The organism is Amycolatopsis sp. NPDC104863 (assembly GCF_055582965.1).
Genome location: NZ_JBVJOW010000005.1, coordinates 244,435 through 302,105 on the forward strand (window position 1 = coordinate 244,435; position 57,671 = coordinate 302,105).

A 57,671-nucleotide genomic window follows, 5' to 3' on the forward strand; every position below is an offset into this window, starting at 1 on the left:
GCTCCGGATCCTCGTGCAGCTCGACAAAGCCGTCCTCGATCACCCAAGCCGGCCCCAGCTCCGCCCGCAACCGCGCCAGCGCCGCCCGGACATCGTCGTTGAAACGCGCGCACCGGGCCTCCCGCCATGGCCCGGGGTCAGGCGGGTAGTCCCAGTTCAGCGACTCGTCGTACTGCGCGACCAAGCTGTCCAGCGAAGCCCGCAACCCAGCACTCAGCGGCGGCTCGTCACCCCACAGCACAACTCCGGAACCCGCGTCGAAGAAGAACCTCAGTTCACCTGACGACCCTGGTCCTTCCAAAACGGCTCCCGCAGCTTGAACTTCTGGATCTTCCCCGTCGCCGTCCTGGGCAGCTCCTCCAGGAACTCCACCCGCTTCGGGCACTTGTACCCGGCCAAGTACTCCCGGCAATGCTTGATCAGCTCGTCCGAAGTCACTTCCGCCGACGTCACCACGAGCGCCGTCACCAGCTCGCCCCACTTCTCGTCCGGGATGCCGATCACCGCGGCCTCGCGAACCGCCGGGTGCGAGCTCAGGGCGTCCTCCACCTCGATCGACGACACGTTCTCGCCGCCGGAGATGATCACGTCCTTCTTGCGGTCGGCGATCGTCAGGTAGCCGTCCTCGAACGATCCGCCGTCGCCCGTGTGGAACCAGTTGCCTTCCTGCACCCGCTCGGTCTCCGCCGGGTTCTCCCAGTAGCCGTCGAGGTTGGTGTTCGACTGCGCGAGCACCTCGCCGTCGGTGTCGATGCCGATCCGGACGCCCAGCGCCGGCGTCCCCGCGCGGCCGAGCAGCTTCGCCTGCTCGTGCGGGTCGAGATCTTCCCACTCGCTGCGCATGCGGTTGACCGTGAGCAGCGGCGAGGTCTCGGTGAGCCCGTAGATCTGGATGAACTCCCAGCCCAGCTCGGCCCGCACCCGCTCGATCGTGCGGGTCGGCGGCGGGGCGCCGGCCACGACGAGGCGGACGCGGTCGCGGCCGGGGATCTCGCCCTCCCAGGTCGCGGCGCCGTCGAGGGCCGCGGTGACCACCGCCGGGGCGGCGCACAAGATCGTCACGCCGTGCTCGTCGATGCGTCGGAGGATCTCGGTTCCGTCGACCTTCCGCAGCACGATGTGCCGCCCGCCGAGGCCGGTCACCGCGTACGGCATGCCCCAGCCGTTGCAGTGGAACATCGGCAGCGTGTGCAGCAGGACGTCGTTGTCGGTCAACGTCGTGTGCAGGCCGAACACCATCGCGTTGAGCCAGATGTTGCGCTGGGTGAGCTGCACGCCCTTCGGCCGCGCCGTGGTGCCCGAGGTGTAGTTGAGGGTCGCCGTCGCCGACTCGTCGCCCGCCCACGGCCGCGGTGACCCCTCGCCGCCCCAGATCGCGTCGTCATCGCGGCCGAGGACGAAGACGTGCTTCGCCGTGACCGTGTCCAGCAGGTGCTCCAGCTCGGGGTCGACGATCAGCACCTCGGCGCCGGAGTGCTCGACGATGTACTTGACCTCGGCCGGGGCGAGCCGGAAGTTCACCGGCACCAGGATCCGGCCCCAGCCGGACACGCCGAAGAACGAAACGAGCAGGCGCGCGGCGTTGTGCGACACCATGGCGACGCGGCCGCCGACCGGCACGCCCAGCGCGTCGAGGTTCGCCGCCTGCGCCCGCGCGCGCTTCGCGACCTCGCGATAGGTGAGCGAACCCCAGCTCGGCGCGGGCTGGTTCGGCTCGTCGACCACCGCGACGCGGTCCGGGTACACCGTTTCCGCGCGGTCGAGGAAGTCCCGGACACCCAGATCGAAGAACACGCCTCATCCCTTCGTCGTCCCCGTCCCGATGATGACGCGTCACAGGTGCTCGCACCAGTCCGATGTGGTTCGCTGGGACCCGATGGACTTCGACACGGTGGCCGGCGAGCTCTACGGGGGTGACCTCGCGGAGTTCGTCAGCGCGCGCAACGCGGCGGCGAAGGCGGCGAAAGCCGAGGGGGACGCCGAGCTCGCGGCGAAGATCAAGGAGCTGCGGAAGCCGACCACGGCCGCCGCGATCGTCAACGGCCTGGCCCGGGAAGACCCGGACGAGCTGCGTGAGCTGGCCGAGCTCGGGGACGAGCTGCGCGACGCCCACTCCCGCCTGGCCGGCGACGACCTGCGGGCGCTGACCCGGCGCCGCGGCGAGCTGGTGCGGGGGATCCTGCACGGGCTGCCGTCGATGAGCGACTCCGTCTCGCGTGAGGTGGAGGCGACCCTGGAGGCCGTCGCGGCGGATCCGGGCACCGCGGCGCTCGCCCTGGCCGGGCGCCTGACTTCGGTCGCGCACCAGGACGCCGACCAGTGGTTCACCCTCGAGGCCACCACCGCCCCGCCGACGAGCGGCAAGCGGCCCGCGAAGCTGGTCGACAAGGCCGAGCCGGCGAAGCCGAAGCGGACCGAGAAGGCCGAAAAGGACCGTCGCCGGGAGCGGGAGGAACGCGAGGAGCGCGAACGCGTCCGCGCCGAACGCGAGCGCCTGCGCAAGGAGGCCACCGAGCTCGCCAAGGAGCGCGCGGTGGCCGAACGCGACCTCGTCCGCACCGAGCGCGCGGCCGAGCAGGCCAAGGCCCGCGTCGAAGACCTGCGCACGCGTCTCGAAGAAGCCGAGGAACGCGCCGAGCGCGCGACGGCGGAGTTCGAGACGGCCAAGGAGAAGTTCGAACAGGCCGACGAAGCCGCCGAAGACGCGCGAAAAGCCGCGGAGGCCACGCGCTGATCCGTGCTACCGTGGGGATGCGCCCCGGATGGGCCTACGCACGGAGGTAGTGGCTACTCAGCCCCCTTTGAGATCGACACGTCGGTGTCTCTCGCGAACCACGTCGTTTCCCTTCCGGGCAGACGTGTGCCTCCGTCGTGCCGTTCTCCTGCCTCCGATGACACTCCACATCGGAAAGGACCACGTTTGATCACGCTCACCACCACCGGTGCCCGCACGGGCCGGCCGCACCGGGTTCCCTTGGGAGCCTTGGACATCGACGGCCAGCTCGTCGTCGTCGCGTCCGCGATGGGTTCGCCGAAGCATCCCGCCTGGTACCACAACATCCGCCACAACCCGCTGGTGACCGTCGATACCGGCGACGAGTCGTTCGAGGCGATGGCCGCGCTCGCGCCCGACCGCGATCGCCTGTTCGCCGAGGTCGTCGCCCGGGAACCGGGGTTCGCGGACTACCAGGCGCGGACCACCCGCGTGCTGCCGGTGCTCGTCCTGCACCGGCTCGAGCGGGTGCGGCGGATGGGGGACTGGATCGTCGAGGTGCACGACTGGCTGCGCGCCGAGCTGCGGGAACTGCGTGGCCGGCTGGGTTCCGGCGACCCGCTGCACTTCGAGCAGCGGTGCCTCGGCTTCTGCTCGGCGCTCACCCGGCACCACACCGGCGAGGACACCGCGATCTTCCCCATGCTGGCCCGGCAGTTCCCGGCGCTCGCGCCCGCGTTGACGAAGCTCGGTGAGGAGCACGTCGGCGTCGCCCGGCTGCAGGAGGAGATCCGGCGGCTCGTCGACGAAGAGACCGATCCGGTGCGGCTGCGCGCGGAGTTCGACCGGCTGGCGTCCGCTTTGGACACCCACTTCGCCTACGAGGAAGCCACGATCGTCACCGCGTTGAACGCGCTGGCCCCGGCGCCCGGCTGATCAGAGCAGGACCTCGGCGAGCATCCGGTGGTGCTCGGCCTCCGCGTCGGGCGAGGGGCCGAGCACCTGGACCGCGACGTGGTCGGCGCCGGCGTCCACATGGGACCGCAGTCCCTTCGCGAGCGTCTCGGGCGTGCCGTGCAGGACGAGGTCGTCGATCAGCCGGTCACTGCCGCCGCCGGCGACGTCGTCCGGTGTGTACCCGTGGCGCAGCAGGTTCTTCACGTAGTTGCTCAGGCTCAGGTACGGCGTTTCGACGAACGGGCGGCCGATGGCGCGCGCGGCCACCGGGTCGTCGTCGACGACCACCTTCTGCTCGGGCGCGAGCAGCTTTCCCGCGCCGAGGACCGACCGCGCGTGCCGGGTGTGGCTCACCGGAACGAGGTACGGGTGCGCGCCCGCCGTGCGCTCGGCGGCCAGCTTCAGGACGCGGTCGCCGAGCGCGGCGAGGACGCGGGCTTCGACCGGGACACCGGCCGCGTCGAGCCGGTCGAGGTAGTCGACGATCTTGTCGTACGGGCTGCGGTACCGGGTGACCGACTCGGGGTGCCCGACACCGACGCCGAGCAGCAAGCGCTTTCCGTAGCGGCCCGCCAGCCGGTGGTAGGACTCGGCGAGGGGCTCCGGGTCGTCGGACCACATGTTGACGATCGCGGTCGCCACGGTGATCCGCTCGGTCGAGGCGAGCACGTCCTCGACGAACGCGAGGTCGCCTATCGAGGTCGAGCCGGTGCCGAACCAGACCGTGCCGTACCCGAGCCGGTCGGCCGCGACCGCGTGCGCCTTGCGGGTCACGTCGTCGCGGTGCGGGGCCAGGAAGACGCCGAACGTGCCGAGCTGCATGTCTACCTCCACTACATTGGCTATAGGCGCCAATGTAGCAAATGTAGCGCACGAATGTCAGGCGGCCAGCCGGTGCAGCCACTCCCGCAGCATCCCGCGCTCGGTCGGGGTCAAGGCGTCGACGTCGTCCGCGAGCGCGGTCGACAAAGCGACCGCCAGGCTGCCGACGGAGGAGTCCCCGGCCGGCGGCTCGGCGAGCAGCCCGGCGAGCACGGCCTCCCTGACCTGCGTGGACATCGCCAGGTCGCGGTTTCCTTCGGGCTGGGCGATCAGGCTCAGCGTGACGCCGCTGTTGGCCGCCGCGAACTGCCGCGCGGCCTCGGCCGCCTCGACGCGCAGCCGCCCGTCGCGCGCCAGCGGCGTGAACAGCTCCAGCAGCATCGCCTCGGCGCTCGAGGTCAGGTTGCACGGCACGCCCGGCTCGATCTGGCCGTAGAGCAGCACGTAGAACGTGGGGTGCTCCAGGCCGTACTCGACATGCCGGTCCCAGCCCGCGCGGACCCGGTCGACCGGGTCGCCGCCGGCCGAAGGCGCCTGGACGTACTGGGTGAAGCCGTAGTTCACCACGGCGTCGAGCAGGCCCTGCTTGCTGCCGAAGTGGTGGTAGAGCGTGGGGGCCTGGACGCCGGCGCGTTCGCAGATCGCCCGGGTCGACACCGGGCCGCCGTCGGCTTCGTGCAGGAGCTGGCCGGCGGCCAGGAGCAGGCGATCACGCGTGCTCGTCGTGTCACTCGATCGTCCGGCCATGTAGCAATTGTAGCGCCGCGCTATAACGTCACCGGAGACGCTGCTGGACGCGGCGAAGCGCGACGAAGGCGGCCAGGACCTTCGGGTCGGTGGTGGCGCCGCCCGGCCGGACCGACCGGTAGCCGTCCAGCAGCGCTTCGCGCAGGCTGTCCCGCTGCGGCAGGTGAGCCAGCTCGCCGATCGTCACGGCGAGGTCGTAGGCGTAGTGCCCGAACCCGCAGCCGTCGAAGCCGATCACCCGCACCCGGCCCCGGTGGAAGAAGTAGTTCTCCTGGTGCAGGCCGCCGTGGACCAGCCCGAAGACGTCGTCGCCGAAGCCCAGCTCGGCGCGCACCCCGCGGATCCGCTCCAGTGCGGCGCGGACCGACGCGTCGCCACCGGCCTGCGCGATCGCCCGCTCGAGCACGACGTCGGAGAAGCCGTTCACCTGCGAGCGGCCGAACTCGGTGAGGTCGTCGACCCGGCCGCGGTCGAGGCCGTTCATCCGCCCGCCGTGCTGCTGCAGCCGCGCGGTCAGCTCGCCCAGCGAGTACAGCTGCGGCGGGCCGAGGCGCTCGTCGACGAACCGGCCGTCGACCCAGCGGCAGAGCACGCAGGTGCGCGGCTCGGGCACCGCCGGGTCGGCGACGACGGTGACCAGGTCACGCCCGCGCGTCGGCACCGGCCGCGGAACCGCGAGGTCGGTCTCCCGGCACAGCGCGGCCAGCCAGGCCATCTCGGACCGCACCTGGGCGACACCCGGCCCGTCCGGCCGCTGCACCCGCAGGACGTACCGGCCGCCGTCCGCGCCGTCGACGCGGAACGTCGTGTTGAGCCCGCGCCCGAGCGGGGTCAGCCGGGCCACGGGGACGTCGTAGGAGGTCAAGGCGGCTTCGGCGAGCCGGCGCAGCCTGCGGGTGCGGCCCGAGCGGTCGAGGTCAGCGAACGGCCGGGTGTTCGCCGAGAAGTCGGCCATGGCCCACGTGCTCAGCTGATCGACCGTTCTTGCTCGCGGGAGTGCGACACCAGCTCGATCGTCGGCGTCGCGTGCCGGCCGCCGCCGAGCCGCTCGACCCCGCGCAGGCCCTCGACCAGCCGCTCGACCTCGGTGTCCGGCCGCACCCCGAAGCGCATGAACTGGCTGGTCATGCCGATCTTGTTGCCGCACTGGCGCACCAGCAGGTGGTGCTCGGCGAGCAGGTAGTCGCACAGCTCGGCGCCGTCGACCGAGCCGGGCAGCTTGACGAGCAGGAAGTTCGCCTGCGATGGGTACACCGTCAGCTCCTGGAACTGCGAGAGCTGCGAGTTCATCATGAACCGGTCGAGCGCGAGCTTCTTGAGGCTTTCCTCGTACTCCGCGCGGCGTTCGGCGAGCATGAAGATCACGGTCTCGGCCAGCGAGTTCAGGTTCCACTTCGGCAGCGCGGCCGACAGCTTGCGGGTCAGCGCCGGGTTCGACACCTGGTAGCCGAACCGGATCCCGTGCAGCCCGAAGTTCTTGCCCAGGCTCTTCAGCACGATGACGTTCGGCCGCACAACGGCTTCGGCGGCCACCGACGGGTTCATCTCGACCTCGACGAAGTCGATGAACGACTCGTCGATCACCACCAGGTCGAGGTCCTCGAGGGCGTCCATGAACCGGACCACCTCGCGCCGCGGCAGGTACCCGCCGTCGGGGTTGTTCGGGTTGCACAGCACCGCGACCCGCGAGCCGCGCCGCTTGATGAACTCGATGTACTCGTCGACGCGCAGCTCGAAGTTGTTCGCCTCCTTCAGCAGGAACATGTCGACGCGCTTGCCGGTCTCGAGCGGCTGGTCGGTCCACCGGCCGAAGGTCGGGATCGGCACCGCCACGCTCGAGCCGACGAGCAGCCGGTCGATCCAGGTGATCAGCTCGGTGGAGCCGTTGGCCAGGGAGATCGTCGACGGGTTGAGCCGCAGCACGTGCGCCAGCTGCGCGGTGATCGCGCCGGCGTCGCTCGGGTAGAACTTGAGGATGGTGCGGAGGTTCCGCTCCAGCTCGCCGAACATCGCGTCGGTGGGGAAGTACGGGTTGCAGGGGATGCAGAAGTCCGCGAGGTCGTCCGCGTGCTGGCCCATCGCCCTCGCCACGGAGAAGAACGACGGGCTGTGGGCCTGGCTCTGCTGGAAAAGGCCGTGGGTGGTCATACCGTGCCGCACGCGTGATCTCCGTCCGCCGCTTTACCGGCCCCTTGCCTTCCCATCGGGGATACGTGCGAATCGGACGGGCGGTTCAATGCCGGTCAGCGCGTAGGCCCCCGTGCCGGCGAGCACGGCCAGCGCCAGCACGGACAACGCCAGCACCGGCAGCGGCGCGGCCAGCGGGTCGACCCCGGCGAAGGACTCGACGCCGATGACCGCGGTGAGCAGGGCGTCGGCGACGACGGCGATGACGACGACACGCATCCGGTGCGCCTCGGGCCACCGGGTGAACCGCAGCAGCCAGGCCAGCGCGGGCAGCACGAGGATCGCGTGCATCGCGACCGCGTGGAGCGGCTTCAGCGAGCCGGCGGTCGTGTACGCGCCTTCCGGGTCGCCGCCGCGGGCCAGCATCACGCCGCGGGCGATCATCACGGCGCCGGTGGCCAGCGCGACCAAGAGGACGACCAGGCCGGCGCGGATCGCCAGGCGGAGGCTGGGCGCGTCCGGACCCGGCTCGACCAGCGCGGCGGCCGTGAAGCCGATGACGGTCAGGATGATCACCCCGCCGCCCGCCGCGAGCGTCATCGAAACGACGTTGTCGAACGGCGTCTCGAAGTTGAAGTGCGAGGGCACACCGCGCCAGGCCTGCATGCTGACCAGCACGACCTCGGCGACGCTCGCCGCGGTGAACGCGCCGAGCAGGATCGAGCGCCACCGGGGGCGGACGGTGAGGAACGACGTCGCCCAGGCGACCGACACCAGCGTCAGCCCGAACGAGAGGCCGAACGTGACGGCCTTGCGCATCGACAGCGGGCCCAGCCACGAGCCGCCGGTCGCGAGGAGCACGACGGCGTGCACGACGCCGCCGAGGAACAGCGCCGCGCCGACGACGTAGGCGATCCGCTCGGCGCGCCTGCCGTCCTGCCAGATCCGGGTCAGTGCGTTCATGACCCGAAGTGTGACCCTCGTGTGGCGCCGGCCGCGTCGTCCCGGCGTCGACACCACGCCGTACGACGACGGGCGTACGGCGGTGGAGAAGAATTGAAAAAGCGCTGGTAAAGAAATTGATTGGTTCTTGACCGGACTATGGGTGAAGTGGTGTCCGGGGCCACTCGCCAGGCGGATGCGGTGTGGGCGGCGGAGTCCTACCATCGAATCATGTACATCGCACTGCTGACCTACACAGCACCCGAAACAGAAGTCGACTACGCGCTCCCGGACCATTCGGACTGGGTGCGCAAACAATTCACGAAAGGGGTCTTCCTCGTTTCCGGAAAGGGCACCGGCGCGGCCGACCACGTCATCCTGACCCGCTCGGTGCTGCGAGGCACGCTCGACGCGATCCTCGCCAGCGACCCGTTCGTGGTCCAGCGGCTCGCCCGGTACGACGTCATCGAGTTCACCGCCACGCGCACCGCACAGGAGCTGCTGGCGATCAACGAGGCCATCGCCTCCTGAGGAGTCCGCCACGGTCGGGTGGCCCGGCGACGATGCCCCGCCACCTGCCGGCGAAGAAGACCTGTCTTCGTCTCGCGCGGCTTCGGGCGTCCTGCTTTTGTCGTTGGCCTCCGCCGGTTCTTCTCCGCGTTGCCCGCCGTCCGGCTGCTGCCCGCCGCGCAGCTCGCGCAGATGCGGCGCACGGTCCCGGCGCCGAGCGAGCCGGGCGCCGACTACGGCCTTGGCCTGATCCGCCGGACCCTGCCGGACGTCGCTAGGCGGACCCCCGATCGACTTCACCGAGGGCGTTCCGGCGCGAATTTCCCTTGTGGGGCAACAAAAATCCGGCCGTCCGCCGCCGTCGATCATCACCCGATCCAGCGATTACCGTCGCACAGGTGTTCGGGTAGCGTCGTTGCCATGACCGAACCGCGAAGATTCCCGCAGCGCCATCGACGCACCGAAGTGGCGCTGCGAAACGGAAAACCCCTACCGATCGAGCCACCGCCGGAAATGCGGCGGCAGTTCCCGCTCCCGCGCCTCCGCCGTCGTCAGCCAGGCGAAGTCGTCGTGCTCTTCCGGATTGAGCACAACGTCGCTCGTGCCGTCTTCTTCGGCGGTGTAGACAAAAGCGTGCACCCGCATCGCCCGCCCGGCGACGTCCGGCCACGAATCACGCCACAGTTCTTCCATGACGCGCACTTTCAGCCCCGTCTCCTCCGCCGCTTCCCGTTCCGCCGTGGCCTCGAAGCGCTCGCCCGGCTCGGCCGTGCCACCCGGCAGCTCCCACCGCCCCGCGAGGAAAACCCCGGGGCTGCGGCGCAGGAACAGCACCCGGTCACCGCGAGCGATCCGGCAGTAGGCCAGGTCCTTCCGCGCGAGCTCCGTCATGCGCGTGATTCTCGCTCAGTTGGTCTTGGACGTCGGCAGGTGGGCGCCCAGGTAGCCGACGTACACCGTGCCGGTGCCGTCGGTGTCGTCGAGGAAGTGCAGCCGGGGCGCCGGCGACTTGAAGCGCTCCAGGGCGATGTGCGCGCCGAAGTAGTCGCGGCCGGCCGGGTTCGTTTCGGGGTCGACGCGGAACGTGCGCGCCTGGCGCAGCCGTTCGTTCGTGGTCACCGTGTCCGACTCGGCCAGGGCGATGATGTTGGCGCTGATCAGCGAACCCGGCTGGCCGGTCCGGGCGAACGCAAGCACGTCCGAGAGCTCGGGCCCCGGGTCGCGGCCCGAACCGAGCAACGAGGTCCGCGCGCAGGCGTAGGCGTCGAGGGTGCGGAGCGCGTCCCACGCCTTGCGGCGCCAGGCGGCGGCTTTCGGGTGGTGGTCGAGGATCGCGGCCGGGGCCGGCTCGGCCGTGATCGCGAGGTGCTTGAGCTTCACCGTCGCGGCGCCGATCAGCTCGGCGAAGCTGGGGAACTCTTCCGGCGGCCGCTCGGCCGCGGTCACCTCGTCCGCGGCGTGGTGCCGGGCCAGGCGGCCCGCCAGCAGGCCGTTGACGCGTCTCAGCTCGTCGCGCTCGGCCTCCGTCTCCTCGAACGCCCGGGCGTAGTCGTCCAGCTCTTCCTGAAGCTGCACGAGCTGCTCCCGCAGGCAGGCGACTTCGGCCGCGGAAAGCTCGTCCAGGCGGTGACGAAGCGTCTTCACCTCCCCGGCGTGGCGGTCCCGGTCCTCGGCGTCGGCCTTCGCCTTCTTGCGCAGGATCGTGATCACGCCCCGCGCCTCGGCCAGCTCGCGCTCGGCGCGGCCCAGCTTCTCCGTCAGCTCGGCGTCGGGCTCTCGCTCCGGCGAGGCGAACGGATCCGTTGCGTACCAGGAGCGGACGCTCGGCACCTCGGCCCACTCCTCGGGCAGCGGCGTCCGGCTCCGCGTCTGGATGAGCCGCGTGATCGCGCCTTGGAGGGCCTCGCCAGACACCGGGCTGGCGGTCTCGACGAAGTCGGGGAGCTGGTCGCACGGCGGCACGTACAGCCGTGCGCCCTGCGGCACCGCGCACCCGAGCGGCAGGTGCCGGTTCAGGGTGCGGCGGAAGCGGTCGTCGACGTCGAACACGTTGACCAGACCGGGCCAGCCGTCGACCGGCACCGTGGGCGGCTCGGTGAGCACCAGCACCGCCGACGTCCGCCACGAGGCCGTCAGCGCCTCGCCCAGCAGATCGGCGACCCGGTCGCACTCCTGGCTCGACCAGCCCCGCATCGCGAGCACCGGCGTTTCGATCGGGATCTCGTCACTGCCGCCGGCGCCCAGCTCCTCCAGGCCGATCCGGTGCGCCGGCGCTTCGTGCCCGGCGCTCCACGGCCGGGTGCACGCCGCGGCCAGCAACCACGCCACCCGGTCCTCTCCGGCGTGGTAGCACAGCGAAAGCAGTACCTGAACGGAGTAGCGGCCTTCGCCGCCCGTCCACGCGAACTTCAGGTCGCACCGGCGCGATCCGCCGTCGTCGGACGAGCCGAGATCGGTGACGCTGTAGTCCTCGTGCTGCCGCTGGCGCGTGATCAGCCTGCTGCGCAACGCGTCCAGGGGGCGTTTCCCCTCGGTGGGGACCAGTCCGTGGTGCCAGATCCGGTGCACCCCCACAGGGCTCAACTCCGTTCGCCGGAAACAGGACCTCAGTCGAACATAGCGGATCCTGTGACCGATCGAACGCGGGGCGTCACCTCATTCACGCTTCCAGAGGCAAAACGGATGCCCGGCCGGATCGAGGCAGACCCGGACGTCCTCCTGCGGCTGAAAATCCGCGACCGTGGCGCCCGCGGCCGTCGCGGCGGCGGTGGCCGCCGCGAGGTCGTCGACTTCGATGTCGAGGTGCAGCTGCATCTGCTGGCCGCCCTCGGCCGGCGGCCAGACCGGCGGGACGTGCCCGGTCTCCAGCTGGAACGACAACCCGGCGCCGCCGTCGTCCGGGCGCAGGGTCACCCACTCCGGCTCGTCGGTCTTGATCGGCCAGCCGAGGAGGATCGAGTAGAACTCGGCGAGCGCACGCGGTTCCGGCGTGCCGAGCACGGTGGAGGTCAGCTTCATGATCCGGGGGTTACCCACCTGCTAGGGCGGTCTACCCGGGGAACCCGCCCTGGTTGTCGAAGTACGCGACCGGCGGGCCGACGTGCCGCCACGAGGTCGTCGCGAACACGGCCGCGCCCGACAGCGCGAGCAGCACCGTGATCACGGCGAGCGCGGCGCCGATCCGGCCCGGGCCGGGGCGAGTGCGGGCGCCTGCGTAGACACCGAAGACGAGTGCCAGCACGCTGATCGGCAGCAGCGCGAACCAGAGGGCGCCGAGCACGAGCAAGAACGCTTGCGAGACCCAGGAATACACCCAGGCCGAAACGACCTGCGGCCGGACGATCAGCCAGGCCGCCCAGGTCGCGACGGCCAGCGTCAGGCCGGACGCGCCGATCGCGACCGACGCGATCGCCAGGCCACGGCCGGGCCGGGTGGTTTCTCCTGCTTCGGCTTCGGACTCAGGTGCCCCCATGCCGGGAACATCAGCTCCGGACGGTCCCGCGTTACCACCCCCGGGGCTCGTCGAGACGGCGCGCGAACAACCGCCTCGGCTACCCGGTCGGCGCGTCGTACCTGCGCGCCGCGGCTCGTCGAAGTGCAGGACAGCGCCGCCGGATTCCCGTGGCTCGCCACGATCCTGATGGTCGCCGGGCTCGTCGTCGCGACGGCGGCCGTCGTGGGTGTCGCTGCTGTGGGGCGCGCTCGTCGTCCGGGTCCGCGCCCGGATCGCCGCGCAGCAGGCCCACCCCTCGGCACCCGGAATACGGCGGCCGGGCCTCGGTTGCACCTTGGCGCAGGCGCACACACACCGAGGGAGCCGCCATGTCGTCCGAGCACATCCAGGGGACCGTCGCCGACGGGTTCGAGCCGGTCCGCGCGGAGTTCGCCGCCGTCGCGGCCGAGGAAGGGGGTGACTACGCCGCGCAGCTCGTCGCGCACGTCGACGGTGAGCGTGTTGTCGACCTGTGGACCGGTCCCGAGATCACCGCCGATTCGCTGACCGGTGTGTTCTCCTCGACCAAGGGCGCCGCGCACCTCGTGGTCGCGCTGCTCGTCCAGGACGGTGTGCTCGAGCTCGACCAGCGCGTCAGCCACTACTGGCCGGAGTTCGGCGCGGCGGGCAAGGAGCGGATCACGCTGCGGGAGCTGCTCGCGCACCGCGCCGGCGTGGTCGGCGCCGACCACGGGTTCACGGCCGAAGAGCTCGCCGACGACCGGGTGATCGCCGAGCGGCTCGCGCCGCAGCGGCCGTACTGGCGGCCGGGCACGGCGTTCGGCTACCACGCGCTGGTGATCGGCGCGCTGACCGGCGAGGTCGTCCGGCGCGTCACCGGCCGCAGCATCCAGGAGCACTACGAGGAGCGCGTCCGGAAGCCGTTCGGGCTCGACTTCCACCTCGGGCTGCCGGAGGAGCTGGAGCCGCGGTTCCTGACCACGCAGCCGATGCTGCCGACACCGGAGCAGCTGGCCGAGCTGGAGGCGGCCGCGAGCGGGGCGGACAGCATCAGCGGCATCGCCTTCAACCGCAACCACCCGAAGGCGCCGGAGCTCTGGGACCTGCCGAACATCAAGGTGATCCGGCAGCTGAGCCCGGCGTCGGTCGGCGGTGTCGCGTCGGCGCGCGGGCTGGCCGGGATGTACGCGGCGGTGCTCGGCGGGCTGCTCCGTCCCGAGACCGCGGCGGAGTTCGCGCAGATCCACTCGATCGGCGACGACCTGTCGACCCGCAACCACAACGCGTTCGGGCTCGGCTTCGCGATCGTGTCGGACGACTACCCGGTCCTGGGCCAGGGCGCGTTCGGCCACAGCGGCGCGGCCGGCTCGCAGGCGTTCGCCGACCCGCGCTCGGGGCTCGCGTACGGCTACAACCGCCGTCGCTTCGCCTTCCCTGGCGGTGCGGCTCCGGAGAACGTCAGGCTGGTGACCGCCGTCCACGCGGCGGTGACGGCCAGGCGCGCCTGACGCCCGCCTGACCCCCGGGCGCGGTGCACAGCGAGGCACGCCGACGTTACAGACTTCACCCGTTAGGACGTTCCACTGTCGACATTTAGCCTGTTCACGGCGGTCGGTCTGACTTTCCGTAGCGAAAACCCTCCCGATCATTGCTCCGTTGTGGAACTATTGGGCCGTTCGCGGGGAGAGGGCCCCGCGAGGGGAACTCACCGTCACGGCGAGCGTCCCCATGCAGATCCCCAGGGGAGAGGAGATCGACCATGTCGACGCCCACGGACACCAAGCCCGAAGGAACCCCGGAGCCGACGCCGGAACCGACGCCCGTGGTCCAGTGGACCGACGCGGACGGCAAGGTCCACGTCGACCACCCGGTCCACACGGAATGCGCGAACGGCTGCTATCAGGACGTCAAGGCCTGAGTTCCGCCTCGTGGAGGCAAGCCCGCCTGCTGATCTACCGGTAGGCGGGCTTCTTTTTGCCGAAGCCTGTGCTGTCATAGGTGGGTGCCCGTGATTGACCTGAACCCCTCCGAGGTGATCGAGAGGGTTCACGCCCTGCAGAAGGACGCCGCGGACGCGTCGTGTGTCGCGCGGTACCACCAGAGTCTTCGCCTGCTGCGCCGCGGGATGAGCCTGCTGGACTCGGTGCATCCGGTGCCGTCCGGGTTCCGCACCGACTGGCTGGTGACCAGAATCCGGCTGGCCAGCACGCTGACGGCGGTGTCTTCGGAGATCTCGAACGATCTCGCCGCGGGCCTCGCGGGCCTGGACGACGTCCGGCTGCTGATCAACGCGGTGGAGGACCCGGTGCTGCGGGCCGAGCTCAACGGGTCCCTGAACCACAACTACGCCATGCGGCTGATGGGCGTGGGGCGCAACGACGAAAGCCTCGTGTCGTTCGACCGGGCCATCGAGCACCACGAGTTCCGGCTGGCGAACGGGCCCGAGCCCGAGTCGCGGATGGGCGCGTTCACGATGACCCTGGCCTCCCGGGGCTGGGTCCACATCCGGCTGGGCAACGTCCGCGAAGCCCAGGCCGACCTGACCCGGTCGCTGGAGCTCGCCGAGAAGTACGAGCTGCGCGGCAACGCGGCGAGCACGCGCCGGACGTTGGGCACGCTCGCGCTCCGGATGGGCGATGTGCCCGAGGCGCTTAGGCTCTACGACGAGTGCGAGCGCAGCTACCGGGCGCTCGACCTCGAGATCCCGCCGACCCTGCGGCTCGCGCAGGCCGAGGCGCTGCTCGCGGCCGGACTCGCGGACGAGGCCGGCGCCCACCTCGACGAGATCCTGCCGGTCATGGTCGAGGAACAGAGCATCAGCCGGGAGCTGGCCCTGGCCGAGCTGTACCGCGCCTCGGCGGCTCTGATGGGCGACGACGTCGAGCTCGCCCGGGAGATGGCTTACTCGGCGCGTCGCCGGATGTCGAAGGTCGGCTGCCTGACGTGCACGGCCAACGCGACCCTGATGGGGCTGAAGGCCGACGCGCGAGACGCGCTGGAGAGCGGAAGCATCCCGGCCGGCTTGCCGACCAAGGCGTTGCGCGCCGCCGACAAGATGCCGACCCCGCAGCTGACCGACCAGGCCGCGACCGCGCGGATGCTCGCCGTCCGGCTGGACATCCGGCGGGGCAACCTCAAGCGCGCCATCGAAACCCTGCGCAAGGTCCCGCGTCCCGGGCAGCTCACCCCGATCGACTACCGGATGCTTCGCCGGCTCTGCCGGGCCGAGCTCGCCGTCGCGCAGGGGAGCCGGGCGCGGGCGCTCACCGAGATCCGGTCCGGGCTGACCGAGCTCGACGCCGTCCGCGACCGGATGGGCGGGCTCGACCTCGTCTCCGGGACCGCCCTGCACGGGCAGGAGCTCGCCGATCTGGCCGTCAAGCTCGTGCTGGAACGCAACGACGCCCGGCGGCTGTTCGTCTGGCTCGAACGGACTCGCGCGCAGACCTACCGCTACGAGCCGCTGTCCGCCGGGACCGATCCCGAGCTCGCCGCGCGCGTGGCCGAGGTGCGGGGTCTGGGGCAGGCCATCCAGGAGGCCCAGCACGACGGCCACCCGATCGCCGGCCTACGGGCGAAGTACAACGAACGGCTGAGGGAGGCCCAACGGCTCGGGTGGCACACCGGGCGCTGGGGCCGGCCGCGGCCGGTGGCGGGGCTCAGCGAGGTGGTCGCGCAGCTCGGTGAACGGGCCTTGGTCAGCTTCGCCGCTTCCGGGGACGAGCTGGTCGCCGTGGTGGTCGCCGGGGGTGAGTGCCGGCTCGTGCGGCTCGGGTCCGCCGAAGCCGCCGGCGAGTCGGCGCGGGTGCTCAACGTCGACCTCGACGCGCTCGCGCCGGACAACCTGCCCGAGCGGCTGGCCGAGGTGGTCATGGCCTCGGCGCGCAAGCAGGCCGACAAGCTCGACGCGCAGCTGATCGAGCCGCTGGCCGAGCTGATCGGCGACCGCCGGCTGGTCGTCGTTCCCACCGGGCCGCTCTACGCGGTGCCGTGGGGCGTGCTGCCGGGGCTGCGGGGGCGGCCGACCGTCGTCGCGCCGTCGGCGACCGCGTGGCTCGCCGCCGAGCTGACGAAGTCGCCGCGGGCGCGCAAGATCGTGCTGGTCCGCGGGCCGGGGCTGGCCGGCGCGCGCGGTGAGCTCGAGAAGCTGACCACGCACTACCGCACCGCGACGACCATGACCGGTGCCAAGGCCACCGTGAAGTCCGTGCTGCGCGCGATGGACGGCGCGAAGCTCGCGCACTTCGCCGCGCACGGCGCGCACGAGCCGGAGAACGCCCTGTTCTCCCGGCTCGAACTGGCCGACGGCGCCCTCTTCGGCCACGAGATGGCCGGGCTGCGGCAGCCGCCGCGGCAGGTCGTCTTCGCCGCGTGCGAGCTGGCGCTCAACCGGATCCGGCCGGGGGACGAGGCCCTCGGGTTCGCCAGCGCCCTGCTGGCCAGCGGCTCGCGCACGGTGATCGCGCCGCTGTCGCGGGTCGGCGACCTCGCTTCGGCGGCCGCGATGGACGACTACTACCGGGCCCTCGCCGTTCGCGACAGCCCGGCGCTGGCGCTGGCGGACGCGATCGCCGTCGACCCGTTCCGCCGCCCGTTCGTCTGCCTCGGCTCAGGCTGAGAACGCCGGGGGCGACCACACCAGCCGCGGATCCGTCTGGACAAAACTGCCGAGCAGGTGGTCGACGCGGGTGAGCACGTCGAGGTCCAGCCGGACGCCGGCGGCCTTGGCGTTCTCCGTTACCTGCTCCGGCGTGCTCGCGCCGGCCACCGCCGAGGCGACGGTCTCGTGCTGCAGCACCCACGCCAGCGCCAGCTGGGCCATCGTCAGGCCGGCGTCGTCCGCGACACCGCGCAGCAGCTCCACCCGTTCCAGCAGCTCCGGCATCAGCAACGGCCGGGCGTGCGCGGGTCCGGCCGCGCGTGAGCCTGCCGGGACGCGCCCGCCCCGGTATTTGCCGGTCAGCACGCCCTGGGCGAGCGGCACCGACGCGAACTGGCCGACGCCGATCCGCTCGCCCACCGGCATCACCTGGGCCTCCGCCACCCGCCACAGCATCGAGTAGTGCGGCTGGTTGGCGATGAACGGCACGTCGTGGCGCGCCGCCGCTTCGTTCGCCTGCAGCAGCTGCTCGGCCGTCCACTCCGACGTGCCGACGTACCGGATCTTCCCCTGCCGCACCAGGTCCGAGAGCGCGAGGAACGTCTCCGCGACCGGGGTCCGGTAGTCGAAGCGCAGCAGCTGGTAGACGTCGACGTGGTCGGTGCGCAGCCGCCGCAGTGACCCCTCCAGGGACGCGATCACGTGCTTCCGGCTGAGCCCGGCGTCGTTCGGCCCCGGGCCCTCCGGCCAGAAGACGCCGGTGCACAGCACTAGCTCGTCGCGGCGCATCCCCGCGAAAGCCTTGCCGTACGCCGATTCCGCCGCGCCGCCGGCCCAGGCCGCCGCGGTGTGGAACGTCGTGACCCCGGCGTCCAGCGCGGCGGCGACACAGCCGCCCCCGCCGTGCGTCAGCCAGTTGCCGTACGCGATCTCGCTCACGGCGAGCCCGCTCGCGCCGAGCCTGCGGTACTCCACTCCTCAGCCTCCCTGGACGGCCATCTCGTCGATCCACGCGTCGACCGCGCTTGCCTTGCGGGCGAAGGTCTCCCGCACGGATTCGTGCGGCAGGATCAGGAACTCCTCCTTGCCGAGCCCGCGCACGACCGCCTCGGCGACATCCTCCGGCTCGAGCAGCGGCGCCGCCGCGGCGATCGCCAGCGCGGCCGGGTGACCGGCGGCGATGCCGGGTTCGAGCAGCGCCGTCCGGACGCCGAGCGGGCACAGCGCGCTGACCCGCACGCCACGCGGCCGGTAGGTGATCGCCAGCCACTCGGCGAGGCCGACGGCCGCGTGCTTGGTGACCGAGTACGGCGCGTCGCCGGGGGTGCCGAGCAGCCCGGCGGCCGACGCCGTGAGCAGCAGGTAACCCTCGCCGCGCGCGAGCATCTCGGGCAGCACGACCTGCGCGGCGTGGACGTGCTGCATCACGTTGAGCTCCCACGACTTCGCCCACTGCTCGTCCGCCGCGTGCACCCCGGTGCCGTAGGCCGCGCCCGCGTTGGCGCAGAACAGGTCCACCGGGCCGAACTCCGCGCGCGCCGTCGTGACCAGCGCCTTCAGATCCTTTTTGGACGTCGCGTCGGCGGCCAGCGCGACGGCCTGGCCGCCCGCGGCCGTGATCTCGCCCGCGACCCGCTCGGCGCCCGCGCCGTCGACATCGGACACGACGATCCCGGTCGCCCCCTCGGCGGCGAAGCGGCGCGCCATGGCGGCTCCGATCCCGTGCGCCGCGCCGGTCAGCACGACGACCCGTCCGGTCAGTTCCACGCGGTTCTCCAGGTATTCGGGTGCCATTGTCATCCACGTGCGAAAAATGTATTTCCCGATTGCGACGCAGGTGATAAAAGTGCTGTTCAGAGTCATGATCACGCGGTGTTCAACACTTTCGGAGCCTAGCACGAGTATTGCGTTTTCCGGGCCTGGTGCGTTATTCCTGGAACCAGTCCCGGTGAAGATCACCCCCATCCCGCGCACAGGAGGTCAGCCGATGGCCGAGCTCGTCCCGCCGTCGCACGCTCGACGGCTGCGGTGCCTGGGCTTCGGCGACCCCGGCGAGGTGGTCGCGGTCGCGCGCGGCGGCGGCCTCGGTGTGCTCGACGGCGTCGACCCGGCCGACCTGCGGCTGGTCGCGGCCCGGGTCCGGGTGCCCTACGGCGTGCGCACCGACGGCCCGCTGCCCGCGGGTGCGGCCTTCGCCGTCCGGACGAAGGCGCCATGGACGGGCGCGCTAGCCGAGGTCTCGGACGTCACCACCGCGGCCGAGGCGGTGAGTGGCGGCGCGCTCGGGCTGGTCGCACGCGGTGGTGAACTGAGCGACTTCGTTCTGCTGCAACAACTTCTGAACAACTTTGACGTCCCGGTTTGGGGCACCGTGGCCGGTCCGCGCACGGCGGTGGGCGCGCTCGCCGGTGGCGCGGCGGGCGTGGTCGCACCGTCCGCAGTGGACACCGAGGTGCGCCGGATCGTCGGCGCCGAGGTGCCCGCGGCCGCGCTGGGTACCCGGTTGTGCCGGACGCTGGGCAGTGCACTGCCGGTCGTCCAAGGCCCGATGACGCGGGTGAGTGACCAGCCGGGCTTCGCCGCCGCGGTCGCCGAAGCGGGCGGGTTCCCGTTTGTCGCCGTGGCGACCGCGAACGGCGCGCGCACCACCGAGCTGCTCCGCCGGACCGCCGAGCGCCTCGGTGACCGGCCGTGGGGCGCGGGCATCCTCGGGTTCGTGCCCGACGACCTGCGAGCCGAACAGCTCGCCGCGATCCGGGCGGCGCAGCCGCGGTGCGTGCTGATCGCGGGTGGGAAACCGGGACAGGCCAAGGCTTTGGAGGCCGAGGGCATCGCGACGTTCCTGCACGTGCCGTCGCCGATCCTGCTCGGCCAGTACCTCGAGGCCGGGGTCCGCCGGTTCGTCTTCGAGGGCGCCGAGTGTGGTGGGCACGTCGGTCCGCGGTCGAGTTTTGAGCTGTGGGAAGAGCAATTGGCGGTCCTCGGTGCGGCCCAGGACGTCGAGGTGCTCTTCGCGGGCGGGATCCACGACGCCCGATCGGCCGCGATGGTCACCGCGATGGCGGCGCCGCTCGACGGCGCGGGCATTCTCATGGGCACCGCGTACCTGTTCACCGAAGAAGCCGTGACGCACGGCGCGATCACCGGCCTGTTCCAGGAACGCGCGTTCGCCGCCCAAGCCACGGTCACGCTCGAAACCGCGCCGGGGCACCGCACACGCTGCCTGCCGAGTCCGTACACGACGGAGTTCGAGCAGGTCAAGGTGAGTCTGCGGGACATTCCCGCGCAGGAGGCGTGGCAACGGCTGGAGGAGCTGAACACCGGACGGCTGCGCGTCGCGAGCAAGGGTGTCCGGCGCGACGGCGAGCGGCTCGACGAGGCGACCCAGCTCGCCGAGGGGATGTACATGGCGGGTGAGGTCGCCGTGCTGCGGGACAGCCGGACGGCGATCGTCGAGCTGCACGCCGATGTCACCTCGGGAAAGACGTTTGCTCGCAGTGATGTTGTGCCTTCGGAAGAGTCCACAAGGGACATCGCGGTCATCGGCATGGCGTGCACGTTCCCGGGTGCGCCGGATCTCGAGGCGTTCTGGTCGAACGTCCTGCGCGGTGAGGACGCCGTCACCGAGGTTCCGCGTGACCGCTGGGACCCAGACGTCTACTTCGGACAGTCGGCGTCGAAGTGGGGCGGGTTCCTGCCCGCGCTGGACGTCGACCCGCTGGACTACGGCATCCCGCCGGCCGCGATGGGCAGCATCGACCCGGCTCAGCTGGTGTCGCTGGAGACGGCGCGCCGGGCGTTGGCCGACGCCGGGTACGCCGAGCGGGAGTTCGACCGCGAGACCACGAGTGTGGTGTTCGGCGCGGAAGCGGGCGGCGATCTGGCCAACGCGGGCACCCTGCGGTCGTTGCTCGGCGGTTACCTCGACGAGGTGCCGCCCGAGCTGCTCGCCCAGCTGCCGGAACCGACCGAGGACACGTTCCCCGGCACGCTGGCGAACGTCATCTCCGGCCGGATCGCGAACCGGCTCGACCTCGGCGGCGCGAACTACACGGTGGACGCGGCGTGCGGGTCGTCGCTGGCCGCGCTCGACCTGGCGGCGAAGGAGCTGCGCGCGGGGACGAGCTCGCTGGTGCTGTGCGGCGCGGTCGACTTGCACAACGGCATCCACGACTACTTGATGTTCACGTCGGCGGGCGCGCTGTCCCCGACCGGCCGCTGCCGCCCGTTCGACGCGGCGGCCGACGGCATCGCGCTCGGCGAGGGCGTGGCGTGCCTGGTGCTGAAGCGCCTGTCCGACGCCGAACGCGACGGCGACCGGATCTACGCGGTGGTCAAGGGAGTGGGCGCGGCCAGCGACGGCAAGGCGCTCGGCCTGACGGCGCCCCGCCCGGAGGGCCAGCACCGCGCGCTGGAGCGGGCATACCGCGACGCGGGCGTGTCCCCGGCGGAGGTCGGCCTGGTAGAGGCGCACGGCACCGGCACGGTGGTCGGCGACGCGACGGAGCTGCGCACGCTGACCGGCTTTTTCGCTGAGGCGGGCGCGTCGCCGGGCTCGTGCGTGCTCGGTTCGGTGAAGAGCCAGATCGGCCACACGAAGTGCGCGGCCGGCCTGGCGGGGCTGATCAAGGCGGCGCTGGCCCTGTGGCACGAGGTGGTGCCCCCGACGCTGCACCTGACCCAGCCGAACGCAGCGTGGGACGCGGCCACGAGCCCCTTCACGTTCACGACGGCCGCCCGCCCGTGGGCAAGCCCATCCCGGCTGGCGGGGGTGAGCGCCTTCGGCTTCGGCGGCACGAACTTCCACGCGGTGCTGGCGGCAGGCCCGGTGGCCCCGGACCGGCGGCATGGTCTGCGGGATTGGGCACCGGAGGCGGAGAAGATCCTGGCAGGCATCGGTCGCGGGTCGGGTTCGGCTGGCGGTCCGAACCGACGGCCAGGCGAGCGCGACCGGTTGCCGGAAGCGGAGGGGATCCCCGCCGATGCCGGACGCAGGCGGGCGGAGCGGCCGACGACCGCCACCGACTCGGCCGGCGCGGATCCGGTTGGCGTGGACTTGGCCGGGGCCGACCTGGCTGCGGCCGACTTGGCTGGTGCGGGTCCGGTTGGCGTGGACTTGGCCGGGGCCGACCTGGCTGCGGCCGACTTGGCTGGTGCGGGTCCGGTTGGTGTGGACTTGGCCGGGGCCGACCTGGCTGCGGCCGACTTGGCTGGCGCGGGTCCGGTTGGTGTGGACTTGGCCGGGGCCGACCTGGCTGCGGCCGACTTGGCTGGCGCGGGTCCGGTTGGCGTGGACTTGGCTGCGGCCGACTTAGCTGGCGCCCACCCAATTCAGGCAAGCATCGCTGGTCCAGACCGGACCCGCGCACGCATGCCCGACCGCGCCACCGCCGGACCCGGCAAGGTCGCCTTCCTCTTCCCCGGCCAAGGCAGCCAGCACCCAGGCATGCTCGCCGGGCTGTTCGTGCACTTCCCCGAACTCACCGACCTCCTTCAGCTCGCCCCCGACGTCGCTGCCACCGCGTTCCCTCCCGCCGCCTTCGACGCACAAACACGGGAAGCGCAAGAACGCGCCCTCACCGACACCCAGGTCGCGCAGCCTGCTCTCGGGCTCGTCGAGACCGCCGTGGCAAAACTGCTCGACCAGGTCGGCGTCCGTCCCGACTTCCTCGCCGGGCACAGCTACGGCGAACTCGTCGCCCTCTCCGTCGCCGGGGCCTTCGACACCGATACCCTCCTGCAGCTCAGCCGGGCCCGGGCGAAGGCCATCGCCGACGCCGCCGAGCCCGGCACGATGGCCGCCGTCAAAGCGTCGCGGGACGCTCTCACTCCTACCCTCGTCGGCCCCGATGTTGTTGTTGCCAACCATAACGGGCCCGAACAGGTGGTCCTTTCCGGACCGGTTCCGGCGATCGAGCGCGCCATCCGGCGGCTGCGGGAGACCGGCATCGCGGCCAAGCGGATCCCCGTCGCCTGTGCGTTCCACAGTCCGCTCGTCGCCGCCGCGAGCGCGGTCTTCGCGAGGGAACTCCGCACAAAGTCCATTGTGGAACCGACGCTTCCGGTGTGGGCGAACCGGACGGCGAAGCCGTACCAGAAGGACGTCCGAAGTGAACTGGCCGCGCAGATCAGCGCACCGGTCAAGTTCCTCGACCAGATCGAAGCCATGTACGCGGCCGGCGCGCGGACGTTTGTCGAGGTCGGGCCCGGGCGGGTGCTTTCGCGGCTCGTCGCGGACATCCTCGGCGACCGCCCGCACACCGTGGTCGCCTGCGGGCCCGATCTCACCGCCTTCCTCACCGCGCTCGCCCGCCTCGCACAAGCCAGTGTGGACGTCCGCACCGACCGGCTGACCCGGCCGAAGCCTCCCGTGAAAGCCGCCTGGGCCGTTGACGGGCGGTCCGTGCGCGCGCCCGGTGCCGCGGCCCCCGCCCTGCCCCCGGCCCGACGAATCCGGAGTACCGCCATGACCCAGCCCGCCCCCGGCCGCGACCAGGCGGTCGTCGACTTCCTGCGCACCACCCGCGAGCTCGTCGCCGCCCAGCGTGAGGTGATGCTCGGGTACCTCGGCAGCGCACCCGCGCCGGTCGTGGTCGCGGCGCCCGAACCCGAACCCGAGCCGGTGGTCGAGGCGGCTCCGGCCGACGTCCTCACCACCGTCATCGGCGTGATCAGCGAGCGCACCGGTTACCCGGCCGACATGATCGCCGGCGACCTCGACCTCGAAGCCGACCTCTCCATCGACTCCATCAAACGCACCGAGATCGCCGGCACGCTCCTGAGCCGCCTGGGCCTGCCCGCCGACGACCGCACCGACCAGCTCAGCCGCGACCGCACGGCCGACGCGCTCACCGCGCACCTCGAGAGCTGGCTGACCCCCACGCCCCGGGCCGTCGCCCCGACGCGCTATCGGCTCGAACGCGTGCCGGTGCCGCTCGCCCCGGATCCCGCGAGACTGCGCGGGAAGACCGTCGCGGTGCTGGGCGACGACGAGTCCGTGCGTGCGGCCTTCACCGGCGCGGGCGCGGAGATCGTCGCCGAAGCCGCGGACGTCACCGTCGTCCTGGCCGCCGGCCGCGGCGTCCCGGACGTGTTCCTGCTGCTCAAGGCGCTGAGCGGCACCGTCCTGGTCGCTGCTGAGCCACGCACTCCCGGGCTGCGTGGCCTGGTCCGCGCCGCCGCGCTCGAACGGGACGGGGTCACCCGGCTCGTCGAGGTGACGCAGGACGTCGCGAAGGTGCTGGTCGACGAGGCCCTCAGTGACGGCCCGTCGGTCGTCGGGCACGACGAGACCGGCCGGTTCACCGTCGAACCGCGGCCCGCGGACCTCGGCTCCCTCGCCTACTCCGGCGCCGGGCCGGGCGGGGGTGAGCTGGCCGCGCTGGGCCTCGGCCGCGACTCGGTGGTGCTGCTGGTCGGCGGGGCCCGCGGCATCACCGCCCGCGCGGCCGTCGCGTTCGCCGCTTCCGGGTGCCGGCTCGAGCTCGCCGGGCGCACCCCGTGGCCGGGTGAGCCGGACGACCTGCCCGAAGACCCCACGGCCATGCGCGCCGTGCTCGCCGGGCGCGGCGGCTCGGTCGCCGACATCGAACGGCGGGTGCGGACCGTGCTGGCCCAGCGGGAGATCGGCCGCACGCTCGACCAGATCCGGGCCGCGGGCGGTGACCCGGTCTACCGGACGCTCGACGTGCGTGACCCCGACGCCGTGCACCACCTGGTCAAGGATCTGTCCGGCCGCGTCGACGGGGTGGTCTTCGCCGCCGGGGTGATCGACGACAAGCTGATGGCCGACAAGGACGAGCAGTCGTTCCGGACCGTCTTCGAGACCAAAGTGGACGGCGCTGAGGCACTGCTCGCCTCGCTGGCGGAGTCCGGGATCGAACCCCGGTTCGTCACGTTCTTCGGCAGCATCGCCGCGGTCCTCGGCAACCGCGGCCAGACCGACTACGCCGCCGCGAACGACGCGCTCGAGGCGCTGGGGACAAGCTGGCCCGGGCGGGCCGTGACCGTCCACTGGGGACCGTGGGCGCCCGCGGACGACCACGGCGGCATGGTGTCGCCGGAGCTCGCCCGCGAGTACGAGCGCCGGGACGTCAGCCTGCTCGACGCCGACGAAGGTGTCGCGGCGCTGCTGCGCGAGCTCGCCTACGGCACGGACCGTGCGGTGCTGTACACGGCGTCGTTGTGGTGAGCCACGAGCCGGTCGCGGTGGTCGGCCTGGGGGTGTTCTTGCCCGGCGCGTCCACAGTGGACCAGTACTGGCACAACCTCGTCGAAGGCGCCGACGCGATCACCGAGATCCCGCCGCAGCGCCGGGATCCGGCGTTCCACGGCCACGACGGCACCGCGCCGGACCGCACGCACGGCCGCCGCGGCGGGTTCGCCCCGGACACCCTCGAATTCGACCCGGTCGCGCACGGTGTCCCGCCGACGTCCCTCGACGGCACCGAGCCCGACCAGCTGACGGCGCTCGCCGTCGCCGTGGCCGCGGTGGACGACGCCGGTGGCCTCGGCCGGCTCGGCGACCCCGAACGGATCGGCGTGGTGCTCGGCCGCGGCGGTTACCTCTCGCCCGGGCTGCAGGGCTTCGACCAGCGCGTACGCACCGTCCGGCAGATCACGCGAACAGTCGGTGAGCTGATGCCTTCGGCGGGGCCCGAGGTGCTGGACTGGCTGCGGACGGCGTTGCTCGAACCGCTCGGCGAGTTCCGGCCGGAGACGGCCGCCGGGCTCGTGCCGAACCTCGCCGCGGCCCGGGTCGCGAACCGGCTCGACCTCGGCGGCCCGGCGTACACAGTGGACGCCGCGTGCGCGTCTTCGCTGGTCGCGGTCGACCAGGCGATCGGAGAGCTGACGCGGCGACGCTGCGACGTCGTCCTGGCGGGCGGGGTCCACCAGACCCAGGACGACACACTCTGGTCGCTGTTCACGCAGCTCGGCGCGCTGTCGGTGAGCCAGCGGATCAGCCCGCTGTCCCGCGCCGCGGACGGCATGCTCATCGGCGAGGGCACGGCGGTGGTCGTGCTCAAACGGCTGGCCGACGCCCGGCGTGACGGCGACCGCGTGTACGCCGTGGTCCGCGGCAGCGGCACGTCGAGCGACGGGCGGGGCGCGAGCCTGCTCAGCCCGTCCGTCGCCGGCCAGACCCTGGCGCTGCGCCGGGCCTGGGCAGGGCTCGACCCGGCGGAGATCGGCCTGCTGGAGGCCCACGGCACCGCCACCCCGGCCGGGGACGCCGCCGAGCTGACCACCGTCGCCGACGTGTTCGGCCAGGCCGGCGGGACCCGGTCGGTGATCGGCTCGGTCAAGTCGATGATCGGGCACACCCTGCCGACGGCCGGGGTCGCCGGGCTGGTCAAGGTCGCGCTCGCGCTGCACCACGGCGTGCTGCCGCCGACGCTCAACTGCGCCGACCCGAACCCGCTGCTGGACAAGACCCGGTTCCGGGTGCTGGCCGAGGCGGAGGACTGGGGTGCGCTGCCGCGCGTCGCCGCCGTCAACGCGTTCGGCTTCGGCGGGGTGAACGCGCACGTCGTGCTGGAAGCCGGGGACCCGGCGCCGAAGCGGCGGGTGCGGGTCGACGAGCCGGAACGCGTGCTGCGGCTGGCCGCGGACTCGCCGTCGGCGCTGCTGGACCGGCTCGACCGACAAGGGGAACCTGGTACCGGCCGGTGCCGGATCGGGATCGTCGGCGTCGACGAACGCAAGCTCGCCACCGCTCGCCGGGTGCTCACCAAGGTGGCGGGCGACGGCCGGTCGTGGCACGGCGGCGGTGACGTCTGGTGCTCGGTCGACCCGCTGCTGCCGGGCGGGAAGACCGCGTTTGTCCACCCGGGACTGGAGGACGGCGCCGAACCACGGCTCGCCGACGTGGCCCGGCACTTCGGCCTCGACCGTCCACAGTGGTCCACCAAGACCGTGCTCGACCGCGCGGCGAGCGTGACCGCGGCCGGGCTGGTCCTCGACCAGGCGCTGCGGCGGCTGGCGATCCGGCCGGACGCGCTCGCCGGGCACAGCGTCGGCGAGTGGACGGCGATGCGGGCCGCCGGGATGTACCGGGCGGCGCCGGCGCGGTTCGAGTTCGAACTGCCCGAGGCCGACTACCTGGTGCTGGGCTGCCCGGCCACGCGCGTGGCCGGGATGCTCCCGGACGAGCTGGTGATCTCCCACGAGAACGCGGTCAGCCAGACGATCGTGTGCGGCCCGCCGGACGCGGTCGCGGACTTCGCCGTCACCTGCCGCGGCCAGGGGATCGTGGCCCGGACCCTGCCGTTCCGGTCCGGCTTCCACACCCCGCTGATGCGCCCGCACCTCGCGCCGTTCGCCCGGCTCGTCGAGGAGCTCGACCTGCGCGCCCCCACGGTGCCGGTGTGGTCGGCGACCACCGCGCGGCCCTATCCCGCCGAGCCGGCCGCGGTCCGCGAGCTGTACCTGGACCACCTCGTGCGGCCGGTCCGGTTCCGGGCGCTGACCGAGGCGATGCACCACGCCGGGTTCCGGGTGTTCGTGCAGGTCGGCGCCGGTCAGGTCGGCTCCTACCTCACCGACACGCTCGGCGAGCGGCGGCATCTGGTGGTCGCCGCGGCGTCCGGGACGCGGTCCGGGCTCGCCCAGCTGCGGCGCGTCGCGACGGCATTGTGGACCGAGGGCGGCAACCCGGACTTCGACGCCCTGGAGCCGCGGCGGATCCGGCTCAACACCGGGAACTCCCTGCTGTCACTGGGAGAATCGGCACGCGGCCTCCTGGACGTCGAGCCGGTGTTGCCCGCCGGAGTGCCGGACACGATCGTCGCCGAGTTCACCGCGTTGCTGACCGAGACCCGCCAGACCGCGGCGGACGTCGTCGCGGCAGCGGCCCGGCAGCGCGTCCAGTCCACTGTGGACGTCTCGCTGGAGACGATGCCGTACCTGCGTGACCACCGGTTCTTCCGGCAGCGTGAGGACTGGCCCGACGAGTCGGACTTCCGGCCGGTGGTGCCCGCGACCACGCTCGTGGACCTCGCGTGCCGGACCGTCGAACGCACCTGGCCGGGCACGACGGCGGTCGCGGTGCGGGACGCGGTGTTCTCCCGCTGGCTGATCGCTTCGCCCGCCCAGCGGGTGCCGCTGTCGCTGAGCCGGGACGGCGAGCACGTCACCGTCGAGATCGGACCGTACGCGCTGATGAACGTCGAGCTGGGGACGGCCGCCGCACCGCCGTCCCGGACCCGGCCGCCGGGACCGGAGACCGCGCCGCCGCTGAGTGCGGCCGAGATCTACGCGCGGCGTGAGATGTTCCACGGCCCGGCGTACCGGGGACTGTCCCGGTTGGACGGTCTCGGCGAGCACCACATCCGCGGTGAGCTGGTGGTGCCGTCCGCGCCCGGCGGGCTGCTCGACAACGTCGGCCAGCTGCTCGGCTGCTGGCTGATGGCCACCCGGTCGGACAACCTGCTCGCGTTCCCGCGCTCGATCGGCCGGCTCACCTGGCACGGCCCGGAGCCCGGGCCCGGCACCCGGCTCGAGTGCCTGGTGCGGGTCCGGCTGCCGCGGCCGGACGTCCTGGAGATGGACGCCGAACTGGTGCGGGACGGCCGGGTGCTCGCGACCATCGAGGGCTGGCGCGACGTCCGGTTCCCGTGTGACCGCGCGGCGCATCGCGTGTACGCGTTCCCCGACCGGAACCTGCTCGCGGAGCCCGACGGCGACGGCGTGCGGGTCACCGACCGCTGGCCGACCGTCGCCGCGCGCGACATCTACGCCGGGGTCTACCTCGCCGCCGAGGAACGCGCGGAGTTCGCCGCGCTCGAACCACGGCGTCAGCGGGGCTGGCTGCTGGAGCGCATCGCGGCCAAGGACGCCGTCCGCGCCCGGCTCGCCGAACCGGTCTACCCGGCGGAAATCCGCGTGCACGACGACGGCCGGATCTCCGGTCGCGGCCGGGAGCTGCCGGGCTTCGCCGTCACGGTCGAACTGGACGGCGACACCGCCATCGCACAACTCAGGAGCGAGCCATGACCATCGACCACGCGTCCGCGACGTTCGACGTCGTCGCCGAGCTGCTCAGTGAGCTCGTCGGCGACGCCGAGGTGCTCGGCATCAAGATCACGCCCGCCACGACGTTCCACGAGGACCTGCAGCTGGAGAGCATCGACCTGGTGACCTTCGCGAGCATCCTCGCCGAGCACTTCGGCGCGGACGTCAACCTCGCCGAACACCTGGCGGAGAAGGACCTCGACGACGTCATCGGGCTGACCGTCGGCGACATCGCCCGGTTCGTGGGGGAGCGCACGTGCCCACGATGACCGTGAACGGGCTGCGCACCAACGTGCAGCTCGTCGCCGCCGGCGGCACCGAGACCGTGGTGTTCCTGCACGGCATGGGCACCGACAGCCTGGCGAGCTTCTACCTCACGCTGGCGCCGCCGGTCGCGGCCGCCGGCGTCAACGTCATCAGCTACGACCTGCGCGGGCACGGCAAGACCGAGCGGCCGGTGCGGGGCTACCTGCTGAGCGACTTCGTCGCCGACCTCGACGACCTGCTGGCGCAGCTCGGGGTCGACCGGCCGGTGCACCTGGTGGGCAACAGCTTCGGCGGCACGCTCGCCTACAGCTACGCCGTGGCCCAGCCGGCACGCGTGCGCAGCATCGTGTGCATCGAGTCCGAGCCCGCGACCGAGGTGTGGGCCGGGAAGATGAGCGAGATCCTCGCGCACACCATGCGGTTCCTGCAGGTGGAGGAGAGCTTCGACTGGATCGAGGCGAACTTCAGCGCTCATCACCGCCGGCTCGCGCGGATGGCGGCCGAGCGGATCACGGCGACGAAGATGGCCGAGGAGGTGCCGCTCGGGCCGTTGCTCACGGGCGAGCAGGTGGCGGGGATCGGCTGCCCGGTGCTGTCCATTCTGGGCAGTCACGGGTACCAGGCCGACGACCTCGAGGCGTTGACCTCGCTGCTGCCCCGCGGCGAGCTGCACGTGTTCGAGGGGCAGGGGCACTCGGTGCTGGTGGAGCAGCACCGGGAGGTGCGCGAGCTGGTGCTGCGCTGGATCGAGCGGCACGCGGCGTGAGGGTGCTGCTGGTCGTGCCGCCGCTGGCCGGGCACGTCGCGCCGTTGCGCGGGGTGGCGGCCGCCCTGGTGGCGCGGGGTCATTCCGTGGCCTGGTGCGGACCTGCTCCGGAAGTGTCCACTTTGGTCGCCGGGCGGGTGTTCCCGGCGGGGGACTCCGCGCCGTTCTCGGTGGCGTTGCGGCCACCGGAACTGCGCGGGTTCGCGGCGTTGAAGTACCTGTGGGAGTCCTATTTGGTCCCGCTCGCGGACGCGATGGTGCCGGGCGTGGCTTCGGCTGTTTCGGCGTTCCGGCCGGACGTCGTGGTGGCCGACCAGCAGGCAATGGCGGGCGCCCTGGTGGCGACCCGGTGCGGGCTGCCGTGGGCGACGTCGGCGTCGACGTCCACCGAGCTGGCCGACCCGCTGGGCTCGCTGCCGAAGATCGCGTCCTGGGTCGGCGACCTGCAGGCCGGACTGCGGGCCCGGCACGGCGTCCTGCTCGGCGACCTGCGGTTCTCACCGCACCTGGTGCTGGCGTTCACCACGCAGGCGCTGGCGGGGACCTCCCGGCTGGCGGTGCCGGTGTCCTACGTCGGCCCGGCGCTGCCCGCGGCGTCCGGCGACTGGTCCGGTTCGGACGGTCGGCCGCTGGTCGTGGTGACGCTCGGGACGTCGAATGCCACGGCGGGATCGCGGTTCCTGGCCGAGAGTGTCGACGCGCTGGCGGGCATGCCCGGTGTCCAGGGGCTGGTGGTGGATCCGTCCGGCGGCCTGGTCAGCGAGAACGTGCTGCTGGCCCGGCACATCCCGCAGGTGGCGGTGTTCGCGCACGCGTCGGTGGTCGTGTGCCACGGCGGGCACAACACGGTGTGCGAAGCGCTTTCGGCCGGGGTGCCGCTGGTGGTCGCCCCGATCCGGGACGACCAGTCGATGCTGGCCCAGCAGGTGGTGACGGCTTCGGCGGGGGTGCGGGTCCGGTTCGACCGGGCGAAGTCGGTGGACATCCGCAAGGCGATCGAGTCGGCCGGCCAGTACCGCCCGGGCGCGGCGAAGATCCGTGCGTCGTTCGAAGCGGCGGGTGGGGTGGAAGAGGCGGCAACACGCCTGGAGTCGCTGGCTTGAGGCAGAGTGGAGTCATGTCCGCGTACCCGACGATGACGTGCCACCTCGAAACCGAGCGGCTGATCCTGCGGCCGTGGGCCGCATCGGATGCCGACGACCTGCGCGCCCTGCACGCCGAGCGCGGCAGGGGCACCCCGACGGTCGAGTACATCCGGGAGCTCATCACGAAACAGCTCGCCGCCACGGCGAAAACCGGGATCGCCTTGCTGCCCGTCGAACGCCGCGCGGAAGGCGACTTCATCGGCTACTGCGGGCTGATCATCGGCCGCGCGAGCATCGAAGAGCCCGAGATCGCCTACGAGCTGTTCCGTCGTGCGCACGGACGTGGGTACGCCACGGAGGCCGCCGCCGCGGTGGTCGAGGCCGCGAAGGCGACCGGGCGGAACCGGCTCTGGGCGACCGTGGGCGTGGGGAACGCGCCGTCGTTCCGAGTCCTCGAGAAGCTCGGTTTCGAACGTGATCACGTGTCCACTGAGGACAACGGCGAAGTGGTGTGGCTGACGCGCTTGCTCTGGTGACGCTCAAGCCCGGGCCCGAAAGGTGCGCGCGGCCAGGGCCGATCCCGCCACCGCAGCCACCGCCGCGATCAGCAGCGCCGCCGTCAGGGACCAGCCGATCGGGCGGGCCAGTGCCAGTGCGCGGGTCGCGTCGATCGCGTACGTCAGCGGGTTCACCGCCGAGACCGCGCGGACCCACGCCGGCATCGTGTCCAGGGGCATGTACGCGCTCGAGGAGAACATCAGCGGGAACATCACCACGAACGACGCCGCCTGGAGCGTCTCCGCCTTGCGCAGCCACGTCGTGATCGCCACGAACACCCAGCTCAGGCACCAGCCCACCACCAGCGTCACCACCAGGGCGAGCCCGAGGCCGGCCACCCCGCCCGCCGGGCGGAAGCCGAGGAACAGCACACTCGCGAGCGCCGTCACCACCAGCTGGACGGCCAGGCGCGCGGAGTCGGCCAGGGTCCGGGCGAACAGCACCGAGAACAGCGAGATCGGCAGGCACCGCAGCCGTCCGGTGAAGCCGCCGTAGATCTCCGCGAGCAGGCCCGCGCCCGAGCTCATCGCCGTCGTCATCGCGATGTTGACCAGCGTCGCCGGCACCAGGAAGTTCACGTAACCCTGGTACGCCGCGACGCCCGGCAGCGCCCCGACTCCACTGAACACCTGGCTGAACAACAGAAGCAGCACGACCGGCTGCAACAGTCCGAAGAAGACGAGCCGGCGGTCGCCGAACGCCGTCCGCAGGGACCGGGCCGCCAGGACGCGGACCTGGGTCCAGAACCCGGCTTCCGGCCAAGCCGTCGGGTCGGCGAGCGCGCTGACGGCCGCGCGGTGCCGGGCCTGCGTCACCAGCCCACCGCCGTCTGGTGCAGGGAAAGGTAGACGTCGTCGAGCGTCGGCTCAGTGACCGTGAGGTCCCGCAGCGGCGCGCCGGCCGCGTCCAGCGCGCGCACCAGCACCGGGACGTCACCCGGGCCGGACAGCGGCACGGCGAGCACCAGCCCGTTGCGGCCCGCCGCCATCCCCAGGCGGGACAACGCGTCCACCGCGCGGCGCAACGCCAGTTCCGTGCCGAAGATCAGGGTCGCCGTCCGGTCGCCGAGGCGCGCCTTGAGCTGCGCCGGTGTCCCGGACACCGTGATGTGCCCGAAGCCGAGGACCACCACGTGGTCGGCCAGCCGGTCGGCCTCCTCCAGGTACTGGGTGGTCAGCACCACGGTGGTGCCGCGCGCGGCGAGCCCTTCGACGACGGTCCACAACCCCGCCCGGCTCACCGGGTCGAGGCCGGTGGTCGGCTCGTCGAGGAACAGCACCTGCGGCGCGCCGACGAGGCCCGCGGCGAGGTCCAGGCGCCGCCGCATGCCGCCGGAGTAAGTGCCGGCCGGGCGGTCGGCCGCGTCTTCGAGGCCGAACGACGCGACCAGTTCGGCGGCCCGTGCCTGCGCCTGCCGCGGTTTTGCGCCCAGCAGCCGGGCGATCAGCACGAGGTTCCCGCGCCCGGACAGCGCGTCGTCGACCGCGGCGAACTGCCCGGTCACCCCGATCCGGCGCCGGACCGCGCGCCCGCGCTGCACGACGTCGTAACCGCAGACGCGGGCGACGCCGGCGGTGGGCCGGGTTCGCGTGCTGAGGATGTCGATCAGCGTGGTCTTCCCGGCGCCGTTGTGGCCGAGGACCGCCAGCACCGTGCCGCGGGCGACGGTCAGGCTGATCCCGGCGAGCGCGGTGACTTCGCCGTAGTTCTTCGCGAGGTCCGTCACGGCGATGACCGGCTGGTTCATGGCCGCTCCTTTCCCTCCCGGGAAAAGGTAACGGGATAGGCTGCGCGGAAGCAAGGATTCACGTTCCGCCCGCCGTGTGCGTGACAATTTTCGGGACGCCGGTTCGTCTCCGCGTGATAAGCCCTGACCTGCGTGACCCTTCGGCGTGGTGGCTATCCGATGCGCGTGACAAAGAATGTTGTGTCGCTTGTTCGGCGGAAATCCCGGAGGTACTTTCTGCTGAAATTCCCCCATTCCCCGAGGTGACGAGCCGTGAAGTTTTCGTGGAAGTCGAGAAAGCCCGCCTACGGCCTGGCGGCGGTGACCGTCGCGGGGGTCGCGGCGACCGTCGCGCTCGTCGGGGCCGGGCCGACCCAGGCCGCGCCGGTGAGCCTGACGCTGAACTACAACTGCCCGTTCCCGCTCATCGGCGACCAGGTGCTGACGGTCAAGATCGACACCAACCTGCCGGACAACGCCGTCGCGGGCGCCGCGTCGACTCCGATCACCTTCGACGTCGACGTCACCGTGCCGGAGACCGCCACCGAGGGCCTGGCGCTGGTCGGCGCGACCTCGCTGGACGGCAGCGCGAAGGCCGCGGCGACGCTCAAGTACCCGGTCGACAAGACGCTGAACCTGAACCTGCCGCTGACCATCGCCTCGACGCCGGTGCCGGCGTCCGGCGCGTTCCACGTCAAGAGCAGCGGCAAGGCGCCGGCCGTGACGTTCCCCAGCCCGGGCACCGCGTCGGTGACGGTCGGGAACTTCAGCACCACGATGACCCCGCGCACCGCGGACGGCCAGCCGACCGACCTCGGCACGTTCACCTCGGACTGCGTCGCCGTCCCGGGCCAGAACCAGCAGCTGGGCACCTTCGAGATCAAGCCGGCGGGCGGCACCACGACGCCGACCACCCCGACGACCCCGACCACGCCCACCACCCCGACGACCGAGCCCACGACTCCGACGACCGAGCCGACGACGCCGACCACTCCGACGACGGAACCCACGACTCCCACCACTGAGCCCACGACTCCGACGACGGAGCCGACCACTCCGACCACGGAGCCGACCACTCCGACGACCGAGCCGACCACACCGACGACTCCCACCACGGAACCGACCACCCCGACCACCGAGCCCACGACTCCCACGACCGAGCCGACCACGCCGACAACGGAACCCACGACTCCGACCACCGAGCCGACCACCCCGACGACGGAACCCACAACTCCGACGACGGAACCGACCACGCCGACAACCGAGCCCACCACCCCGACCACCCAGCCGACCACCCCCACGACGACCACGCCGCCGGACGGCGTCCAGGTCAAGTACTCGGTGAAGGGCAAGTCGGCCCTCAAGCAGCTGCACGCCACGCTGCCGCTCGGCCCGGGCACGCTCGACGCGAAGCTCGACGCCGCCTCGGGCAAGTTCGGCGCGCAGCTCGAGCTCCCGAAGTCGGACGTGGACTTCCGGGTGCTCGGCTTCATCCCGGCGTCCGCGACGGTGAAGCTCGGCCAGATCGGCCCGATCAACGGCACGCTCGCCGGTGGTGCGGTCAAGGCGACCGCGCAGATGGACGTCCGGCTCACCAAGGTCCGCGTGTTCGGGTTCCCGATCCTGTCGTCGAACTCGTGCCACACGGTGAAGCCGGCCGACGTGCCGCTTGTCTCGGCGCCCGGGTTCGACCCGCTCAAGGGCGGGAAGCTCACCGCGACGTACGGCATCCCGCAGTTCACCGGATGCGGTTTCCTCACCGGCCTGATCTCCGGCATCACCTCCGGTCCCGGCAACAAACTCGAGGTGACCCTCACCAAGAAGTGAAGTGGGGCCGCGGAAACGCAGACCCGCGTGACAAGAATATGAAAACCCTTGTATGGCAACGAGAATCGTCAGTAGCTTCGGAAAGGACCCCTTCGATGAGGAAGTCCGCATGGCGCTGCTGACCCGGTTTTCGCTGCCGCTCGTGCTGGTGCTGACCGCGTTCTCGCTGGGTGCGGCGGAAGCCGCGCCCAGCGAGCCGGCAGCTCAGCCGCAGGCCGCGGCCACCCAGATCCCCTTCGGGTTCACCCTCGGCGACGCGCAGCAGCCGACCACGAGCCACGTGGCCAAGCTCGGGTCCGACATCGCCTTCCCGCCGGGCACCTTCGACGGCGCGCTGGGCGGCCTCACCAACACCGTGCCGATCACCGGAAAGCTGAGCATTCCGCCGACGTCCGGCTACTTCGTGGCGTTCCGGTTCATGGCCACCACCGGCCGGGTCGAGATCGTCCCGGACGGCGACGCCACCGGCACGGCGACCGTGCACACGGGCAAGGACAAGGACTGCAAGGCCACCCAGACGAACATCTGCGCCGACACGAACGTGACCGCGAATGTGTTCATCAAGCTCTCCGAGGTGAAAGTGGACGGCCGGACCCTGGACGTCGGGCCGGACTGCCGGACCGCGGCCCCCGCGGCGGTGACCATCAAGGCGCTGGTGCCGATCTCGCTGCCGGCCCCGCCGGTCAAGGTGACCTCCACCTTCACCGCGCCGTCCTTCGCGGGCTGTGTCGGGCATGAAGACGTCAGCCGGCTGCTGACCGGTCTGGTTTCGGGGCCGGGCAACACCTTCGTCTCGAACCTCACGCTGCGCTGCTTCAGCACCGGGTGCAAGGCATGACGATCCAGGTGCAGCAGCGGGCGGCGAACGGCCTGCGCGAGTTCGGCCGCATGTGCGCGATGGGCCTCGACATCATCCTCGCGATGTTCCGCCGGCCGTACCAGGTCCGCGAGTTCGTCCAGCAGTTCTGGTTCATCGCCAGTGTGTCCATCGCGCCGGCGATCCTCGTCTCGATCCCGTTCGGCGCGGTGATCTCGCTGCAGCTCGGCTCGCTCACCAGCCAGATCGGCGCGCAGCAGTTCAACGGCGCGGCGAGCGTGCTGGCCGTCGTCCAGCAGGCGAGCCCGATCGTGACGACGTTGATCATCGCCGGCGCCGGCGGGAGCGCGATCTGCGCCGACCTCGGCGCACGCAGCATCCGCGAGGAGATCGACGCGATGGAGGTGCTCGGCGTCTCGCCGATCCAGCGGCTGGTCGTGCCGCGGGTGCAGGCGGCGGTCTGCGCGTCCGTGCTGCTGAACGGCCTGGTCAGCGTGGTCGGGGTGCTCGGCGGGTACTTCTTCAACGTCATCATCCAGGGCGGCACGCCCGGCGCGTACCTGGCCAGTTTCAACGCCCTCGCGCAGCTGCCCGACCTCGTCGTCAGCTCGGTCAAGGCGGTGATCTTCGGCTACCTCGCCGGGGTGGTCGCCTCCTACCGCGGGCTGAACCCGAAGGGCGGCCCCAAGGGCGTTGGTGACGTCGTGAACCAGTCCGTCGTCATCACCTTCTTGTTGCTGTTCTTCGTCAACACCGTGCTCACCGCCCTGTACCTGCAGCTCGTCCCGGCGAAGGGAACCTGAGTGACCAGCCTGCTGCGCAAACCCGGCAACCGGCTGTTCGACCTCGGCGACCAGCTGCTCTTCTACGTCCGCGCGCTCGCCGCCGTCCCGCTCGCGGTGACGCGTTACTTCCGCGAAGTGGTGCGGTTGCTGGCCGAGGTCACCTTCGGCAGCGGCGCGCTCGCGGTCATCGGCGGCACCATCGGCGTGATGGTCGGGCTGTGTGTGTTCACCGGGGTCACCGTCGGCCTGCAGGGCTTCAGCGCTCTGAACCAGATCAACATCTCCGCGATGACGGGGTTCCTGACGGCGTACTTCAACACGCGCGAGATCGCGCCGCTCGTCGCCGGGCTCGCGCTGTCGTCCACTGTGGGCAGTGGGTTCACCGCGCAGCTGGGGGCGATGCGGATCTCCGAGGAGATCGACGCGCTGGAGGTGATGGCCGTGCGGAGCATGCCGTACCTCGTCACCACGCGGATCGTCGCCGGGTTCATCGCGATCGTCCCGCTGTACGTGATCGGGCTGCTGATCTCGTATCTCGGCTCGCGACTCACCACAGTGGTCTTTTTCGGACAGTCGGGCGGCACGTACGACCACTACTTCACGTTGTTCCTGCCGCCCGGCGACGTGCTGTGGTCGTTCGGCAAGGTGCTCGTCTTCAGCGTCGGCGTGATCCTGACGCACTGCTTCTACGGCTACCGCGCGTCCGGAGGCCCGGCCGGGGTCGGCGTCGCGGTGGGCCGCGCGGTGCGGACGTCGATCGTGCTGATCAGCGTGCTCGACCTGTTCCTGTCGCTGGCCATCTGGGGCGCGACGACCACGGTGAAGGTGTCCGGATGAGCCGGTTCCGCACGCAGCTCGCCGGGGTGGTGTTCCTCGGGGTCCTGGTCCTGCTCGGTTATCTCGCCGTGGCGATCTACAACAAGGACTTCGACGACTCCGAGCTCGTGACGCTGCGGGCCGACCGCGTCGGCAACCAGCTCGCCCCGACCGCCGAGGTGAAGGTGAAGGGTGTGCCGTTCGGCGAGGTCCGGGCGGTGCGCAGCACGGGCACGGGCGCCGAGATCGACCTCGCGCTCGACCCGGCGAAGATCGGGATGCTGCCCGAGAACGTCTCCGCGCGGCTGCTGCCGAAGACGGTGTTCGGCGAGCGGTACGTCAACCTCGTGCTCCCGAACAGTCCACAAGGCACTCTGCGCGGCGGCGACGTCATCGCGCAGGACCGGTCGTCCAGCGCCATCGAGCTGGAACGGGTGCTCGGTGACCTGCTGCCGCTGCTGCGCGCGGTCCAGCCGCAGAAGCTGAACAGCTCGCTCGGCGCGATCTCGCTGGCGCTCGACAACCGCGGGAAGCCACTGGGGGACAGCATCGTGCAGCTGCAGGACCTGCTCGGCCGGGTCAACCCGCTGATGCCGCAGTTCAAGGCGGACATCACCGGGCTGGCGAACGCGGCCGACGTCTACACCGGCGCCGCGCCGGACATCCTGCAGGCGCTGACCGACCTCTCGACCACGGCCAAGACCATTGTGGACACCCGCGCCGACCTCGACAACCTCTACTCGAGCGTCACCGGCGCGACCGGGCACCTGAACGACTTCCTCCGGAAGAACAAGGACAACATCATCGGCGTCTCGGCGGCGAGCCGGCCGTCGCTGGAGCTGCTGTCGCAGTACTCACCGGAGTTCCCGTGCCTGTTCGACGCGGTGAACCGGCTCAAGCCCCTGATGGAGAAGGCCCTCGGGAAGGGCACGAACGAACCGGGCCTGCACGTGACGCTCACCGTCCAGGACCCGCGCGAGAAGTACGTGCCGGGCCGGGACACCCCGAGGTTCGACGCCACCGGCGGGCCGAAGTGCTACGGCGGCGGGGCGGCGGCGTCCGGGGCGACCGACGGTGACCTCGGCCCGGCGAACTCCCCGGGCGAACGGCAGCTCGTCGCGGAACTGCTCAAGCCCACGCTGGGTGCCGTGCCGGACTGGAGCAGTGTCCTGATCGGACCCGCGCTGCGCGGGACGGAGGTGACCGTCCGATGAGGAGCGTCACCGGGCCCGCGATCAAGGGCCTGATCTTCTTCCTGGTCACCGCGGTCGCCACCGGGATCCTCGCGATCACCATCGCGAACTCCAGCGTCGGCGCCACCATCGGCTACGTCGCCCGGTTCACCGACGCGACGTCGGTCAACCCCGGTGACGAGGTCCGCATGGCCGGCGTCCGGATCGGCCAGGTCGACGACGTGCACGTCGTCGAGCACCGGCTGGCCGACGTCACCTTCGCCGTCGACCGGGCCCACCGGCTCACCGCGGCCGCCTCGGTCACCATCCGCTACCGCAACCTGGTCGGCCAGCGGTACCTCTCGGTCGACCCGGGCGCGGCCGACACGTCGCCGACGCTGGCCGAAGGTGCGCTCATCCCACCGGACAAGACCACACCGGCGCTCGACCTGACCGCGTTGTTCAACGGCTTCAAGCCGCTCTTCCAGGCGCTGTCGCCCAACGACGTCAACCAGCTGTCGTTCGAGATCATCCAGGTCTTGCAGGGGGAAGGCAGCACGATCGAGAACCTGCTGCGGCACACGGCGTCCCTCACGTCCACTTTGGCCGGGAAGGACCAGGTCATCGGCCAGGTGATCGGCAACCTCAACACCGTGCTCGACACCGTGAACGCCCAAGGTGACCAGTTCGACGCGCTGGTCGACACCACGGCGCAGCTGGTCACCGGCCTGGCCGCGGACGCGAAGCCGATCGGGCAGGCGATCGGCGGGCTCGGCGAGCTGACCACCGCGACGGCCGGGCTGCTCCAGGAAGGGCGTCAGCCGCTCAAGGACAGCATCACCGCGCTCGGCGACCTGTCGAAGAACCTGGCCGACAACACGCCGGTGTTCCAGCAGTTCGTCGACAACCTGCCGAAGAAGCTCGACCGCATCGGCACGCTCTTCTCCTACGGCTCGTGGGCGAACTTCTACCTCTGCTCGGTGCAGACCGACGCGAAACCCGCGCCGGGCGGGCCGCCGCCGGGCATCCCCGTGACCGCCGGGAGGTGCCGGTGAAACCGCCCCGCATCAAGCCGTTCCGCAGCCGCGACCCGATCGCCGTCGGCACGGTGACCGCGCTGGTCATGGCCCTGATCGGCAGCGCGACGTTCTTCTCCGACGACCTGCCGCTCATCGGCGGCGGGACCACGTACAAGGCGGAGTTCCACGAGGCCGCCGGGCTGAAGCCGAACGACGAGGTCCGGGTCGCCGGGGTGAAGGTCGGCGAGGTCAGCGACGTGCGGCTGGCCGGCGACCACGTCGAGGTGCTGTTCCGCGTCAAGGACACCTGGGTGGGCAACCGGACGACCGCGGCGATCAAGATCAAGACCCTGCTCGGGCAGAAGAACCTGGTGCTCGACCCGGTCGGCAACGGCGAGCTGAACCCCGGCCAGCCGATCCCGGTCGACCGGACCAGCTCGCCCTACGACGTCACCGACGTCTTCAACGACCTGGCGAGCACGGTCGGCGCGATCAACACCGACCAGCTCGCGCAGGCGTTCCGCACCCTGTCGGACACCCTCGGCGCGTCGGCGCCCAGCGACGTCCGGACCGCGTTCGACGGCATCGCCGCCCTGTCGCAAACGCTTGCGTCCCGCGACGAGGAGCTGGTCAAGCTGTTCCGGAACACCAACCAGGTCTCGAAGACGCTCGGGGAGCGGTCCGGCCAGATCCAGGCGCTGATCCGGGACGGCTCCACGCTGCTCACCGAGCTCAACGCCCGCAAGGACGCGATCGCGAAGCTGTTCACCGGCATCAAGGACCTCTCGATCCAGCTGCGCGGGCTCGTCGCGGACAACCAGCAGACCCTCGGCCCGGCGCTCGCCCAGCTCGACCGCGTCGCCACCGTGCTCCAGCAGAACCAGGGGAAGCTCGAGGACAGCCTGCGCCTGGCCGGCCCGTTCTACCGGCTGCTCGGCAACGCCGTCGGCAACGGCCGGTGGATCGACACCTACATCTGCGGGCTGGTCCCGACCGGGACCACACCGGGCAGCTGCCTGCCGCCGAAGAACGGGGGACGCTGATGGCGCACCAGCTGATCGACCTCGGCGCCCGGACCCGGCGTCGCACGCGGATCCGGGCGCTCGTGCTCGGAGTGGTGCTCGCGTTGCTGGTCACGGCGGTGTGGCCGCTCGCGACGGCGCCGGGCGAGCGCACGCTGACCGCGTACTTCACCGCCGCCGTCGGCATCTACCCCAACTCGGACGTCCGGGTGCTGGGTGTCGCGATCGGGTCGGTGTCCAAAGTGGAGCCGAACGGGACCGACGTCAAGGTGACGATGACCCTGCGGCCGGACGCGCAGCTGCCCGCGGACGCCGGCGCCGTGGTCATCACCCCCAGCCTGGTCGCCGACCGGTACGTCCAGATCACGCCCGTCTACCGCGGCGGGCCGGAGCTGGCCGACGGCGCGTCGATCCCGCGCGAGCGCACCGCGACCCCGGTCGAGGTCGACGACCTGCTGCACAGCCTCAACCAGCTGATGTCGGCGCTCGGGCCGCAGGGCGCCAACAAGGACGGCGCGGTCAGCGACGTGCTGACCAAGTCGGCGGAGTACCTCGACGGCAACGGGAAGACGATCGGCGAGGCGATCAAGAACCTCGGCGAGTTCGCCCGCACGGCGAGCGACTCCAAGGACGACCTCTTCACCTCCGTCGACAACATCAGCAAGTTCACCGCGATGCTCGCCGCCAACGACGGCCAGGTGAAACAGGCCATCTCGCAGATCGCGTCGCTCAGCAAGGTGCTCGCCGACCAGCGGGACCAGTTCTCCGGCGCGCTGACCGAGCTGACCCAGGCACTCGGGGTGGTGCAGGGGTTCATCAAGGACAACCGCGGCCGGGTGCAGTCCGATGTGGACAAGCTGGCCGGCGTAACGAAGGTGCTCGTCAACCAGAAGGACTCTCTGGCCGAAGGCCTCGACGCGGCGCCGAACGCGCTGACGAACCTGCTGGGCGCGTACGACCAGGCGACCGGGACCATCGACGGCCGCGGCAACCTGCTCGAGTTCGCGGAGCCAAAATGAAGTCGGTGCTGAAACTCGCCGCGGTGGTGACCCTCGCGCTGGTCACCACCGGCTGCGGGCGCGGGGTGAGCGTCTACGACATCCCGCTGCCCGGCGGCGCCGCGCTCGGCGACCACCCGATCCACGTCACGGCGAGCTTCACCAACGTGCTCGACCTGGTGCCGCAGTCCGGGGTGAAGGTCGACGACGTGCCGGTCGGGCAGGTCGTCAAGGTGGAGCTGGCGCCGGACGGGCACAGCGCGCTCGTCGACCTGCTGCTCAACGGCGACGTCGCCCTGCCGGGCAACGCCGTCGCCCGGCTGCGGCAGGCCAGCATCCTCGGGGAGAAGTTCGTCGAGCTGGCCCCGCCGGACGACGCGACGCCGTCCGGCCGGCTCCTCGACGGCGCGGCCATCCCGCTGGACCGGTCCACGCTGACCCCGGAGATCGAGGAGGTCTTCGGGGCCTTGTCGTTGCTGCTCAACGGTGGAGGGGTCGCGCAGGTCCAGAACATCAGCCACGAGCTCAACGCGGCACTCGGCGGCAAGGAGACGGCGGCGCGCAGCCTGCTGTCCAGTTTGGACACCTTCGTCCAGGGGCTCGACGAGCACCGGACCGAAATCACCCGTGCCATCGAGAGTGTCAACAAGCTCGCGGAGACGCTCAACGCGCACACCGACCAGATCACCACGACGCTGAACGGCCTGACCCCGGGCATCGGCGTCCTCAACCAGCAGCGGGAGGCGCTGGTCGGGATGCTCAAGTCGCTGGACGGGCTGACGTCCGTCGCCGTCGACACGGTGAACAAGAGCAAGGACGACCTCGTCGCCGACCTCAAGGCGCTCGAACCGCTGCTGCGGCGGCTGGCCGACTCCGGGGACAAGCTGCCCAAGGCTATGGAGATGATCTTCACCTTCCCGTTCCCGGACGCCGCGCTCGACACGATCCGCGGTGACTACCTCAACGGGTTCCTCAAGGTGGGCCACTGATGCTGACCCGGTTCGTGCGTGTCCAGGTGACGGCCTTCGTGGTCATCGCCGTGCTCGGCGTCGCCTATGTCGGGGCGACCTACGCGGGCCTCGACAAGGTGTTCTTCGACCGCGGGTACACGGTCAAGGCGCAGTTCCCGACCGGGGGCGGCATCTTCACGAACGCCGAGGTCACCTACCGCGGGGTGCCGATCGGCCGGGTCGGCGAGCTGCGGCTGACCCCGGCGGGGATGGAAGCCGACCTCGAGATCGACTCCGGCACCACGCCGGTCCCGGCCGACACCGAGGCCGTGGTCGCCGACCGGTCGGCGGTCGGTGAGCAGTACGTCGACCTGCGGCCGCGGGTCGACGGCGGGCCGGAGCTGCACGACGGGTCCGTCATCACCCAAGCCGACACGAAGATCCCGCTGCCGGTCGACGTCGTGCTGTCTACAGTGGACTCCTTCGCCGCGTCGGTGCCCAAGCCCGCGCTGCGCACGGTGGTCGACGAGCTGTACAACGCGACGTCCGACGCCGGCCCGGCGCTCGACCAGCTGATCGGCCGCGGCATCGAGTTCGTGCAGGCGGCGAGCGCGCACGTCGCGCCGTTGACCCGGTTCGTCACCGACGCGCACACGGTGCTCGACACGCAGGTGCAGCAGGCCGACGCGATCCGCAGCTTCGGCGCCAACGCGAAGCTGCTCGCGGCGACGCTCAAGCAGTCCGACGGGGACCTGCGCAGCCTCATCCCGGCGGTGCCCGCCGCGGCGAACGAAGTCGGCGCGCTGATCCGCGACTCGGGGCCGCAGCTGGGTGTGCTGCTGGCGAACCTGCTCACCACCGCGGACGTGCTCGAAGCCCGCCGGGACGGGCTGCGGCAGCTGCTGGTCACCGCGCCGCAGGCGGTCGCCGCAGGCAGCGCGGTGGTGCGCGCGGACGGCGCCCACTTCGGACTGTCGCTGACCTTCTTCGACCCACCGCCGTGCACCACCGGGTACACGACGCCGTACCACAACGGCCTCGACACCTCGGTCCGCCCGCTGAACACGGCCGCGCGCTGCGCGCTGCCGAAGGGCGATCCGACCAACGTGCGGGGTTCGCAGAACGCACCGGGAGGACGGCCGTGAGGATCTTCGTGTGGGTGGCCGCGGTCGTGACGACCGTCGTGGCCGGCTGGTCCGGGTTCACCTGGTGGCAGGCGGCGCACGACGACGGCGTCGCGCGCGCGGTCGTCCGGGAGGAAGCCCTGCAGGCGGGGCGGACCGCCGTCGCCGGGCTGACCACTTTGGACTACCGGCAGGCGGCGCCGGGGTACCAGCACTGGCTGGAGCTGTCCGGCGGCGCGTTGCACGACGAGCTCGCGGCCGACCGCCAGGGCAGTCTCGACCGGATCGCGCAGGCGAAGACCGTCACCACCGGCAAGGTCACCGACGCGGCGGTGACCGAAGTGGACACCGGCGCGGGCACGGCCAAGCTGATCGCCGCGGTCGAGCTGGTCGTGACCCCGGACGGCGGCGACGCCGTGACCAAGCGCAACCGCTTCCAAGCCGACCTGACCCGCGGGCCCGACGGCTGGCACGTCACCGGGCTCGGCCAGGTCCCGACCGGGGAGGCGCCATGACCACGCCGACGAAGAAGCGCCTGGTGAAGGTCGCCGGGCGTCACCACGACCCGGCGCCCGAGCCCGAAGTTCCGGTGGTGAAGGCGAAGCGCCGGGTGCCGTGGGTGGCCGTCGTGGCTGTGGTGGTCATGGCGGGGCTCGCCGTGTGGTTCACCCTCGAGGCACGGGACACCAACGCCGTGGTCGCCCACAACACGGCGCTTTCCGACGTCGCGGGCACGGCGGACGCCGGGAAGCAGGTCAGCGCCGCGCTCGGCACGGTCTTCTCCTACCGCTACGACGACCCGGCGAAGAGTGAGCAGGCGGCGAAGGAGCTGCTCAGCGGGCCGGCGCTCGCCCAGTACGACCAGCTCTTCGGGCAGGTCCGCAAGCTGGCCGTGGACCAGAAGCTCGTGGTCACCTCGACCGCCGTCGTGTCCGGGGTGAAGCTGCTCGACGGCGACCGGGCGGCGCTGCTGGTGTTCCTCGACCAGACCGGCACCCGGGGGGACGGGCAGCAGAGCACCGGCGCCGCCCAGCTGAGCGTCACGGCCGAGCGGGTCGCCGGGAAGTGGCGCGTCACGGGGATGTCCGCCGCGTGACCGTCACTCCGTCCGAAGAGGACACGGCGGACGGCCGGCGATGACCGGGCCGGAAGAGCTGCGCCGGTGGCTCACCGAGCGGATCGCCGGGCTGGCCGGGCTGCCGGTGGAACTGGTCGACGCGGGTGTGCCGCTCGCCGAGCTGGGACTGTCGTCGCGGGACGCCGTCACCGTGGCCGCCGAGCTCGGCGAACGGCTCGGCCGGGTCCCTGACCTGGGCCTGCTGTGGCGGTATCCGTCGATCACGGCGCTGGTCGAGGCGCTGGAGGTGGGGTCCCCGCCCCTGCACCGGTCCGGTGATCCGGTGGCGGTGATCGGCCTCGGCTGCCGCCTGCCCGGCGGCGTCGAGTCGCCCGACGCGCTGTGGCGCGCGCTGCTGGCCGGCGCCGACGTGACCGGCCCGGCACCCGCCGACCGCCGTCCGTGGTTCCCGGCCCGCGGGGCGTTCCTCGCCGACGTCACCGGGTTCGACACCGCCTTCTTCGGGATCGGCACGGCCGAAGCCGCGGTGATGGACCCGCGGGAGCGGATCGTGCTGGAGGTGGTGTGGGCCGCGTTCGAACACGCCGGGATCCCGCCCGGAACCGTGCGCGGCAGTCGCACCGGGGTGTTCGCCGGGGCCGGTGGTGGCACGGCGTCGATGATCGCGAACCGGGTGTCGGACCGGTTCGACCTGCGCGGGCCGAGCCTGGTCCTGGACACGGCGGACTCCGCGTCGTTGGTCGCCGTGCACCAGGCGGTCCGCGCGCTGGCCGCGGGGGAGGCCGATCTGGCGCTGGCCGCCGGGGTCCACCTGCTGCTCACACCGCCGGTCGTCGCCGAGGGCGTGGTGCCGGGTGAGGGCTGTGGCGTTGTGGTGCTGAAGCGGCTCGCCGACGCGCGCCGTGACGGTGACCGCGTGCTGGCCGTGATCCGGGGCAGCGCCGTCGGCTCGGCCGGCCGGGCCACCGGGTCGGCTGCGCAGGAACAGGTGCTGGCCGACGCGCACGCCGTCGCGGGCTCTAATCCGTCCACTGTGGACTACGTCGAGACGCACGGGGCGTCGCCGGACGAAGCGCAGGCTCTCGACGTGGTGCTCGGCCGCCACCGCGACCCGCTCCGGCCGTTGCTGCTCGGTTCGGCCAGCGCCGACTTCGGCACCGCGGCCGGGATCCTCGGGCTGGTCAAGGTGGTGCTGGCGCTCTGGCACGGGCGGCTCCCGCGCTTGACTGGACTGTCCACCGTGGACTGGCCCCGGTACTCCGGCACTGCGCGTGCCGGTGTCTCGGCGTTCGGCCTCGGCGGGACCGGCGCGCACGTGGTGCTCGAAGAATGGCCGAGGCCGCTTGAACCCGCGTCGCCGGGCTCGCGGTGGAACGGCCGGCCGCAGGTGTTCACGGTGTCGGCCCGGTCGGAACCGGCCCTGCGCCGCCGGGCCGGTGACCTGGCCGACTGGCTCGCCGGACCGGGCCGGACCACCGCGCCGGGTGACCTGGCCGCGATGCTCGCCCGGCGCCGGGAGCAGTTGCCGCTGCGGGCCGCCGTCGTGACGTCGTCGCGGGCCGCCCTCGCCGCGGGCCTGCGGGCGCTTTCCGGCGGTGAGACCACAGTGGACGTCGTGCGGGGCACGGCCGGGCGCGAGCTGCCGCGCCCGGTCTTCGTCTTTTCGGGGGACGGCTCGCAGTGGCCGGCGATGGGCCGCCGGCTGCTGAGCGCCGAACCGGAGTTCCGTGCCGCGGTCGCCGCGCTGGAGCCGTTGTTCCTGGCCAAGGCCGGGTTCTCGCTGCGGGGCGCGCTGCGGCGGCCGCGGGACCTCGGTGATCCGGCGACGGTCCGGCCGCTGCTGTTCGGCAAGCAGGTCGCCCTGGCGGAGTGGTGGCGGGCGCACGGTGTCGAGCCCGCGGCCGTGCTGGGCCACTCGACGGGTGAGGTCGCCGCGGCCGTGGTCGCGGGCGCGCTGGACGCCGGGACGGGCCTCGATCTTGTTGTCGCCCGGGCGAAGCTGCCCTCCAGCGCGACGGTCGTCGTCGAGCTGTCGGCGGCCGAGGTCGAGGCGCGGTTCCCGCGGGTCACGGTCGTCGTGTACGACTCGCCTACGCGGTGCACGGTCAGCGGTACTCCTGAGGATCTCGCTGCTTTGGTGTCTCATGTGGAGAGTCTTGGTAGGACGGTGACACCTGGCACGGCGGATTTCCCTGCTTTTGAAAAGGTTCTCGAGCGGTTTCGGGCCGAGCTGGGGGCGCTGCGGCCCCAGGCACCGACGACCACGTGGTATTCGAGCGTGCTCGACGACCCGCGTGCCGTGCCCGCGTTCGACGAAGATTACTGGGTTTCCGCCCTGCGTGGCCCAGTCCGGTTCAGTCAGGCGGTCGCCGCCGCGGTTGCCGACGGGCACCGTTGGTTCGTCGAGATCTCCCCGCACCCGATCGCGCTCGCCGCCGTCGAAGAGACCGCGGGCGAGGTGCGGACGCTGGCCACGCTGAGCCGTCGTCACGGTCAAGAAAACGCTTACGCGCGCTCGCTCGCCGAGCTGCACACCGCCGGGCACCCCGCGGTGCTCGATCGGAGGTACCCGGAGGCGCCCGTGCTCGACCTGCCCCCGCCGCCATGGACACACCGGACGTTCCGGCCGCCGCGGCGGGACGACGGGCACCCGCTGCTCGGCACTCGGGTCGAGGTGCCGGACGAGGGTCGCCACCTGTGGCAGGCGGTGATCACGCCGGACGCGCCCGCGTGGCTCGGCGAACACCGGGTGCACGATGTGCCGGTGTTCCCGGCGACCGGGTTCCTGGAGCTCTTCCTCGCCGGGGCGCGCGAGCTGCTCGGCACCCACCGCGTCCGTGTGGACGGCCTCGAAGTCCACCGGATGCTCGCGGTGACCGGCGAAACCGTGCTCAGCACGGAGATCCGGGCCGACGGCACGGCGGTCGTACGGGCCAAGGCGGGGTCGGGCTGGGTGCGGCACGCGACGGCGTGGGTGTCGGCCGACGCGGAACCGCCGCCGGTCGCGCTGTCCGAAGTGGACGGTGTCAGCCAGGTCTCCGCCACGGTGACGCCGTCACCGCCGGGTTACGCCCTGCACCCGGTCCTGGCCGACACCTGCCTGCAGGTGCTGGCCGCGGCGCGTCCGACCGGCCCGATCGACCTGCCGACGGGGTTCGGCCGGGTCCGTCTGCTCGGTGATCCGCGCCGGGGCGTGCGGTGCGAGGCGACACCGGCGGGCGGTGTGGTCCAGCTGATCGCGGCGGACGGCGAGGTGGTGGCCGAGTTCGGCGACGTCCGCCGCCAGGCGCTCGGGGGTGTCCCGCTCGCCGCCCGCGCGTTCACCACGACCTGGCCCGAGGTGCCGCTGACGATCAACGCCGTCCCGCGACCGAGCTCCTGGCTGTTGCTCACCGACGAACATCCGGCCGCGCTCGGCCGGGCCGTCGCGCTGGCCGTGGCGTTGGCCGAAGCCGGTGATGAGGCGCTTTCCCTGCCCCAGGACGACCTCGACGAGCTACCCGGGTTCCTGACCGGCCGGCCGGTGCGCGGCGTTGTCTTCCTCACCGGCGCGCCGCACGCGTACCACGATCCGGAAGACGCCCGGGACCTGCTGCGTTCGCTCCTCTCAATAGTGACCCGACTCGGTCCCGGCGTCCGGTTCCACCTCGTCACGCAGTCGAGCGGTGAGCCGGGAATGGTGGCGTTGCGCGGCTTGGTGCGCGTGCTCGCCTTCGACCGGCCGGGACTGGGGGCGAGCCTGGTCGACTTCGACGCGCGGTCCACTGTGGACGTCCTGGTGCGCGAGCTGCGCTCGGACGCACCGGACGACGAAGTGCGCTGGCGCCACGACGTCCGGTACGCGGCGCGGCTGGCCCGGGTGCCGCTCGTCGACGGTGTGGCGGCCGGGCCGGGCGCCTACATCGTCACCGGCGGGTTCGACGGGCTCGGCCTGGCCACCGCACGCTGGCTGGCGAGCCACGGCGCCACCCGGATCGTCCTTTCCGGACGGCGGGGTGCGGTGGTCGAACTGTCCGGAGTGGACGTCGTGGTCGACGTGGGCGACGTCGCCGAACCCGGTGTCGCGGACCGGCTGGTCGCCGCCGCCGTCGCGGACGGTCTGCCGCTGCGGGGGATCGTGCACGCGGCCGGGGTGCCCACCGACGACGTCGAGACGGCGTGGCGGCCCAAGGTGCTCGGCGCGCGCCGGCTGCACGAGGCGACCGCCGACACCCCGCCGGACTGGTGGCTGCTGTGTTCGTCGTCGGACGCGCTGTTCGGCTCACCGGGGCGGACGGCCACGGCGACGGCGGACGCCTGGCTGGACGCGTTCGCGGCGTGGCGCCGGTCGCGGGGACTGCCCGCGACGGCCGTGAACTGGGGCCCGTGGACGGCGGACCCGGTGCTGGAGCCGATGCCGCTCGCCGACGCCCTCGACGCCCTGCCCGCCGTGCTCGCCTCGGACCTGCCGTCGGTCGGGATCGCGCGGCTCGGCGCGGGGCCGCTGCCGGAGCGGCCGTTCTTCTCGGCGCTGACGCCGTCACCGACGATGTACGAGCGGCTCGCCGGCCTCCTCGCGCGGCTGCTCGGCTGCCCGCCGGTCGAGGTGACCGGCGACGTGCCGCTGATCGACCTCGGCCTCGACTCCCTCACGGCCAACCACACGCGGGCCGCGGCCGAGCGCGAGCTGGGGGTCGAGCTGCCGGTGTCCCTGCTGCTGCGCGGCGCGACCCTGGACGATCTCGCCGAGCACGTGACGGGCGCTCCGCACGACGACGCCGAGCGGCCGGAGGTGACACCCAGCCGTGACCGGGGAGGAATCACGTGTGATTGAGCGGGCATCACGCGTGACTGAAGGGGCATCACGCGTGATTGGAGGGTCGACACGGGGTCAGGTGAGGGTGGCGCGGAGGGCGAGGATCATCTCGAAGCGGTCGTCCGGGTCGCGCAGGTGGTCCGCGAAGAGGGTTTCCAGCTCCTGAGCCCGGGCTCGGACCGTCTGGGGGTGGATCGCCAGGCGGTCGGCGACCTCGCGGACGTTGCCGCACGTCTCGAGCCAGGCCAGCAGCGTGCCGGCCAGGCGGCTGTACTGCTTCGGGGTCAACGCCGTCAGCGGGGCCAGCCGGCGCCGGGACACCTCCGTCGCGAGGAACGGGTCCTTGCGCAGCCAAAGTGTCGCAAGGTGGTCTTCGCACCAGGTCAGCGGCTCGTCCGGGAGGACGTCCGGCACCAGGCGCAGCGCTTCCTGGGCCGTCGCGAGGGAACGCGCCGCCTGGCGCGGGGGCACCGGTGGGCCGACCGCGGCCCGGTGGCCCGCCAGCGCCGCCGTCAGCGCGGCGCGGTCCGCCGGCGCGGGCAGCAGCAGCCGCGGGGTGCCGTCTTCGAGGTCCTCCAGCGCGTCCAGCCCGGTGACGTCGGCCGGCCCGTCGAGGGTCACCGCGACCAGCCGGTGCGGCAACGGCCAGTCCGCCGCCGTCGCGGCTTCCTGCACCGTCCGGGACGGGGACGGCGGGTCCGCGAGCAGCAGGTCGAGCAGCCGCCGCCGGCGCCGTTCCCGCGCGCCGGCCGCGCGGGCCTGCGCGGCCGCGTGCCCTTCGATCGACAACGCCGAGAGCTCGTCGATGTAGGCGAAGATCGCCTCGGCGAGCAGGCACAACGTCGCCGACGGCACACCGGCGCGCGTGCCCACCTCGGCCATCCGCCGCCAGGTGACGCGCGCGCCGATACGGTAGGCCGCCTGCAGGACGTCGAGGTTGCGGCCCTGCGCCAGCTCGTGGACGCCGAGCCCGACGAACACCCGCCGCCGCTCGTCCGACACCGTGCCCGCCGCCGCGATCCGGTCGATGAACTGCAGGATCGCCGCCTGCACCCCGGCCCGCAGCGCCTTGCCGAACGCGCCGTCGAGCGGGCGGGCGTAGTCCGGGATGGTCCGCTGGATCTCGCGCAGCACCTCGTCGGCGACGTCCAGCATGCGCGGCCGGAACACCGCGGCCAGCTCGCGGGGGAGCAGGGTCCACAGCTGTCCCGGCCGGCCGTCGCCGCTGAGCATCGGCCCGAAGGCCGATTCGACGGGCGGTCCCGTCATCGCCCACCTCATCGTCGAAGGGGAGTTTCAGGAACCGAGCAGAGCCTCCGCGCGCAGCGCGATCTCCATGTCGAGCCGGTCGTCGGCGTTGTTGAGCCGGTCGCCGAACAGGTCGATGAGCTGGTGCATGCGGTAGCGCACGGTCTGCGGATGCACCTTGAGCTTCTTCGCGATCTCGGGTGCGCTGCCGCGGGACTGCAGCCAGATCAGCAGCGTCTCGCCGAGCCGCGCGCGCTGCTTCGGCGTGAGGTCGTTGAACGGCTCCAGGCTGCGTGAGCACAGTTCGCGGACCAGGAACTCGTCGGCGAGCAGCCACAGCGTGGACAGGTGGTCGGTGCAGCGGGTCACCGGCGCGTCGGGCAGCACCCCGCGCTGGACGAGCTTCAACGTCCGCCGCGCCCACAGCAGCGACCGCGGCGCGTCGGTGAGCCGCACGGTGGGGCCGATCACCGCGCGCCAGCCGCCCAGCCGCTCGGTGAGGTTCTTCAGGTGCTTGTCCGGGTCGCCGGTGACCAGGCACGGCTCGCCGCCCTCGAGGTCGACGAGGACGTCCGAATGCAGGTCGGGTGCGGCGAGGCTGTGCTGGTCGGCGCGGGGTTCGAGGGCGACGACGGTGACCTCGGGCGGCAGCGCCCACTGCGCGGTGGCGGCCTGGGCGGTGATGGTCTGCGGCGCGGACGGCGGGTCGGCGAGCAGCAGTTCGAGCAGCCGTCTCCGCCGCCGGGCGCGGGTGCCGGCGGCGCGGGTCTGCGCCGCCGTGTACCCCTCGATCGACAGCGCGGAGATCTCGTCGACGTAGGCGAAGATGGCCTCGGCGCTGGTGCACAGCGTGTCTGCGGACACGCCCGTGGCCTGCCCGAACTCCGAGATGTGCCGCCACGCGACCCGCCCGCCGACGCGGTACGCCGTCTGCAGGCAGTCGAGGCTGCGGGCCTCGTTGAACTCGATCTTGCCGAGGTTGCGGAACACGGTCGTCCACGTCTCGAGCGGCACGGCGCCGGGGGTGCCGACACTGTCGAGGCACTGGATGATCGCCTGCCGGACACCCTGCGTGATGATGTGCCCGAACGCGCCTTCGAGGGGCTGGCGGTACTCGGGCACCGCCCGCTGGACCTCCTGGAGGATGGCGCGGGCGAGCGGGTCGACCCGCGGCTTGAAGCGGATCGCCAGCTCGCGGGGCAGGGACGCCCACAGTCCGATGGCGCCGGAGGCGCGCACGGGCCGGGGTTCGGCCGGGGTCCGCGGCGCGGGTGGGTAGGGATGCCGGACCCGGTCGGCCGACACGGACTGCTGCCGGTAGGCCGGTCCGGAAGAGCGCTCGCCGGGGTTGGGCCGTCCCGCGCGCAGGGCGGGGCCGGCGAACCCGGTGTCCACGTCGGTCATGTGTTTTATCCTTGCTGGCAACAAAACTGGCCTCTTCGTCGTCGAAGCCGGTCCGGATTTTGTGGCTCAGGCAACATAATTTCGCGCGAACGGCACTGTCAACGGGTTCTCCGCTGACTTCGGGGTAACCCGTCCGGACTACACCCGAACGGGTGGAACGGCGCGGCGCGAGGTGACACTTCCGCCGGGGGCGCATGGTGCGCGGATGACAACTTTTCAGGCGGGCGTTTTCCCGCCCGTCGCGGCCGTCAGCCGGGCGACGACGTCGTCGAGGGTCAGCCGCACGGGCTCCGTCCCCGTGACGAACTCGTTCAGCAGCAGGCAGAACCCGTCCGGGTCGGCCACATGTGGAAAGTGTTTCGCGTTTTCCCGCACGGTCAATCGGCTGTTCGGCAGCAGTTCGGCGGTCCGGCGCCCGTGCCGCACCGGGATGAGCGGGTCGCGCGCGCCCCAGACCAGCAGCATCGGCACCGCTTCGGCCAGGTAGAGCTTCTCCACGGCGCTCGCGCGCTGGCCGCGCAGGTCGATGAGGCTGCGGGCGATGAAGAGGAACGCCCGCCGCCGCGCGGGGTCGGCCAGCGAGCCGAAATGCCGCGCCAGCTCGCGGTTTTCCGCCTCGAGCGACCCGCCGAGCCGCCGGCCGAGCCGGGCCGCCGCCCGCGCGAGGGCGAGCGTCACCCGGTTCACCGCCAGGGCCAGGACGGCGGGCGCGCCCGGCAGCGCGGCGGCCCGCAGCACCGGGCTCACCTCCGGGCCGAGCCCGGCGCTGCCGACCAGCACCAGCCGGTCGCACATTTCCGGGAACTGGTAGGCGAACTGCATCGCGATCCCGCCGCCGAGGGAGTGGCCGACGATCGTCGCGTGCCGGATGCCGGACACCGCCAGCAGATCCCGCACGGTGCTCGCCATCGCGCCGAGGCCGTAGTCCGCCCGCGGCGCTTCCGATTCGCCGTGGCCGGGCAGATCCGGCGCGAGAACACGTTTGCCGAGCGTGCCACACCGGTCCAGCACCGGCGCCCACGTGCGTGCGCTGCCCGCGATCCCGTGCAGCAGCACGATCGCTTCGTCGCGCGGAGCCGTCGCGGGATCGTGCTCGTGCAGCCGGACGCGCCGGCCGTGGAGGGTGCGGGTGTAGGTCTCGAAGGTCATCGGCCACCTTTCTCGCGGACCGAAAATAGGGCATCCGACCACTCGCGCCGGATGTGTTAGCGCTACCGCGTCGAAATCCGCGCCGGGCATGACAAGAACGGCCGCCGAAAGGCGGTCCCGCGTACGGGGTTTCGCGGGGGTGCCGGTAATGCGTATCGACATTCCGCTGGTATCCGGGTATTCCTCGGACATGGCCGTTATGACGCACCGGGCGCGCTGATGTCCTGCCGCGCGAGTTTCTTTTCCGGCGAGCCCGGTCCGGCGCGACGGGCGGGCCGGCCGTGGCGGCGGGTGCTGCCGGTGCCGATGAGCCGGCTGGCCGCCGGGCCGCCGCGCCGCTCAGCCGTCCGTGGGCCGGTGCGCGCGCATGAGCCGCTGGGCGCGCAGGGCGAGCTGCATGCCGAGGCGGTCGTCGGCGTCCTTGAGCCGGTCGCCGAACAGCTCCTCCAGCTGCCGCAGCCGGTTGCGCACGGTCTGCGGGTGGACGCCGAGGCGCTGCGCGATCTCGGGCGCCCCGCCGCGCGTCTCCAGCCAGGCCAGCAGTGTCTCGCTGAGCCGCTCGCGCTGCTTCTCGCCGAGCGAGGCGAACGGGTCGAGGCTTTGGCGGGCGAGCTCGGCGGCCAGGAAGTCCTCGGCGAGCAGCCAGAGCGTCGCGAGGTGGTCGCGGCACCAGATGACCGGGCCGGTGTCCGGGCCGGAGAGCAGCAGCGCCCGCCGGGCGGTGCGCAGCGCGGCGGGGGCGTCGGCCAGCGGCACGGTCGGTGACACCGCGGCCCGCCAGCCGCCCAGCTTGGGCTCCAGCGGCGTGAGGTCGGCGTCGGGATCGCGGGTCAGCAGGTGCGGCTCGGCGCTCTCGAGGTCGGCCAGGACGCCGTCGCCGAGCAGGTCGGCGGGGAAGTCGCCGGCGTCGGGCCCGCGTTCGAGGGCGACCATCGCGGCGGTCTCCGGCAGCGGCCAGCCCGCGCCGCCGGCCAGCCCGGCGATGCTGCTCGCGGCGCCCTCCGGGCCCTGGACGATCAGCTCCAGCAGGCGCCGCCGCCGGACCGGGACGGCGCCCTCGGCCTCGGCCTGCGCCTGCTGGTAGCCCTCGATCGCGGTCGCGCACAGCTCGTCGACGTAGGCGAAGATCGCTTCCGCGGCGACCGAGATGACGGCCGGGTCCACCCCCGCGGCGACCACCCCGGGGTGCATCGCCCGCCAGGCGACCCGGGCCCCGATCGTGGCGCTGTCCTGCAGCGCGTCGAGGTCACGGCCCTCGGTGAACTCGATCCGGCCGCGACCGCGGTAGAACTCGACCCAGTGGTCGTGGGACAGGCCGGGCTCGCCCATCGAGTCGACGCAGTGCCGCACCGCGTACTCGACGCTCTTGACCAGCACCTTCCCGAAGACGCCGGTGAGCGGCCTGCCGTAGGCGGGGACCGTGCGCCGGACCTCCTGGATCATCGAAGCCGCGGCGTGCCCGACGTGCGGGCGCAGGCCCGCGCCCAGCGCGCGCGGCAGCGAGGCCAGCAGGCGGAAGCTGCGGTACTCGACCACGAATCCCCCTTCGCGTTCTCGTCCGGGCGGGAGCAGAGCGTATCCGAAGCACGTGTCACTGAAAAATCAACGACGAGTTCCCTGAAAGAGTGACGCGAACACAAACTTTTGACACGGACGGGTGCGCGTTCTACCCTCCGTGTCAGATGGCGGGGAAAATTCTGGACGCCAATTCCCGAGTGGAGGACCGAATTCCCCATGCGCGGTTCCGCTGCTTCGGACGGCTCCGTCTGGTCCCGGCTGCCCCACGAGCTCGGTGACGCGGTGCGCCCGCGCATCCCCGAGATCGCCCGGGCCTGCGTCGACGGCATCGCCACCGAGATTCCGGAATATTCCCGGAGTTTCGGCCACGGCCCCGAGCGGGTCGCCGCGATCGAGCAGGCGCGGCGCGGGATCGAGCGCGACATCGACCGCGTCGGCACCCCCGCGATGTGGCAGGCCGACCGGCTGGCCGAGTTCCGCGGCCACGGGCGCGAGGCGTTCCACAATGGTCTCAGCCGCGAAGCCGTGCAGGCGGCGGTGCGCGTGTCGAGCCGGGTGACGTGGCGCTGGATCGCCGACATCGCGCGGGAAGCGCGCCTGTCCGGCGACGTCCTCTACGGCGCGGCGGAAGGGATGTTCGCCGACGTCGAGACGTCGATGGCGGCGGTCGCCGAGGGCTACCGCGCGGCCGAAGCGGCGATGTCCGGCACGGGCGAGCGCCACCGCCGTCTCCTGCGCGCGCTCCTCGGCGGCCGCACACCGGCCGAAGTGGACGGTCTGGTCGCGGCGTCCGGGCTCCCGGTGCCCTCGCACGTGGCCGCGGTGGCGTTCCGGGCGTTGCCGGGCGCCCCGGAGTTCCCGCCGGACCTGCTGCCCGAGCACGTCCCGGCCGACCCGGCGGGCGATCCCCCGGCCGCGCTGACCCCGGCCCCGGACCCGGACCTGACAGGGTTGCGCGACCTCCCGGCCGGCTGGACGGCGGCGGTCGGCCCGCTGGTCCCGCTGGCCCAGGCCCCGGAGTCGTTCCGCATCGCCCGCCGCGCGGCCGACCTGGCGGCGCGCGGCCTGCTGGACGTCCCGGGTCCGGTGGTGTGGTGCCGCGACCACGTGACCACGCTCTTGCTGCTGGCGGACGAGTTCCTGGCGGCGCAGCTGGCTGCGACGACGCTGGCTCCGCTGACGGGGTTGCCGGAGCGGCGGCGGGAGCAGCTGGCGGAGACGTTGCTGGCGCTGGTGCAGACCCGCGGCAGCGCGCCGGAGCTGGGGCGGATGCTGGAGCTCCACCCGCAGACGATCCGGGCCCGGCTGAAGAAGCTGGCCGAGCTGTTCGGGGCGCGGCTGGACGACCCGGGGGAGCGGCTGCGGCTGGAGCTGGCGTTGCTGGCGGAGCGCGCGCTGCCCGGGCGCGACTGAGGCGGACGCCGAGTGGACCGGTCCACCCGCGTCGGATTGGCCCTGGGAGAGGGGCCAATCCCGCCTTAAGCTGCCCCGCATGACCGGACTGCTCACCGAGCGCCTGCGGCAGGCCTCCGACAACGCCATCGCGATGTGGACCACCCTGGCCCGCGCCCGGGGTGACGCCGTTGTCGACGAACCCGCCTTCACCGTCATCGACGGACGGCGGTTCCGGATCATGCTGCGGACCCCGGCGCCGGCCGAAGCGGACAAGGGCCGGCTCGCCGAGCTCGCCCGGGACCGGGTGAACGACGGCCGGACCGTTGTCGTCGAGGATCCGTTCCGCGTGCTCGACCTCAGTGCCGGGATGACCGCCGGGCAGCTGCCCGTCATGGCGCGGGAACCCGCGCCGGTTCCCGAGGCGGCGGAAGTCCGCCGGGTCGAGTCGGACGCCGAGCTGGCCAGGGCCGAGGACATCGTCGTGCACGGCTTTCCGCTGGAGGAGTACCAGCCGCTGGCTCGGGCGACCGTCTTCCCGCCCGCGCTCCGGGAGCAGCACAGCCTCGAATTCTTCCTCCACGGCGACGCCGGCGCCTGCCTCACCATGGCCTACGGCGGGGTCGGCGGCGTTTACTGGGTCACCACAAAACCCGAGCACCGGTCGCAGGGCATCGGGCGCGCGCTGACGCACGCCGTTCTACGGCACTTCGACGACCTGCCCGTCACGCTGAGCGCGTCCCGGGCCGGCCGGCCGCTCTACGAGAAGCTCGGCTTCGTCAGCCTCGGCGACGCGAACTGGTGGCGTTAGCGGGAACACCCACCGCCGGTAGCCGAACCAGCGGAACGCCGTGCCGCCCAGCGTGCCCAGCACCATGCCCGCGACGAAGTCCGCGATCTCCTGCGCGAGGTAGCTCACCTGTGGCTCCGCGAGGTGCAGCACGTACCGCGACACCAGCGGCGGCACCAGGTTGACGGCCACCGCGCCCGCGTTGACCGCGAAGAACAACACCGCTTCCCGGACCCGGCGGTGCCCGCCGCGGCCGGCGAACGACCAGCGCCGGGAGAGCAGGTACGCGAACGCCGTCGAGGCCACCGTGGCAAGGAAAAGCGCGGTTACCGGTTTCTCACGGAACACGGTGAGCTTCAGGCTGTAGTCGCCCAGTAGGGTGACCCCGTACGCGGCCAGGCCGACGATGGCGAAGCGGAGCAGCTCTCGCGGCTGGGGCATGGTTCCTCCAGGTGACGCCGACAGGGTGGAGGTCTTT

The 57,671-nt window shown here is 72.1% G+C and carries 47 protein-coding genes (1 of these 47 running past the window's edge); 27 read left to right on the forward strand and 20 right to left on the reverse strand.

The window, feature by feature from the left end; translation table 11 throughout:
- Together ACZ63J_RS28060 and ACZ63J_RS28065 are read right to left on the reverse strand one after the other, a co-directional pair.
- Positions 1-205: the 5' portion of a hypothetical protein gene (locus ACZ63J_RS28060; protein WP_465402059.1), read on the reverse strand. It extends 50 nt beyond the left edge of the window; only the first 205 of its 255 coding nucleotides appear in the window; it begins with the start codon at positions 203-205; the stop codon falls past the left edge of the window.
- A gap of 65 nt (positions 206-270) precedes the next feature.
- Positions 271-1,794, reverse strand: a complete 1,524-nt coding sequence (locus tag ACZ63J_RS28065) for an AMP-binding protein (RefSeq protein WP_465336501.1) — start codon at positions 1,792-1,794, stop codon at positions 271-273.
- 82 nt (positions 1,795-1,876) lie between these two features.
- Here ACZ63J_RS28065 and ACZ63J_RS28070 point away from each other — a divergent pair, with 82 nt between their 5' ends.
- A complete protein-coding gene (locus tag ACZ63J_RS28070; RefSeq protein WP_465402057.1) occupies positions 1,877-2,734 on the forward strand; it encodes a hypothetical protein in 858 nt (285 codons plus the stop codon).
- A gap of 186 nt (positions 2,735-2,920) precedes the next feature.
- Positions 2,921-3,649, forward strand: a complete 729-nt coding sequence (locus ACZ63J_RS28075) for a nitroreductase/quinone reductase family protein (RefSeq protein ID WP_465402055.1) — start codon at positions 2,921-2,923, stop codon at positions 3,647-3,649.
- Here ACZ63J_RS28075 and ACZ63J_RS28080 read toward each other — a convergent pair whose 3' ends face one another.
- From ACZ63J_RS28080 to ACZ63J_RS28100, 5 genes are read right to left on the reverse strand one after another with little or no spacing between them, the layout of a single operon-like run.
- On the reverse strand, positions 3,650-4,492 hold the full coding sequence (locus ACZ63J_RS28080; protein ID WP_465402053.1) for an LLM class F420-dependent oxidoreductase: 843 nt from the start codon (positions 4,490-4,492) through the stop codon (positions 3,650-3,652).
- Between the two features lie 57 nt (positions 4,493-4,549).
- A complete protein-coding gene (locus ACZ63J_RS28085) occupies positions 4,550-5,239 on the reverse strand; it encodes a TetR/AcrR family transcriptional regulator (protein ID WP_465402051.1) in 690 nt (229 codons plus the stop codon).
- A 28-nt stretch (positions 5,240-5,267) separates the two neighbouring features.
- Positions 5,268-6,194 (reverse strand): phosphotransferase enzyme family protein, encoded by a 927-nt coding sequence (locus ACZ63J_RS28090; RefSeq protein WP_465402049.1) that lies wholly within the window; start codon positions 6,192-6,194, stop codon positions 5,268-5,270.
- Between the two features lie 11 nt (positions 6,195-6,205).
- Entirely contained in the window at positions 6,206-7,399 is a 1,194-nt protein-coding gene (locus tag ACZ63J_RS28095) for a pyridoxal phosphate-dependent aminotransferase (RefSeq protein WP_465336507.1), read from the reverse strand.
- Between the two features lie 21 nt (positions 7,400-7,420).
- Positions 7,421-8,329 (reverse strand): hypothetical protein, encoded by a 909-nt coding sequence (locus tag ACZ63J_RS28100; RefSeq protein ID WP_465402047.1) that lies wholly within the window; start codon positions 8,327-8,329, stop codon positions 7,421-7,423.
- A 210-nt stretch (positions 8,330-8,539) separates the two neighbouring features.
- Between ACZ63J_RS28100 and ACZ63J_RS28105 the strand changes: the two genes are divergently transcribed.
- Entirely contained in the window at positions 8,540-8,839 is a 300-nt protein-coding gene (locus ACZ63J_RS28105; RefSeq protein WP_465336509.1) for a YciI family protein, read from the forward strand.
- Between the two features lie 468 nt (positions 8,840-9,307).
- Here the strand turns inward: ACZ63J_RS28105 and ACZ63J_RS28110 are convergent, their stop codons facing one another.
- The 4 genes from ACZ63J_RS28110 to ACZ63J_RS28125 form a co-directional block, all read right to left on the reverse strand.
- Positions 9,308-9,709: an NUDIX domain-containing protein gene (locus ACZ63J_RS28110; RefSeq protein ID WP_465402045.1), complete on the reverse strand. Its 402-nt coding sequence runs from the start codon at positions 9,707-9,709 to the stop codon at positions 9,308-9,310.
- 15 nt (positions 9,710-9,724) lie between these two features.
- Positions 9,725-11,392, reverse strand: a complete 1,668-nt coding sequence (locus ACZ63J_RS28115; RefSeq protein WP_465402043.1) for a hypothetical protein — start codon at positions 11,390-11,392, stop codon at positions 9,725-9,727.
- Positions 11,393-11,473: 81 nt separating this feature from the next.
- Positions 11,474-11,836, reverse strand: coding sequence for a VOC family protein (locus ACZ63J_RS28120; protein WP_465402041.1), 363 nt, complete (start codon positions 11,834-11,836; stop codon positions 11,474-11,476).
- A gap of 31 nt (positions 11,837-11,867) precedes the next feature.
- Positions 11,868-12,290: a hypothetical protein gene (locus tag ACZ63J_RS28125; RefSeq protein ID WP_465402039.1), complete on the reverse strand. Its 423-nt coding sequence runs from the start codon at positions 12,288-12,290 to the stop codon at positions 11,868-11,870.
- Between the two features lie 350 nt (positions 12,291-12,640).
- Here ACZ63J_RS28125 and ACZ63J_RS28130 point away from each other — a divergent pair, with 350 nt between their 5' ends.
- From ACZ63J_RS28130 to ACZ63J_RS28140, 3 genes are all read left to right on the forward strand, one after another.
- Positions 12,641-13,780 carry a serine hydrolase domain-containing protein gene (locus ACZ63J_RS28130; protein WP_465402037.1) on the forward strand — a complete coding sequence of 380 codons (1,140 nt, stop codon included), beginning with the start codon at positions 12,641-12,643 and terminating at the stop codon, positions 13,778-13,780.
- 251 nt (positions 13,781-14,031) lie between these two features.
- Entirely contained in the window at positions 14,032-14,190 is a 159-nt protein-coding gene (locus tag ACZ63J_RS28135; RefSeq protein ID WP_465336515.1) for a hypothetical protein, read from the forward strand.
- A gap of 84 nt (positions 14,191-14,274) precedes the next feature.
- Complete coding sequence (locus tag ACZ63J_RS28140) at positions 14,275-16,890, forward strand: CHAT domain-containing protein (protein ID WP_465402036.1); 2,616 nt, start codon at positions 14,275-14,277, stop codon at positions 16,888-16,890.
- On the opposite strand, the gene ACZ63J_RS28145 is transcribed toward ACZ63J_RS28140, so the two are convergent.
- Both ACZ63J_RS28145 and ACZ63J_RS28150 read right to left on the reverse strand, forming a co-directional pair.
- Complete coding sequence (locus ACZ63J_RS28145) at positions 16,882-17,847, reverse strand: aldo/keto reductase (protein ID WP_465402034.1); 966 nt, start codon at positions 17,845-17,847, stop codon at positions 16,882-16,884. The two genes, ACZ63J_RS28140 and ACZ63J_RS28145, sit on opposite strands and share 9 nt — an antisense overlap.
- Before the next feature lie 3 nt (positions 17,848-17,850).
- Positions 17,851-18,639, reverse strand: coding sequence for an SDR family oxidoreductase (locus ACZ63J_RS28150; RefSeq protein WP_465402032.1), 789 nt, complete (start codon positions 18,637-18,639; stop codon positions 17,851-17,853).
- A gap of 220 nt (positions 18,640-18,859) precedes the next feature.
- Here ACZ63J_RS28150 and ACZ63J_RS28155 point away from each other — a divergent pair, with 220 nt between their 5' ends.
- From ACZ63J_RS28155 to ACZ63J_RS28180, 6 genes are read left to right on the forward strand one after another with little or no spacing between them, the layout of a single operon-like run.
- On the forward strand, positions 18,860-25,063 hold the full coding sequence (locus ACZ63J_RS28155) for an SDR family NAD(P)-dependent oxidoreductase (RefSeq protein WP_465439666.1): 6,204 nt from the start codon (positions 18,860-18,862) through the stop codon (positions 25,061-25,063).
- Positions 25,057-28,869 (forward strand): beta-ketoacyl synthase N-terminal-like domain-containing protein, encoded by a 3,813-nt coding sequence (locus ACZ63J_RS28160; protein WP_465402028.1) that lies wholly within the window; start codon positions 25,057-25,059, stop codon positions 28,867-28,869. Before ACZ63J_RS28155 ends, ACZ63J_RS28160 begins: the two co-directional genes overlap by 7 nt.
- On the forward strand, positions 28,866-29,156 hold the full coding sequence (locus ACZ63J_RS28165; RefSeq protein WP_465336522.1) for a phosphopantetheine-binding protein: 291 nt from the start codon (positions 28,866-28,868) through the stop codon (positions 29,154-29,156). Before ACZ63J_RS28160 ends, ACZ63J_RS28165 begins: the two co-directional genes overlap by 4 nt.
- A complete protein-coding gene (locus tag ACZ63J_RS28170) occupies positions 29,144-29,920 on the forward strand; it encodes an alpha/beta fold hydrolase (RefSeq protein WP_465303231.1) in 777 nt (258 codons plus the stop codon). The genes ACZ63J_RS28165 and ACZ63J_RS28170 overlap by 13 nt, the downstream gene beginning before the upstream one ends.
- Positions 29,917-31,023, forward strand: a complete 1,107-nt coding sequence (locus tag ACZ63J_RS28175) for a glycosyltransferase (protein ID WP_465402026.1) — start codon at positions 29,917-29,919, stop codon at positions 31,021-31,023. The genes ACZ63J_RS28170 and ACZ63J_RS28175 overlap by 4 nt, the downstream gene beginning before the upstream one ends.
- Positions 31,024-31,037: 14 nt before the next feature.
- A complete protein-coding gene (locus tag ACZ63J_RS28180; protein WP_465402024.1) occupies positions 31,038-31,541 on the forward strand; it encodes a GNAT family N-acetyltransferase in 504 nt (167 codons plus the stop codon).
- 3 nt (positions 31,542-31,544) lie between these two features.
- On the opposite strand, the gene ACZ63J_RS28185 is transcribed toward ACZ63J_RS28180, so the two are convergent.
- On the reverse strand, positions 31,545-32,378 hold the full coding sequence (locus ACZ63J_RS28185) for an ABC transporter permease (protein WP_465402023.1): 834 nt from the start codon (positions 32,376-32,378) through the stop codon (positions 31,545-31,547).
- Positions 32,375-33,310, reverse strand: coding sequence for an ATP-binding cassette domain-containing protein (locus tag ACZ63J_RS28190; protein WP_465402021.1), 936 nt, complete (start codon positions 33,308-33,310; stop codon positions 32,375-32,377). The genes ACZ63J_RS28185 and ACZ63J_RS28190 overlap by 4 nt, the downstream gene beginning before the upstream one ends.
- A gap of 252 nt (positions 33,311-33,562) precedes the next feature.
- Between ACZ63J_RS28190 and ACZ63J_RS28195 the strand changes: the two genes are divergently transcribed.
- The 13 genes from ACZ63J_RS28195 to ACZ63J_RS28255 all read left to right on the forward strand — a co-directional run bounded on the left by ACZ63J_RS28195 (position 33,563) and on the right by ACZ63J_RS28255 (position 49,710).
- On the forward strand, positions 33,563-35,116 hold the full coding sequence (locus ACZ63J_RS28195; RefSeq protein ID WP_465402019.1) for a DUF6801 domain-containing protein: 1,554 nt from the start codon (positions 33,563-33,565) through the stop codon (positions 35,114-35,116).
- A 109-nt stretch (positions 35,117-35,225) separates the two neighbouring features.
- The gene (locus ACZ63J_RS28200; RefSeq protein ID WP_465402018.1) at positions 35,226-35,954 is read left to right on the forward strand and encodes a hypothetical protein; all 729 of its coding nucleotides are present in this window, start codon (positions 35,226-35,228) and stop codon (positions 35,952-35,954) included.
- Positions 35,951-36,736: an MlaE family ABC transporter permease gene (locus tag ACZ63J_RS28205; protein WP_465303245.1), complete on the forward strand. Its 786-nt coding sequence runs from the start codon at positions 35,951-35,953 to the stop codon at positions 36,734-36,736. The genes ACZ63J_RS28200 and ACZ63J_RS28205 overlap by 4 nt, the downstream gene beginning before the upstream one ends.
- A complete protein-coding gene (locus ACZ63J_RS28210) occupies positions 36,737-37,555 on the forward strand; it encodes an MlaE family ABC transporter permease (RefSeq protein WP_465402016.1) in 819 nt (272 codons plus the stop codon). It abuts the gene before it with no gap.
- The gene (locus tag ACZ63J_RS28215) at positions 37,552-38,748 is read left to right on the forward strand and encodes an MCE family protein (protein WP_465402014.1); all 1,197 of its coding nucleotides are present in this window, start codon (positions 37,552-37,554) and stop codon (positions 38,746-38,748) included. The genes ACZ63J_RS28210 and ACZ63J_RS28215 overlap by 4 nt, the downstream gene beginning before the upstream one ends.
- Positions 38,745-39,761, forward strand: a complete 1,017-nt coding sequence (locus ACZ63J_RS28220) for an MCE family protein (protein WP_465402012.1) — start codon at positions 38,745-38,747, stop codon at positions 39,759-39,761. Before ACZ63J_RS28215 ends, ACZ63J_RS28220 begins: the two co-directional genes overlap by 4 nt.
- Positions 39,758-40,768, forward strand: coding sequence for an MCE family protein (locus tag ACZ63J_RS28225; protein ID WP_465402011.1), 1,011 nt, complete (start codon positions 39,758-39,760; stop codon positions 40,766-40,768). The genes ACZ63J_RS28220 and ACZ63J_RS28225 overlap by 4 nt, the downstream gene beginning before the upstream one ends.
- On the forward strand, positions 40,768-41,766 hold the full coding sequence (locus tag ACZ63J_RS28230; RefSeq protein WP_465402009.1) for an MCE family protein: 999 nt from the start codon (positions 40,768-40,770) through the stop codon (positions 41,764-41,766). The genes ACZ63J_RS28225 and ACZ63J_RS28230 overlap by 1 nt, the downstream gene beginning before the upstream one ends.
- On the forward strand, positions 41,763-42,734 hold the full coding sequence (locus ACZ63J_RS28235) for an MCE family protein (protein WP_465402007.1): 972 nt from the start codon (positions 41,763-41,765) through the stop codon (positions 42,732-42,734). Before ACZ63J_RS28230 ends, ACZ63J_RS28235 begins: the two co-directional genes overlap by 4 nt.
- Positions 42,734-43,840 (forward strand): MlaD family protein, encoded by a 1,107-nt coding sequence (locus ACZ63J_RS28240; protein ID WP_465402005.1) that lies wholly within the window; start codon positions 42,734-42,736, stop codon positions 43,838-43,840. Before ACZ63J_RS28235 ends, ACZ63J_RS28240 begins: the two co-directional genes overlap by 1 nt.
- Entirely contained in the window at positions 43,837-44,334 is a 498-nt protein-coding gene (locus ACZ63J_RS28245) for a hypothetical protein (RefSeq protein WP_465402003.1), read from the forward strand. Before ACZ63J_RS28240 ends, ACZ63J_RS28245 begins: the two co-directional genes overlap by 4 nt.
- The gene (locus ACZ63J_RS28250) at positions 44,331-44,915 is read left to right on the forward strand and encodes a hypothetical protein (protein ID WP_465402002.1); all 585 of its coding nucleotides are present in this window, start codon (positions 44,331-44,333) and stop codon (positions 44,913-44,915) included. Before ACZ63J_RS28245 ends, ACZ63J_RS28250 begins: the two co-directional genes overlap by 4 nt.
- 40 nt (positions 44,916-44,955) lie before the next feature.
- Positions 44,956-49,710 (forward strand): acyltransferase domain-containing protein, encoded by a 4,755-nt coding sequence (locus ACZ63J_RS28255; protein ID WP_465402001.1) that lies wholly within the window; start codon positions 44,956-44,958, stop codon positions 49,708-49,710.
- A 57-nt stretch (positions 49,711-49,767) separates the two neighbouring features.
- Here the strand turns inward: ACZ63J_RS28255 and ACZ63J_RS28260 are convergent, their stop codons facing one another.
- From ACZ63J_RS28260 to ACZ63J_RS28275, 4 genes are all read right to left on the reverse strand, one after another.
- A complete protein-coding gene (locus ACZ63J_RS28260) occupies positions 49,768-50,961 on the reverse strand; it encodes a PucR family transcriptional regulator (protein WP_465401999.1) in 1,194 nt (397 codons plus the stop codon).
- 27 nt (positions 50,962-50,988) lie between these two features.
- Positions 50,989-52,179: a PucR-like N-terminal domain-containing protein gene (locus ACZ63J_RS28265; RefSeq protein ID WP_465402218.1), complete on the reverse strand. Its 1,191-nt coding sequence runs from the start codon at positions 52,177-52,179 to the stop codon at positions 50,989-50,991.
- Positions 52,180-52,560: 381 nt separating this feature from the next.
- A complete protein-coding gene (locus tag ACZ63J_RS28270; RefSeq protein ID WP_465401997.1) occupies positions 52,561-53,493 on the reverse strand; it encodes an alpha/beta fold hydrolase in 933 nt (310 codons plus the stop codon).
- A 339-nt stretch (positions 53,494-53,832) separates the two neighbouring features.
- A complete protein-coding gene (locus ACZ63J_RS28275) occupies positions 53,833-55,029 on the reverse strand; it encodes a PucR family transcriptional regulator (protein ID WP_465401996.1) in 1,197 nt (398 codons plus the stop codon).
- A gap of 198 nt (positions 55,030-55,227) precedes the next feature.
- Here ACZ63J_RS28275 and ACZ63J_RS28280 point away from each other — a divergent pair, with 198 nt between their 5' ends.
- Positions 55,228-56,424 carry a PucR-like N-terminal domain-containing protein gene (locus ACZ63J_RS28280; protein WP_465401994.1) on the forward strand — a complete coding sequence of 399 codons (1,197 nt, stop codon included), beginning with the start codon at positions 55,228-55,230 and terminating at the stop codon, positions 56,422-56,424.
- Positions 56,425-56,503: 79 nt separating this feature from the next.
- Positions 56,504-57,214 (forward strand): GNAT family N-acetyltransferase, encoded by a 711-nt coding sequence (locus ACZ63J_RS28285; protein ID WP_465401992.1) that lies wholly within the window; start codon positions 56,504-56,506, stop codon positions 57,212-57,214.
- Here the strand turns inward: ACZ63J_RS28285 and ACZ63J_RS28290 are convergent.
- On the reverse strand, positions 57,104-57,634 hold the full coding sequence (locus tag ACZ63J_RS28290) for a GtrA family protein (protein ID WP_465401990.1): 531 nt from the start codon (positions 57,632-57,634) through the stop codon (positions 57,104-57,106). The genes ACZ63J_RS28285 and ACZ63J_RS28290 overlap by 111 nt on opposite strands.
- Positions 57,635-57,671: the final 37 nt, after the last annotated feature.

Bases quoted from the DNA above. Each gene is read 5' to 3' on its own strand.
- ACZ63J_RS28070 (WP_465402057.1), top strand. From the start codon at position 1,877: ATGGACTTCGACACGGTGGCCGGCGAGCTCTACGGGGGTGACCTCGCG.
- ACZ63J_RS28080 (WP_465402053.1), bottom strand. From the start codon at position 4,492: ATGCAGCTCGGCACGTTCGGCGTCTTCCTGGCCCCGCACCGCGACGAC.
- ACZ63J_RS28085 (WP_465402051.1), bottom strand. From the start codon at position 5,239: ATGGCCGGACGATCGAGTGACACGACGAGCACGCGTGATCGCCTGCTC.
- ACZ63J_RS28090 (WP_465402049.1), bottom strand. From the start codon at position 6,194: ATGGCCGACTTCTCGGCGAACACCCGGCCGTTCGCTGACCTCGACCGC.
- ACZ63J_RS28100 (WP_465402047.1), bottom strand. From the start codon at position 8,329: ATGAACGCACTGACCCGGATCTGGCAGGACGGCAGGCGCGCCGAGCGG.
- ACZ63J_RS28105 (WP_465336509.1), top strand. From the start codon at position 8,540: ATGTACATCGCACTGCTGACCTACACAGCACCCGAAACAGAAGTCGAC.
- ACZ63J_RS28110 (WP_465402045.1), bottom strand. From the start codon at position 9,709: ATGACGGAGCTCGCGCGGAAGGACCTGGCCTACTGCCGGATCGCTCGC.
- ACZ63J_RS28120 (WP_465402041.1), bottom strand. From the start codon at position 11,836: ATGAAGCTGACCTCCACCGTGCTCGGCACGCCGGAACCGCGTGCGCTC.
- ACZ63J_RS28125 (WP_465402039.1), bottom strand. From the start codon at position 12,290: ATGGGGGCACCTGAGTCCGAAGCCGAAGCAGGAGAAACCACCCGGCCC.
- ACZ63J_RS28130 (WP_465402037.1), top strand. From the start codon at position 12,641: ATGTCGTCCGAGCACATCCAGGGGACCGTCGCCGACGGGTTCGAGCCG.
- ACZ63J_RS28135 (WP_465336515.1), top strand. From the start codon at position 14,032: ATGTCGACGCCCACGGACACCAAGCCCGAAGGAACCCCGGAGCCGACG.
- ACZ63J_RS28155 (WP_465439666.1), top strand. From the start codon at position 18,860: ATGGCCGAGCTCGTCCCGCCGTCGCACGCTCGACGGCTGCGGTGCCTG.
- ACZ63J_RS28165 (WP_465336522.1), top strand. From the start codon at position 28,866: ATGACCATCGACCACGCGTCCGCGACGTTCGACGTCGTCGCCGAGCTG.
- ACZ63J_RS28180 (WP_465402024.1), top strand. From the start codon at position 31,038: ATGTCCGCGTACCCGACGATGACGTGCCACCTCGAAACCGAGCGGCTG.
- ACZ63J_RS28190 (WP_465402021.1), bottom strand. From the start codon at position 33,310: ATGAACCAGCCGGTCATCGCCGTGACGGACCTCGCGAAGAACTACGGC.
- ACZ63J_RS28200 (WP_465402018.1), top strand. From the start codon at position 35,226: ATGGCGCTGCTGACCCGGTTTTCGCTGCCGCTCGTGCTGGTGCTGACC.
- ACZ63J_RS28205 (WP_465303245.1), top strand. From the start codon at position 35,951: ATGACGATCCAGGTGCAGCAGCGGGCGGCGAACGGCCTGCGCGAGTTC.
- ACZ63J_RS28215 (WP_465402014.1), top strand. From the start codon at position 37,552: ATGAGCCGGTTCCGCACGCAGCTCGCCGGGGTGGTGTTCCTCGGGGTC.
- ACZ63J_RS28220 (WP_465402012.1), top strand. From the start codon at position 38,745: ATGAGGAGCGTCACCGGGCCCGCGATCAAGGGCCTGATCTTCTTCCTG.
- ACZ63J_RS28230 (WP_465402009.1), top strand. From the start codon at position 40,768: ATGGCGCACCAGCTGATCGACCTCGGCGCCCGGACCCGGCGTCGCACG.
- ACZ63J_RS28235 (WP_465402007.1), top strand. From the start codon at position 41,763: ATGAAGTCGGTGCTGAAACTCGCCGCGGTGGTGACCCTCGCGCTGGTC.
- ACZ63J_RS28240 (WP_465402005.1), top strand. From the start codon at position 42,734: ATGCTGACCCGGTTCGTGCGTGTCCAGGTGACGGCCTTCGTGGTCATC.
- ACZ63J_RS28250 (WP_465402002.1), top strand. From the start codon at position 44,331: ATGACCACGCCGACGAAGAAGCGCCTGGTGAAGGTCGCCGGGCGTCAC.
- ACZ63J_RS28255 (WP_465402001.1), top strand. From the start codon at position 44,956: ATGACCGGGCCGGAAGAGCTGCGCCGGTGGCTCACCGAGCGGATCGCC.
- ACZ63J_RS28260 (WP_465401999.1), bottom strand. From the start codon at position 50,961: ATGACGGGACCGCCCGTCGAATCGGCCTTCGGGCCGATGCTCAGCGGC.
- ACZ63J_RS28270 (WP_465401997.1), bottom strand. From the start codon at position 53,493: ATGACCTTCGAGACCTACACCCGCACCCTCCACGGCCGGCGCGTCCGG.
- ACZ63J_RS28280 (WP_465401994.1), top strand. From the start codon at position 55,228: ATGCGCGGTTCCGCTGCTTCGGACGGCTCCGTCTGGTCCCGGCTGCCC.
- ACZ63J_RS28285 (WP_465401992.1), top strand. From the start codon at position 56,504: ATGACCGGACTGCTCACCGAGCGCCTGCGGCAGGCCTCCGACAACGCC.
- ACZ63J_RS28290 (WP_465401990.1), bottom strand. From the start codon at position 57,634: ATGCCCCAGCCGCGAGAGCTGCTCCGCTTCGCCATCGTCGGCCTGGCC.